Annotated in this window: 37 protein-coding genes and 1 riboswitch; of the genes, 18 read left to right on the forward strand and 19 right to left on the reverse strand. The window is 40.6% G+C overall.

Translation table 11 applies throughout. From position 1 onward, the window contains the following. Nucleotides 1-171: 171 nt before the first annotated feature. A complete protein-coding gene (locus JWR23_RS05720) occupies nt 172-1,761 on the reverse strand; it encodes a S41 family peptidase (protein WP_299514034.1) in 1,590 nt (529 codons plus the stop codon). A 112-nt stretch (nt 1,762-1,873) separates the two neighbouring features. Here JWR23_RS05720 and murQ point away from each other — a divergent pair, with 112 nt between their 5' ends. The 5 genes from murQ to metF all read left to right on the forward strand — a co-directional run bounded on the left by murQ (nt 1,874) and on the right by metF (nt 9,368). Continuing rightward, nucleotides 1,874-2,686 (forward strand): N-acetylmuramic acid 6-phosphate etherase, encoded by an 813-nt coding sequence (murQ, locus tag JWR23_RS05725; protein ID WP_299514036.1) that lies wholly within the window; start codon nt 1,874-1,876, stop codon nt 2,684-2,686. 46 nt (nt 2,687-2,732) lie between these two features. Next, complete coding sequence (locus JWR23_RS05730) at nt 2,733-3,299, forward strand: hypothetical protein (protein WP_299514038.1); 567 nt, start codon at nt 2,733-2,735, stop codon at nt 3,297-3,299. 120 nt (nt 3,300-3,419) lie between these two features. Further along, nucleotides 3,420-4,145 carry a Bax inhibitor-1/YccA family protein gene (locus JWR23_RS05735; RefSeq protein WP_299514040.1) on the forward strand — a complete coding sequence of 242 codons (726 nt, stop codon included), beginning with the start codon at nt 3,420-3,422 and terminating at the stop codon, nt 4,143-4,145. A 120-nt stretch (nt 4,146-4,265) separates the two neighbouring features. Beyond that, a riboswitch (SAM riboswitch) is annotated at nt 4,266-4,374 on the forward strand. A gap of 131 nt (nt 4,375-4,505) precedes the next feature. Further along, the gene (metH, locus tag JWR23_RS05740; RefSeq protein WP_299514042.1) at nt 4,506-8,192 is read left to right on the forward strand and encodes a methionine synthase; all 3,687 of its coding nucleotides are present in this window, start codon (nt 4,506-4,508) and stop codon (nt 8,190-8,192) included. 222 nt (nt 8,193-8,414) lie between these two features. Beyond that, nucleotides 8,415-9,368 (forward strand): methylenetetrahydrofolate reductase [NAD(P)H], encoded by a 954-nt coding sequence (gene metF, locus JWR23_RS05745; RefSeq protein WP_299514045.1) that lies wholly within the window; start codon nt 8,415-8,417, stop codon nt 9,366-9,368. Nucleotides 9,369-9,591: 223 nt separating this feature from the next. On the opposite strand, the gene JWR23_RS05750 is transcribed toward metF, so the two are convergent. Continuing rightward, nucleotides 9,592-9,963, reverse strand: coding sequence for a hypothetical protein (locus tag JWR23_RS05750; protein WP_299514047.1), 372 nt, complete (start codon nt 9,961-9,963; stop codon nt 9,592-9,594). A gap of 142 nt (nt 9,964-10,105) precedes the next feature. Here JWR23_RS05750 and JWR23_RS05755 point away from each other — a divergent pair, with 142 nt between their 5' ends. Then, nucleotides 10,106-11,503, forward strand: coding sequence for a gliding motility-associated C-terminal domain-containing protein (locus JWR23_RS05755; protein ID WP_299514049.1), 1,398 nt, complete (start codon nt 10,106-10,108; stop codon nt 11,501-11,503). A 43-nt stretch (nt 11,504-11,546) separates the two neighbouring features. Then, complete coding sequence (locus JWR23_RS05760; protein ID WP_299514052.1) at nt 11,547-13,190, forward strand: M28 family metallopeptidase; 1,644 nt, start codon at nt 11,547-11,549, stop codon at nt 13,188-13,190. 235 nt (nt 13,191-13,425) lie between these two features. Here JWR23_RS05760 and thrC read toward each other — a convergent pair whose 3' ends face one another. From thrC to thrA, 3 genes are all read right to left on the reverse strand, one after another. Continuing rightward, nucleotides 13,426-14,736: a threonine synthase gene (gene thrC, locus JWR23_RS05765; RefSeq protein WP_299514054.1), complete on the reverse strand. Its 1,311-nt coding sequence runs from the start codon at nt 14,734-14,736 to the stop codon at nt 13,426-13,428. A 62-nt stretch (nt 14,737-14,798) separates the two neighbouring features. Beyond that, nucleotides 14,799-15,779 carry a homoserine kinase gene (locus JWR23_RS05770; protein ID WP_299514056.1) on the reverse strand — a complete coding sequence of 327 codons (981 nt, stop codon included), beginning with the start codon at nt 15,777-15,779 and terminating at the stop codon, nt 14,799-14,801. Between the two features lie 18 nt (nt 15,780-15,797). Beyond that, nucleotides 15,798-18,251: a bifunctional aspartate kinase/homoserine dehydrogenase I gene (thrA, locus tag JWR23_RS05775; protein ID WP_299514058.1), complete on the reverse strand. Its 2,454-nt coding sequence runs from the start codon at nt 18,249-18,251 to the stop codon at nt 15,798-15,800. Nucleotides 18,252-18,555: 304 nt separating this feature from the next. On the opposite strand from thrA, the gene rsgA reads away from it, so the two are divergent. Then, nucleotides 18,556-19,476 carry a ribosome small subunit-dependent GTPase A gene (gene rsgA / locus JWR23_RS05780; RefSeq protein ID WP_299514060.1) on the forward strand — a complete coding sequence of 307 codons (921 nt, stop codon included), beginning with the start codon at nt 18,556-18,558 and terminating at the stop codon, nt 19,474-19,476. A 90-nt stretch (nt 19,477-19,566) separates the two neighbouring features. Here the strand turns inward: rsgA and JWR23_RS05785 are convergent, their stop codons facing one another. The 6 genes from JWR23_RS05785 to JWR23_RS05810 form a co-directional block, all read right to left on the reverse strand. Continuing rightward, a complete protein-coding gene (locus JWR23_RS05785) occupies nt 19,567-21,714 on the reverse strand; it encodes a carboxy terminal-processing peptidase (RefSeq protein WP_299514062.1) in 2,148 nt (715 codons plus the stop codon). A gap of 201 nt (nt 21,715-21,915) precedes the next feature. Continuing rightward, entirely contained in the window at nt 21,916-22,545 is a 630-nt protein-coding gene (locus JWR23_RS05790) for a hypothetical protein (RefSeq protein WP_299514064.1), read from the reverse strand. A gap of 412 nt (nt 22,546-22,957) precedes the next feature. Continuing rightward, complete coding sequence (locus tag JWR23_RS05795; protein WP_299514067.1) at nt 22,958-26,701, reverse strand: ATP-binding protein; 3,744 nt, start codon at nt 26,699-26,701, stop codon at nt 22,958-22,960. Nucleotides 26,702-26,769: 68 nt separating this feature from the next. Next, on the reverse strand, nt 26,770-27,654 hold the full coding sequence (fabD, locus tag JWR23_RS05800) for an ACP S-malonyltransferase (RefSeq protein WP_299514069.1): 885 nt from the start codon (nt 27,652-27,654) through the stop codon (nt 26,770-26,772). 145 nt (nt 27,655-27,799) lie between these two features. Beyond that, nucleotides 27,800-28,438: a GTP cyclohydrolase I FolE gene (gene folE / locus JWR23_RS05805; RefSeq protein ID WP_299514072.1), complete on the reverse strand. Its 639-nt coding sequence runs from the start codon at nt 28,436-28,438 to the stop codon at nt 27,800-27,802. A gap of 9 nt (nt 28,439-28,447) precedes the next feature. Continuing rightward, a complete protein-coding gene (locus JWR23_RS05810; protein WP_299514114.1) occupies nt 28,448-28,864 on the reverse strand; it encodes a 6-carboxytetrahydropterin synthase in 417 nt (138 codons plus the stop codon). A gap of 59 nt (nt 28,865-28,923) precedes the next feature. Between JWR23_RS05810 and mqnB the strand changes: the two genes are divergently transcribed. From mqnB to JWR23_RS05825, 3 genes are all read left to right on the forward strand, one after another. Then, nucleotides 28,924-29,607 carry a futalosine hydrolase gene (gene mqnB, locus JWR23_RS05815; protein ID WP_299514075.1) on the forward strand — a complete coding sequence of 228 codons (684 nt, stop codon included), beginning with the start codon at nt 28,924-28,926 and terminating at the stop codon, nt 29,605-29,607. 68 nt (nt 29,608-29,675) lie between these two features. Next, nucleotides 29,676-30,524, forward strand: a complete 849-nt coding sequence (locus JWR23_RS05820; protein ID WP_299514077.1) for a 1,4-dihydroxy-6-naphthoate synthase — start codon at nt 29,676-29,678, stop codon at nt 30,522-30,524. Between the two features lie 93 nt (nt 30,525-30,617). Then, on the forward strand, nt 30,618-31,505 hold the full coding sequence (locus JWR23_RS05825; protein ID WP_299514079.1) for an alpha/beta hydrolase: 888 nt from the start codon (nt 30,618-30,620) through the stop codon (nt 31,503-31,505). Between the two features lie 24 nt (nt 31,506-31,529). On the opposite strand, the gene hflX is transcribed toward JWR23_RS05825, so the two are convergent. The 5 genes from hflX to JWR23_RS05850 form a co-directional block, all read right to left on the reverse strand. After that, entirely contained in the window at nt 31,530-32,714 is a 1,185-nt protein-coding gene (gene hflX / locus JWR23_RS05830) for a GTPase HflX (RefSeq protein WP_299514082.1), read from the reverse strand. A gap of 200 nt (nt 32,715-32,914) precedes the next feature. Continuing rightward, on the reverse strand, nt 32,915-33,700 hold the full coding sequence (gene trpC, locus JWR23_RS05835) for an indole-3-glycerol phosphate synthase TrpC (protein WP_299514085.1): 786 nt from the start codon (nt 33,698-33,700) through the stop codon (nt 32,915-32,917). Nucleotides 33,701-33,736: 36 nt separating this feature from the next. Next, complete coding sequence (locus JWR23_RS05840) at nt 33,737-34,360, reverse strand: aminodeoxychorismate/anthranilate synthase component II (protein WP_299514087.1); 624 nt, start codon at nt 34,358-34,360, stop codon at nt 33,737-33,739. 75 nt (nt 34,361-34,435) lie between these two features. Further along, complete coding sequence (locus JWR23_RS05845) at nt 34,436-35,845, reverse strand: anthranilate synthase component I family protein (protein ID WP_299514089.1); 1,410 nt, start codon at nt 35,843-35,845, stop codon at nt 34,436-34,438. 229 nt (nt 35,846-36,074) lie between these two features. Beyond that, nucleotides 36,075-36,512 carry a cytochrome B gene (locus tag JWR23_RS05850; protein WP_299514090.1) on the reverse strand — a complete coding sequence of 146 codons (438 nt, stop codon included), beginning with the start codon at nt 36,510-36,512 and terminating at the stop codon, nt 36,075-36,077. 174 nt (nt 36,513-36,686) lie between these two features. Here JWR23_RS05850 and JWR23_RS05855 point away from each other — a divergent pair, with 174 nt between their 5' ends. The 3 genes from JWR23_RS05855 to JWR23_RS05865 all read left to right on the forward strand — a co-directional run bounded on the left by JWR23_RS05855 (nt 36,687) and on the right by JWR23_RS05865 (nt 43,402). Continuing rightward, complete coding sequence (locus tag JWR23_RS05855) at nt 36,687-37,787, forward strand: DUF5009 domain-containing protein (protein ID WP_299514092.1); 1,101 nt, start codon at nt 36,687-36,689, stop codon at nt 37,785-37,787. Nucleotides 37,788-37,881: 94 nt separating this feature from the next. Continuing rightward, nucleotides 37,882-40,752 carry a pitrilysin family protein gene (locus JWR23_RS05860; RefSeq protein WP_299514097.1) on the forward strand — a complete coding sequence of 957 codons (2,871 nt, stop codon included), beginning with the start codon at nt 37,882-37,884 and terminating at the stop codon, nt 40,750-40,752. A gap of 88 nt (nt 40,753-40,840) precedes the next feature. Next, nucleotides 40,841-43,402: a ligase-associated DNA damage response DEXH box helicase gene (locus JWR23_RS05865; RefSeq protein ID WP_299514099.1), complete on the forward strand. Its 2,562-nt coding sequence runs from the start codon at nt 40,841-40,843 to the stop codon at nt 43,400-43,402. Nucleotides 43,403-43,848: 446 nt separating this feature from the next. On the opposite strand, the gene JWR23_RS05870 is transcribed toward JWR23_RS05865, so the two are convergent. Continuing rightward, a complete protein-coding gene (locus JWR23_RS05870) occupies nt 43,849-44,418 on the reverse strand; it encodes a hypothetical protein (protein ID WP_299514101.1) in 570 nt (189 codons plus the stop codon). A gap of 19 nt (nt 44,419-44,437) precedes the next feature. Then, the gene (locus JWR23_RS05875; protein ID WP_299514103.1) at nt 44,438-45,379 is read right to left on the reverse strand and encodes an SPFH domain-containing protein; all 942 of its coding nucleotides are present in this window, start codon (nt 45,377-45,379) and stop codon (nt 44,438-44,440) included. Nucleotides 45,380-45,446: 67 nt separating this feature from the next. On the opposite strand from JWR23_RS05875, the gene JWR23_RS05880 reads away from it, so the two are divergent. Further along, nucleotides 45,447-45,632 (forward strand): hypothetical protein, encoded by a 186-nt coding sequence (locus JWR23_RS05880; RefSeq protein ID WP_299500557.1) that lies wholly within the window; start codon nt 45,447-45,449, stop codon nt 45,630-45,632. Between the two features lie 305 nt (nt 45,633-45,937). Next, nucleotides 45,938-46,123 carry a hypothetical protein gene (locus JWR23_RS05885; RefSeq protein WP_299514105.1) on the forward strand — a complete coding sequence of 62 codons (186 nt, stop codon included), beginning with the start codon at nt 45,938-45,940 and terminating at the stop codon, nt 46,121-46,123. A gap of 70 nt (nt 46,124-46,193) precedes the next feature. Here the strand turns inward: JWR23_RS05885 and JWR23_RS05890 are convergent, their stop codons facing one another. Further along, entirely contained in the window at nt 46,194-46,781 is a 588-nt protein-coding gene (locus tag JWR23_RS05890; protein WP_299514107.1) for an NlpC/P60 family protein, read from the reverse strand. Nucleotides 46,782-47,205: 424 nt separating this feature from the next. Here JWR23_RS05890 and pdhA point away from each other — a divergent pair, with 424 nt between their 5' ends. Both pdhA and JWR23_RS05900 read left to right on the forward strand, forming a co-directional pair. After that, nucleotides 47,206-48,201 carry a pyruvate dehydrogenase (acetyl-transferring) E1 component subunit alpha gene (gene pdhA, locus JWR23_RS05895; protein WP_299514109.1) on the forward strand — a complete coding sequence of 332 codons (996 nt, stop codon included), beginning with the start codon at nt 47,206-47,208 and terminating at the stop codon, nt 48,199-48,201. 37 nt (nt 48,202-48,238) lie between these two features. After that, complete coding sequence (locus JWR23_RS05900; protein ID WP_299514111.1) at nt 48,239-49,888, forward strand: pyruvate dehydrogenase complex dihydrolipoamide acetyltransferase; 1,650 nt, start codon at nt 48,239-48,241, stop codon at nt 49,886-49,888. The last annotated feature ends 457 nt before the right edge of the window (nt 49,889-50,345 follow it).

Here is a 50,345-nt window from a genome sequence, read left to right on the forward strand (position 1 = left end):
TGTACCCAGGTGTATCAACGTGTACATGGTACAGTACAGTAATAACATTTAACGGGTATAGGTTTATTGCTGCATTTGCTTACTTCATGGGTGAACTAATTTTTATATCGAATTTAATCACTAAACGCGTTATAAGATTACCATCAACGAAATCAGAGTAATCAAAATAAATCAACGGTCAAGACATTCAATAGCTTTTTTCAACGCTGCATCGTCAGCATTTATCACTTTAAAAAAAGCTTCGTCGCCCCCTTTAAAGCGGGCGGCAAAAGCCTTGAGTTGAGTTTTTATACTTTCCTTGGATTTTTGCATATCGCGTGGATCTATCCTTTTAATAGATTGCGAGGCATAGCGTATAAAGTTGTCAAGCTCAGCGTCGCTTACCGTATAATGCTTTACAAAATCATCATCAGATGTATATTTGATCAACATGGGCTGCATCTTATCAACAACATAAGCGCTAAACAACTGCCGGTTATTCAGTTCCTGTAACAGGTAAGAGTTTTGCATCGTATCAGCAGGCACAAAAATATCTGGCATAATACCGCCGCCGCTAAAAACCTTCCGGCCGGATGAGGTATGGTAATTAGACGGCACCCTAAAAATACTATCCTTTAAGTTGTTTTCTTCAGAAAAAAGCTCTCCCTTGCGCATACGCTGGGCCAGTTCATTACGATAGTTATCTATACCACGGCTGTATGATTTTTGTATGGACCTACCCGAAGGAGTGTAATAACGGGCAATAGTTAAGTTAATAGCAGAGCCATCGCCAAACGGAAATTGCTCCTGCACCAAACCTTTGCCAAACGACCGGCGCCCAACAATTGTAGCCCGGTCCAGGTCCTGCAGTGCACCTGCCAGTATCTCACTTGCCGAAGCCGAATACTCGTCTATCAGCACTGCCAATTTTCCATGCTGAAAATTTCCCGAATCGGTAGCAAAATAATCGGTGCGTGGTTCATGTACGCCTTTGGTATAAACTATCAGCTGTTTTTTGGTTAAAAATTCATCGGCAAGCGCGGTGGCTGTATTCAGGTATCCGCCGCCATTGCCGCGTATATCCAGCACCAGTTTTTGCATGCCGTCTGCTTTTAATTTTGCTAATGCTTTACGGAAGTCAGCATCAGTTGTAGAGGCAAACTTGCTTATTTTGATATATCCTGTTGCGGGGGTAAGCATATAAGCGGCATCCATACTGCTCAGGTCAACATGGTCGCGCTTTATGGTGCGAAACTTAGTGTCTTTACTGCCGGCAGGAATTATAGCTATTAATAATTGTGAATCTTTTGGCCCTCTGAAAATCTTATTCACTTTGGCAACAGTTAAATGCGTGCCCGAAAAGTTTTTATGGTCAACCGCAATAATTTTATCGCCTGCAATAATGCCGGCTTTAGCAGCCGGGCCATTTTGATTAACTTGCGTTATTACCAATGTATCGCGCAATAACAAATACTCAATACCAATACCCATAAAGCCGCCTTCCAGCCGTTCATTAATATTTGTAGCTTGTTGGGGCGGCAGGTAAAGCGAATGAGGATCAAGGTTTTGCAGCAATCTGTTTACGGTAGAACCCTCTATGCTGTCCACGTTAACAGAGTCGACATAATTATGACGGACAAGGTCCAGAGCTTTAGATACCTTGTCATTACCGTCAAATGAGATACGGGTATTCAATTCATTATTGCTTGCCAATAAGCCAATAGTTACCCCAAGCAAAAGCAGTATAACAGATCTGAAAATAATACCAGCAGTTTTTTTCATATTATGATAACGTAAAATTACGGTTTTGGCTTGATAGCGTTATATTTAGTTGGCTCAATAATTGACCATATTCAGGAATTTTACCGAATTTTGTTAAATCAATTCATTTTAAATGCAAGCATCAACCGAAAGAGATTCGCATTACAACCACCTGGAGCAGATGAGTGTTGCCGAGATCCTTCAACATATAAATTACGAAGACCAAACAGTTGCTGTTGCTGTAAGGAAGGCTCTGCCGCAGATAGAAAAGCTGATTACGGTAGTTGCAGCACGGATGAAAGAAGGTGGTAGGTTATTTTACATAGGCGCAGGCACCAGCGGCCGCTTAGGCGTAGTTGATGCATCAGAATGCCCGCCAACATTTGGTGTTCCGTTTGATTGGGTGGTTGGTATTATTGCCGGAGGCGACGGCGCCATACGTAAGGCTGTTGAGTTTGCCGAAGATGACGTTAACCAGGCCTGGAAGGACCTGTCGGCATTTAATGTTACCGATAAAGATGTGGTGGTGGGTGTAGCGGCATCGGGCACTACGCCTTATGTTATTGGAGGCTTAAAAGCAGCTAATCAAAATAAAATAGCCACCGGCTGCGTTGTTTGTAATAACGGCAGCCCTGTTGCCGCCGAAGCCAATTATCCTGTAGAAGTAGTTACCGGTCCGGAGTTTATAACCGGGTCTACCCGAATGAAAGCAGGTACGGCCCAAAAGCTGGTATTGAACATGCTGAGCACCACCGTAATGATACAGTTAGGCAGGGTAAAAGGTAACAAGATGGTGGATATGCAATTATCAAACAATAAACTGGTAAATCGCGGCACCAAGATGGTAATGAGCGAAACAGGACTTGATGAAACAACCGCCGCGGATCTGTTAAAGAAACAAGGAAGTGTAAGAAAAGCGGTAGATTTTTACAATCAAAATAAATAAGCGTAACAGCTTTTTAATTTTGACTTTTTAATTTTGAATTGAAAGAATGCACGAAATAGAACCATATTATAAATGGCGGGATGACTACATAGCATCAGAAGATGAATATTCGCCTTTTTATGCTACACAGTATAGTGAGTTTGAATTTGATAAGCAGATATATAATTACCTGCTGCATCCGCAATGGGATTCGTTTGGCTCAAATACTTTGTACATGAAAGTGCTATATGCCGACTATGACCGTTCATATGCAATAATAGAATTCATCGGCGAGTGGAACGATGCCATTAATAACGATATTATGCTGTTAAAGCGCGAGATAATTGAGCTGATGGTTGATAATGGCATTAACCAGTTTATATTGATTGGCGAGAATGTGCTGAATTATCATTCGTCTGATGATTGCTATTACGAAGAATGGTTCCAGGATGTAGAAGACGGCTGGATAGCCGGCATCAACTTCAGGGAACACGTAGTACAGGAGTTTAAGCGCAACAATATAGATTACTATATTAACTTTGGCGGTGAGCTGGACGACATGAACTGGCGGGGGCTTAAACCATTGCAGCTATTTAAGAAAGTAGAAGAGCAGTTGACGAAGCGGTTAAGCTAAGAGATTAGTGAATAAAGAATAAAGATGGGAGATTTGTCGTTAAATTGTAAATCAGCTAATCTTTAGTTAACTAATCTTTAATCTTTGTACTAAATTTGTATTATAAATCATTAATAAAAAATGGAAAGTAACACTCCCAATTACGTTTATGATAACGTAACTCAATTAAACGATGCTGATGCATCACGTAAATATTTAGCAAAAGTATTTACCTGGATGTTTATTGCATTAGGCGTTTCGGCTTTTACAGCCTTTGAATTTTTTTCAACCCCTAACCTGCTTGCTCTAATTATAAGTCCTACCGGCTTTACAGCTTTAGGTTACGTGGCTATATTTTCGCCATTAGCTTTTTCTATGGTGATAAACTTTGGTTTTAACCGCATATCATACACAGGTATGGTAGCTATTTTTATTGCATATGCAGTGGCTATAGGTATTACCCTGAGTATTTTTGGCCTTATTTATACCGGAGCCTCCATATTTACTGTATTTATAAGTGCCTCTGTAGTATTTGGCATTATGGCAATAGCGGGTTACACTACTCATCAGGATCTATCACAGTTTGGTTCAATATTACGTGTAGTGTTTTTTGGCGCCTTTGCTGTAATGCTTATTAATTTCTTTATGCACAGTGCACAGATTGATTATATTTTAAGCTTTGTATTTGTCGCATTAATGATTGGCCTCACAGCCTATTACATGCAAATGTTAAAACGTATTGGCGCGGGCATTGAATACGGTACAGAGGAGTCAAAAAAATTAGTGATAATAGGTGCGTTTGTGCTTTATACCACCTTTATCAATTTATTTATGATGATGCTGCGCATATTTGGCAGAAGAAGATAATTAGAATTAACACAATTATTAAAAGCTGCCCCCAAAAAGGCGGCTTTTTTTATTGCATAATAGGAGATTTGGATACGGTTAAGCTATTGCACTTTACAACTTTATTACGCATCTTTGCGTTGCTTATAGAGAAAGACGGAGGGATTAGACCCTGCGATGTCTTAGCAACCTGTGCTTCACAAGGTGCTACATTCTACTTATCAGCTTTAGCTGATAGGACAGATAAGTGAAAGTCTACTTACCGCCCGACTTTTCGATATAAGCATATTTAGAGATTGCATTGATTAGATTTGATTACACAGATTACTCGTGTTTAAAAATCAGTGAAATCATCTTTAAAAAAAATCGATGAAATTATAAATGAGCATAAAAAAAGAACTACAAAAACGTATACTCGTAATTGACGGGGCAATGGGTACCATGATACAGCGGTACCAGTTGACAGAGAAAGATTTCCGTGGAGAAAGGTTTAAGGATCATCCTTCTGATCTGCAGGGAAATAATGACCTGTTGAACATTACGCGCCCTGATATTATTAAAGCTATCCACGCCGAATACCTGGATGCCGGGGCAGATATTATTGAAACCAATACCTTTAGCACCCAAATTATTTCATTGGCCGATTATCAGCTGGAAGAGCTGGCTTACGAGCTGAGCTACGAAGGCGCGCGCATTGCCCGCGAGGTAGCCGACGAATACAATATAAAAACACCTGATAAGCCACGCTTTGTTGCAGGCGCTGTTGGCCCAACAAACCGTACCGCATCCCTGTCACCCGATGTAAATGACCCGGGTTACCGTGCCGTTACTTTTGATGACCTGGCTGAAGCTTATTATACCCAGGTTCGTGGTTTGGTTGATGGTGGGTCGGATGTATTATTGATCGAAACCATATTTGATACACTGAATGCAAAGGCCGCCTTATTCGCGGTAGATCGTTATGCCAGCGAAAGCGGCAAGCATTTACCGGTGATGATATCAGGCACTATAACAGATGCTTCGGGCCGTACCCTTTCAGGGCAAACAGTCGAGGCTTTCTGGAACTCGGTACGTCACGCCAATTTACTATCAGTAGGCTTAAACTGCGCTTTGGGTGCAAAAGAAATGCGCCCGCATTTGGAAGAACTTTCTCAAAAGGCAGATGTATTTATATCAGCCTATCCCAATGCAGGACTGCCTAATGAGTTTGGTCAGTATGACGAAACCGCGCACGAAACCGCTCACCAGGTTGACGACTTTATGAAAGCCGGGATGGTAAACATTGTAGGTGGTTGCTGCGGTACAACACCCGATCACATTAAATGTATTGCCGATAAGGCAGCCAAACATTCGCCACGTTTAATACCAACCGTTGAGCCTTTTATGCGCTTAAGCGGACTTGAAGCCGTTACAATCACCCCCGAAAGCATTTTTGTGAACGTGGGCGAGCGTACCAATATTACCGGGTCGCCAAAATTTTCTAAGCTGATATTGGCAGAGAATTATGAAGAAGCTTTAACTGTTGCCCGTCAGCAGGTAGAGGGTGGTGCCCAGGTTATTGATATTAACATGGACGAGGGCATGATCGATTCGGAAGCGGTAATGGTTAAGTTTTTGAACCTTGTAGCTTCCGAACCGGATATATCCAAACTGCCTATCATGATCGACTCATCTAAATGGACGGTTATTGAAGCGGGGTTAAAATGTATACAGGGTAAGGGTATTGTAAACTCCATCTCGCTGAAAGAAGGTGAAGAGAATTTTAAGGCATATGCCCGTAAAATATTAAGCTATGGCGCTGCTACGGTAGTGATGGCATTTGACGAGACCGGCCAGGCCGATTCATTAGAACGCCGTAAAGAGATTTGCCAGCGATCATACAATATTTTGGTTAACGAGGTGGGTTTCCCGCCGCAGGATATCATATTTGACCCTAATATTTTAACCGTAGCAACCGGCCTTGAAGAACATAATAACTACGCGGTTGATTTTATTGAAGCTACCCGTTGGATAAAGCAAAACCTGCCTTACGCTAAAGTTAGCGGAGGGGTGAGTAATATCTCGTTCTCGTTTAGAGGAAACAATGTAGTACGCGAGGCTATGCACTCGGCATTTTTATATCATGCTATACAAGCAGGTATGGATATGGGCATTGTAAACGCCGGGATGCTGGAAGTTTACCAGGAAATTGATAAAGAATTATTGGTGCTGGTAGAAGATGTATTGCTGAATCGGCGTGATGATGCTACCGAGCGCCTGGTTGAATATGCCGATACTGTAAAAAGCAAAGGCAAAGAGATAGTGCGCGACGAAGAATGGCGCAAAGCGCCCGTTGCAGAACGTTTATCGCACGCGCTGGTAAAAGGTATCATTGAATATTTAGATGACGATGTAGAGGAGGCCAGACAACAGTACAGCAAGCCGCTGGAAGTAATTGAAGGCCCGTTAATGGATGGGATGAATATTGTGGGCGATCTGTTTGGCGCAGGCAAGATGTTTTTGCCGCAGGTAGTAAAATCGGCACGGGTAATGAAAAAGGCCGTGGCTTATTTGTTGCCGTTTATTGAGCTGGAAAAACAACGGGTTATTGATGCGGGCGAAGATTCAAGCGGGAGCCGTGCTAATGCCGGTAAGATATTAATGGCCACCGTAAAAGGCGATGTGCACGATATCGGAAAAAATATAGTAGGCGTAGTTTTAGCCTGCAATAATTTCGAGGTGATTGATCTGGGCGTGATGGTACCGGCGCAACGCATTATTGAAGAGGCTAAAAAACAGGAAGTAGATATTATTGGTCTAAGTGGATTGATTACCCCATCGCTGGATGAAATGGTGCATTTTGCCAAAGAAATGGAGCGTGAGGGCTTTACTATACCGTTGATTATTGGCGGTGCAACAACCTCGCGCATACATGCCGCGGTAAAAGTTGCTCCTAATTATTCGGGTGCGGCAATACATGTGCTGGATGCATCGCGCAGCGTTACGGTTTGCAGTAGCCTGATGAATAGGGATAATCGCGACAGCTACATACAAGGCATAAAAGACGAGTATGAAAAAGCCCGCGAGGCACACGCGAATAAAAAATCTGATAAGCGTTTTGTAACGCTGGAAGAAGCGCGCGCCCAAAAATTCGAAATAGACCTGGCTAAAGTCGCTCCAAAACCGGCCTTTACCGGCACTAAGGTTTTTGAAGCCTATCCGCTGGCAGAGTTGGTGCCTTATATAGACTGGACACCGTTCTTCCATACCTGGGAATTGCGCGGCAGCTATCCAAAAATATTTGATGATAAGTTTGTAGGGATTGAAGCTAAAAAGCTTTATGACGATGCACAGGTATTGTTAAAAGAGATTGTTGATAATAACTTATTACAGGCAAACGGCGTTATCGGTTTTTGGCCGGCAAATGCTGTGGGCGATGATATAGAACTGTTTACAGATGAAAGCCGTACCCGGCAATTGTCGCGCATACATACCCTGCGCCAGCAATCAGAAAAAGTAAAAGGCGAACCTTATTATGCTTTGTCAGATTTTGTTGCGCCAAAAGAAAGCGGTGTGGCTGATTATTTTGGCGGATTTGCCGTAACAACAGGTATTGGTTGCGATGAACTGGTAGCCAAATTTGAAAAGGATTATGATGATTACAACAGCATTATGGCCAAGGCCCTTGCTGATAGATTAGCCGAAGCCTTTGCCGAAAAAATGCATGAGCTGGTACGTAAAGAATATTGGGGCTATTCAAGCGGTGAGGAACTAACTACAGAAGAACTGATAAAAGAAGAATATCAAGGCATTCGCCCGGCACCGGGTTACCCCGCCTGTCCGGAACATACGGAGAAGATCACATTGTTTGATCTGTTAAAAGCTGAAGATAACGCGCACATGCATTTAACCGAAAGCTTAGCTATGACGCCGGCTGCATCAGTAAGTGGATTTTACTTTGCGCATCCGCAATCACGGTATTTTGGCTTGAATAAGATCAGCAAGGATCAAATAGAGGATTACGCGGTTAGAAAAAATATGACTGTTGAAACTGTCGAAAGATGGTTGGGGCCTAATCTTAATTATTAGCCCCCCGACCCCCTAAAGGGGGAAGAATAAAAAGCTAAATAATAAAGCGTCATTGCGAGGAACGAAGCAATCTCTGCATATGCAAATCAATGTGCAGAATGTTTGTTAGCAGCACTACGCAATAAATGAAATTTGTCTTGTTGACTGTCTGTTGCAGAGATTGCTTCGTTCCTCGCAATGACGGCTGAAAGATTTGAAAAATATTATACTTGATACTAATACATGAAAATTACTGAACACATAAAGAACGCCAAAGGCAAAACACTATTCTCCTTTGAACTTCTTCCGCCAATAAAGGGCCAAAGCATTCAAGGCATTTACAATGCCATTGATCCGTTAATGGAATTTAAACCGCCGTTTATTGATGTTACTTCATCGCGCGAGGATCATGTTTATAAAGAGCATGCCAACGGACTGTTAGAAAAAGTAAGTTACCGCAAACGCCCCGGAACGGTTGCCGTATGCGCGGCTATTATGAATAAGTATAAGGTAGATGCCGTACCGCATTTAATTTGCGGCGGATTTACTAAGGAAGAAACCGAATATGCCTTAATTGACCTGCAGTTTTTAGGAATTGAGAATGTTCTGGTATTGCGCGGTGATGCCCGCAGAACAGAATCGGCTTTTATACCTACTCCGGGTGGGCATTGCTACGCGAATGAATTGCTTGACCAGGTAGTGAACATGAACAGGGGCAAATATCTGCATGAGGACCATGAGTCTGTAAAGGCTGATTTTTGTATCGGCGTAGCCGGATACCCCGAAAAGCATTTTGAATCGCCCAACCTAAAAACAGACTTTAAATACCTTAAACAAAAAGTTGATGGTGGTGCTACTTTTATAGTAACCCAGATGTTTTATGATAACAGCAAGTACATTGAGTTTGTGAAAAATTGTCGCGATAATGGTATTAATGTGCCTATTATACCGGGATTGAAGCCGATAACTTCATCCAAACAACTTATCAACCTGCCAAAAATATTCCATATTGATATACCCGAGGACCTGAGTGATGCCGTGCATGCCTGTAAATCAGAAGTAGAAGTAAAAGAGGTGGGTATTCAATTTATGATAAACCAGTGCAAAGAACTGATAAAGGCTGGCGCGCCTGTGCTGCATTTTTATACCATGGGTAATCCTGGTCCGACGAAGAGGATTGCCGAAGCTATATTTTAGAAAATAATTATCCTATGTCATTTCGACGAGGTACGAGGAGAAATCTTATACGTCATACTTGCGACCTGTTATATGTATAAGATTTCTCACTATGTTCGAAATGACATGAGTATTTGAGTCTGGCCTTTAATCCTCGACAACTTATAAAAGTAACCTACCAATAAAATAATACGGTCCCAACGGTCCCAATTGTATTCAGGTGTCCCTGGGACAGTAGGTTTACTTACTTTTTATTGGTATGCTCATATACCTCGAACTTAGTAACTACTGAATCTTTACTGAAATAAAGAATAAGGTTCTTTTTGTGAATAGGTTTCTTGCGGTTATATTCAAAACTATTATCAATGATCTGGTAAGACAGCAGGAGCGTATCCCGTTTCTGCGGAGCGCCTAACGAATCAATTATCTGGCCATAGGTTAAGCCCTTTAGTTTATGGTTTTTTACCAGGTCATTAACTATATCATTACGTAAGGGGTAATCCAAACCATTGCCATAGCTCCATTGCTGCCTGTCAAATTTTCTGGTATTACAACCGGTAATAACAATAGCAAACAGCAGGCAAATCAAAGTTTGAACAAATAGCTTTTTTATCATTCTTAATAATTAAGCACCAAAGCTAATAAATGCATAGGTTAAACATTATATTTATATTTTTATCAATTACCTAAAATTAGAAATACTTCTATAATCATTTCCCCCAAAGCCGGTAAGACTGTTTTTGCGGTACATATATGCTATGAAAAGATTAAGAGTAGCTATCGGTGTTTTTAAGGTATTGCTGCTTTTTTGTATGGTGTGTAACGAGGGTAGTGCTTTTGCACAAGGAAATTACCCTATTACTATACCCTCAATTCCGGCGAAATCACTCTGTGATGTCGATTTTCCGGTAGGGGCAGTGCCATCTAACCCGGCACCATTACTTTATTTCAGCACAAATCAGGCTGTAGCTACTATATCATTAACTGGTGTTATTCATATTGTGGGTGTTGGTACTACCTCAATAGAAGCCTTCCAGGCCGGAAATTCTTTTAAAGCATCAGTAAATTTAGATGTAACACAACCATCGCCGCCCCGCGTTACTATAGCGGTTGATCTCACCAGTGTTTGCGTGGGCGCGCCGGTTACATTTACCGCAACGGTAACTGATTTGGGTGTAATTCCTACTTATCAATGGCAGGTTAACGGTACTAATGTTGGCATTAACTCGGCTACCTATGTTGCTCCGGGTATTACCGCTGCAGATGCTGTGCAATGTATAGCCACCATAGGTAATTGTCATTTAACCGGGTTTTCAAATAGTATAACAGGTATAATAGCAAAACCATATGTTACCCCATCGGTATCTGTTACCCCATCAGTTACCGGAACAATTTGCCTTGGCAGTAACGTTACGTTTACAGCCACACCGGTAAATGGCAGTACAAGCCCTGCTTATCAATGGAAAATTAATGGTACAAATACCGGTACAAATGTGGCAATATTTAGCAGTAATAATTTATTAAACGGCGATGTGGTTACCTGTACGCTTGCTGTTAGCGGCCCGGGTTGTTTTGCCCCTGCAGTTGTAGTATCAAATAGCGTTAACATTAGTGCCGCTACCGTGGCAGTAGGTGCGGTTGGAATAACTGCTTCAACAAATAATGTGATCGCGGGGATGTCCATAACATTTACAGCCACCAGCACTTTACCCGCTACTCATTATCAATGGCAGGTAAATGGCTTAAATGCCGGTACGGATAGCCCCACATTTACCAGCCGTATCTTAAAAACGGGCGATGAGGTTACCTGTATTATTTTAATAAGTGCATCATGCACAGCGGCGCTTATCAGCCAGCCAATAGTAATGACCATACTGCCGCCCGCAGCTATACATATCACCAACACTTTTACACCTAATAACGATGGGGTTAATGATGTTTGGGATGTTCCGGATCTGGCTTATTTTCCTGATTGCGTTGTAAATATTTATAACCGTTATGGTGCGTTGGTGTTCCAGTCAAAAGGTTACAGTAAAGCCTGGGATGGTACCTTTAAGGGACGGCAGTTGCCGGTATCTGCTTATTATTATATTATTAACCTTAATAGTGTTTACAATACTACAAGGTACAGCGGCTCTATTACAATTATAAGATAGTACCATTGGTAAAATCATTATATTCGTTTTAAATCAAGATTATATGGCTAAGTATATACAACATTTACTATTGGCGGGCACTGCATTAATTGTGATTTCCTGTAATCAACCCAAAGCTATTGATGAACAGGACGGCTTGGCTACTTTTAATAAAGATAGCCTGGTTAAACATATCGTAACCCTGTCTTCCAACGAATACCAGGGCCGCAGGCCATTTACTGCGGGCGAGGTAAAAACCATTGCTTATTTGCAAAAAACCTACAAGAGCCTGGGGCTTGAGCCGGGTAATGGCGATAGTTATTTACAGGAAGTGCCTATGGTAGAGATAAGCCCTAAATCTGTTTCGCCGCTTAAGGTGCAATCAACAAAAGGCAGTTTTGAGTTGAAGAATATGGATGATTTTGTAATGTGGACAGAACGCACGGACACTGTACAGACGCTAAATAATGATGATGTGGTATTTGCAGGTTTCGGAGTTGTCGCGCCTGAGTATAACTGGAACGATTATGCCGGCCTTGATGTAAAAGGTAAAGTAGTTATGGTAATGGTTAATGACCCCGGTTTTGAAACAGGCGATACCACCATGTTTAAAGGCAAAACCATGACCTACTACGGCCGCTGGACCTATAAATTTGAAGAAGCTGCCCGTCAGGGTGCAAAGGCTTGTATCATTGTGCATAACACGGCGGCAGCCTCATATCCTTTTCATGTAGTACAAAACTCAAACGGCGGCGTTAAGCTGCATTTAGATAAAAGAGCTAACCATGCTTATCAACTAGCTATGCAAGGCTGGGTGACTCATCAAAGCGCTGTTAAACTATTACAGGCTGCGGGTAAAGATACCAGCGTACTCCATACAGCTAATAAACATGGATTTAAAGGTTTTGATATGGGGATTAAGTTATCGGCAACTGTTAAAACTAAAGTTGTTTTCAATAAATCGCACAATGTTATTGCTAAAATAACCGGCACTAAAAGGCCGGATGAGTATATTGTTTTCAGCGCCCATTGGGATCATTTAGGCGTAGGTAAACCTGATGCTAAAGGCGACTCCATCTATAACGGGGCACTGGATAATGCCAGTGGGACCGCGGCTATTTTGGAAATTGCAAGGGCGTTTAAAAGCTTGAAAACGCCCCCCGAAAGAACCATAGTTTTCCTTTCGGTTACGGCAGAAGAGCAAGGGTTATTAGGTTCTGAATATTATGGAGAGAACCCGGTTTATCCTGCCAATAAAACAGTGGCCAATATAAATATTGATGTCATTAACCCTTTTGGTAAGACCAAAGATGTATCGATATCAGGAAACGGCCAATCAGAATTGGAGGATTATTTGGTTGCCGAATTAAAGAAAAGTAACCGCTATTTAGCATCCGAGGCTCACCCCGAGGCGGGTAGTTATTTCAGGTCAGATCATTTTAGTTTTGCAAAGGTAGGTGTGCCCTCTATTACGGTAGATGCCGGCATTGATGTGGTTGGAAAAGGTAAAGAATATGGCAAGAAACTTCAGGAAGATTACACAGCCAACCGCTACCACCAACCCGCCGATCAGTACGACGCTACCTGGAGCTTTGACGGCGGAATGGAAGACATAGAGATGATATTCCGGATAGGTAAGCGCCTGGCTTTTGAAAGCAGCTTCCCGCAATGGAAAGCAGGATCTGAGTTTAAGAAGTTGAGGAAATAAAGCATTACTTTGTCAAGGAACTATATAAAACGCGTTGTCATTTCGACGAGGAACAAGGAGAAATCTTAAACGCCAGGCATGGTTGCATAGCAGGGGAGTATAAGACTATTATTACCTATGACATGTTGTAAATGTATTAAACTTACGAAGTTTCAAAAACTTCGTAAGTTTAAAATCCGCCGTCTGTGTCTTCACAGACGACTTGCTGCCAATAGGTGAGTAACAACAGAGAGTCTTATTTATTCTTCAACAAATAATCCTTAAACCCTTCAAAATCCTTACCCAAAGCAACCGACTTTTTAGCTTTTGCCTGCAACTCTTTTACTTGCTCAGGGACCTTTATATGGTCAGCAATTTCTTTTGAAAAAACATCCGGGAACTTACACGGATGTGCAGTCGATAAAAATATTCCGGCAGTATCAGCCGTTTTATTATCCTGCTGATAAGTTTTCAAGGCTTTCCACGCAATAGCGGTATGCGGGCAAACTATGTACTTATAGTCTTTGTAAACTGCGTTAATTGCTTTTGTAGTTTCCCAATCATCAAAACTATAACCTGTTACCAGTTTTTTTAGCTGATCCATATCTTCTTTAAACAAATCGGCAATACGTACCCAATTGCTTGGATTGCCCACGTCCATCGCGTTAGATAGTGTAGCCACTGATGGTTTAGGCTGATAAACGCCACTTTTTAAAAATTGCGGTACAGTATCATTTACATTAGTAGCCGCAATAAATTGCTCAACCGGCAAACCCATTTTCCAGGCTAATAAACCCGCGCCAATGTTGCCAAAATTTCCGCTGGGTACAGAAAACACAACCCTGTTTATTCCCAGCTTAAGCAATTGCGCGTAAGCGTTAAAATAATAAAAAGTTTGCGGTATTAGGCGCGCGATGTTTATAGAGTTTGCCGATGTTAAACGGTATTTCTTATTCAGTTCATCATCAGTAAAGGCTTGTTTAACCAATGCCTGGCAATCATCAAAAGTACCGTCAATTTCAAGGGCGCGAATGTTTTGGCCATTGGTGGTTAACTGCAATTCCTGTATATCGCTAACTTTTCCTTTAGGATATAATATCGTAACCCTTGTATTTGGTACTCCTAAAAAACCTAAAGCTACCGCGCCACCTGTGTCGCCAGATGTGGCTACCAGTACATCTAATTGCTTTTCGCCTTTTTCTAAAAAATAACTCATTACCCGGCTCATAAACCTGGCGCCAAAATCTTTAAACGCTAATGATGGTCCGTGGAAAAGCTCCAGCACATAAACTTCTTTTTCCAGCTTAACTATCGGTGCATAAAAATTAATGGCGTCATTAATTATTGCTTTCAGATCATCGGCCGGGATATCATCGCCCAATAAATTTTGCGCTACATGAAATGCAATTTCGGGCAGGGTATAACTATCCAGGTTATTAATAAATTTATCATCCAAACGCGGAATAGTTACCGGCATATACAAGCCTTTATCCTGCGGCATGCTGTTAAATACCGCGTCTTTAAAACTTACGCGGCTTGAGGTATTGTTGGTACTGTAGAATTTCATTTTTATTCGGATATCGGATGTTCGATTTCGTATTTTTTGACTTTTTAATTTTGACTTTTAACTTAACCTATCACTCTCGGCCCTGCATCATTAATTGGCGATACATAACCATTAGAACCTATTTTTATATGAGTTAAATGCTGTCGTAGTTTTTGGGTAATAGCATGCGCTGTCGCCTCATCGCGTGTAAATGCAAATACAGAGGGGCCAGATCCTGAAATGCCAAAACTTACTGCGCCTAACTCCATTGCCATTTCGCGCATTTTATAAAAATCGGGTATCAACATGGAGCGTACAGGTTCAACCAATACATCTTGCATACTGCGGCCTATCAGGTCAATATCGCCCATGAATAAACCGCTTACCAGGCCTGCTATGTTACCCCATTGGGTAACCGCGTCTTTCATGTTAATTTTTGTGCGGATGATCTGCCTCGCCTCGCGGGTCGGTACATCCACATCAGGGAATATAATAGCGCAATACAATCCTTTTGGATGTGGCAAACGTACCACATCAAGCGGCTCGTAACTTCGTATCAACACAAAGCCGCCAAATAAAGCCGGGGCAACGTTGTCTGCATGGCCATGACCGCAGGCCATTTCCTCGCCCTTCATGGCAAATGGCAATAGTTTTATCGGGTCACAATTGTCACCCAGCAAAGTTTTAGCCGCAAATAAACCCGCTACCGTACTTGCCGAACTTGAACCCAATCCGCTGCCTATCGGCATTTTTTTATGCAGCTCGATATCTAAACCTAAGTCGGTACGATCAATACTTTCCAAATAATGTTTAACACTTATACTCACCGTGTTTTTAGCCGGGTCGACCGGTAACCTGCCATCATCGCCGGTAATTTTGCTTATGGTAATGCCCGGTTTATTAGTAACACGCATAATCACTTCATCGCCGGGCTCATTAACCGCGAATCCCAGCACATCAAACCCACATACCACATTGGCAACTGTTGCCGGGGCAAAAACCTGGATGCTGTCCCCGGCTTTCACATCAGCAAAGGGTGACTTTAATTCTTGTATATTCTCCATAATCTATTTCTTTAGGGCTTAATTTGCCCCCACATTAATCAAATCTGCAAATACACCTGCGGCGGTAACTTCGGCACCGGCACCGGGGCCCTTAACAACCAGCGGGCGTTCTTTATACCTGTCGGTAGTAAATGAAATTATCTTATCACTGCCCGATAGCATAGAAAAAGGGTGATTTTCATCAACCATTTCTAAGGTGATAGATGCCTTGCCATTTTCAAGCTTACCTATATATCTTAAAACTTTACCTTCGGCTTCCGCGCGATTTTTAATATCGGCAAAATAAGCGTCTTCGGCTTTTAGTGTTTCATAAAAATCATCAACGCTTTTAGCATCCAAGCTCGCTTGCGGTAACATGCTTTGTATAGATACATCTGCTGTTTCTAAGGCATAGCCGGCATCGCGGGCCAATATCAGCATTTTACGCATAAAGTCGGTTCCGCGCAGGTCGTCACGCGGGTCCGGTTCGGTGTAGCCTTTTTCCTGTGCCAGCTTTACAGTATCATGAAAATTAGCATCGCCCTTAAAATTATTAAACAAAAAAGATATCGTGCCCGAAAGAATTGCCTCTATCTTCTGCACCCGGTCGCCGCTATTCATCAGGTCCTTTAATGTACGGATGATAGGCAGTCCAGCTCCAACGTTGGTTTCATAAAAAAAGTCTACGCCATGCTCACGGGCAGTATCCCTAAAAGTTTTATACTGATTGTATGAAGCAGAGTTACCTATTTTATTACAGGTTACAATTGAGATAGTCGATTTAAAAACCTCTTCATAAAATTCAATTGGTTTTGGGCTTGCTGTATTATCAATAAATACGCAATTGGGCAAATTCATGCTTTTCATTTTGGCGATGAAAGCCGGCAAGTCGGCTTTTTCGTGTGATTGGTCAAGTGTTTCTTCCCAATTATCTAATGAAATACCATCAGTATTAAAAACCATTTTACGGGTATTGCTTATGCCTGCAATTTTAACCTGTATGCCGTTATTGTCATGCAAAAATTGAGCATGACCATTTAATTGTTTAAATAAGGTTTTGCCTATGTTGCCTGTCCCCAAACAAAAAGCGTGTAGTGTTTTAGTTAGCTGAACAAAGAATGCGTCATGCACCGCATTCAAGGCTTTTGCCAGATCATGTGATGAAATAATCACCGATATATTATACTCCGACGAGCCTTGCGCAATAGCCCGCACATTAACACCGTTGCGGCCCAGCGAATGAAATAGCTTACCGGATACACCCGGAGTTTCTTTCATATTCTCGCCAACCACAGCCAGTATAGCCAGGTTTTTTTCTATCTGTACATCTTCCAGTTTTTTGGCCAGCAGTTCCAGCTCAAATTCCTGCGCAATTACCTGGCGCGCCCGTTCAGTATCTCCGGGTTGTACGGCAAAGGTTATGCTATGCTCTGATGATGATTGGGTAATTAATATCACGTTGATCTGCTCGCGGGCCAATAACGAAAATAACCTGCCGCTAAATCCGGATTTACCCACCATGCCGCTGCCCTCAACATTTAATATGCTGATGTTGTTAATAGACGATATGCCTTTTATAGCCAAATTTGATGGCTTGCAGTCATGCTGTATAATAGTGCCTTCAAACTCAGGCTCGAAAGTGTTCTTGATAACAATAGGTATTTTCTTTAAAAACGCCGGTATCATGGTTGGCGGATAAATAACCTTCGCGCCGAAGTAGGATAGTTCCATCGCTTCGGTATAAGTCAGTTCGGTTAATGAAAACGCTTTTTTAACCATCCGCGGATCGGCGGTCATCATGCCGTTAACATCGGTCCATATCTGTATCTCAGATGCGTTAAGCGCCGCGCCAAAAATAGCCGCGGTATAATCACTGCCGCCACGGCCAAGCGTAGTTATCTGCCCCTCATTATTGCCGGCAATAAAGCCGGTAACAAATAGCATTTTGCCTTTATTTTCCTGGTGTAGCCCACGAATTAATTGCTCTGTTAATGCTGTGTTTACTTTAGCCTGCCCAAACGAGCTATCAGTTTTTATAACCGCTGATGCATCAACAAAAACAGCGGGGAAATATTGGGCTGCAATTTTGCTTATCATTAAGGTAGAGCAACGCTCGCCATAACTCAGTACCAGATCGCGTGTTTTAGGGGTCAGTTCGCGCAGCGTTAAAATGCCCTGCAATAACTCTTCCAGTTGGTTAAAGTTGATCTTTAACTGTGTTAAAGCCGGATTTTGTTTTTGGATTTGGAGCAGGCTTTTAACAATGTCAAAATGGCGCTTTTCCAGCTCGGCCAGCGGGGTTGTAAAATCATTGCCTATAGCTGCTTCTTCGGCCATTGATATAAGCAGATTGGTTACACCACTCATGGCAGACAGCACTACTACCGGCTGATCATCAGCCGCTAACTTGATCTCATCTTTTAAGATGTTTAATAAGGTTTGGATACTTTGAACTGAACCTACGGATGTTCCGCCAAATTTTAGAATTTTCATTTATTATATTATTTAAACAAAAAGCGCCTTCCTCTGTGTGGAGGAAGGCGCTCATGTGGTTTTTTTTTTATGTTTTACACCATACGATTATCTTCCTCCGTAGCTTTTGCCGGTGGTTGTAGTCGATGTTGGTGTTGTAAATTTAGTTATCATATAATGACTGTAAAGTAAGTAGATATTTTTTTAATAAGCAAGATTTATTTTACTTTTCATTTTTTTTAATCTAAAAAGCATTGTTTTTTTAAATTAAAAGCTATGGCAAATTAATGAGCCAGGTAATTACTACTTTTGCTGCTCATTTATAATGCAGGGACTAATAACAAAATCAACCGGAAGCTGGTACCAGGTGCAAACGCCTGATGGGAAGAGATATGATTGTCGTATTAAAGGCAAGTTTCGCATAAAGGGTATTACAACCACCAACCCTTTAGCTGTGGGCGATGTGGTTGATTTTGATCTGGAACCCGAACAGCAAACCGGCGTTATTACCAACCTGCATCAGCGTAAAAATTATATCATTCGCAAATCTATCAATCTGTCCAAACAGGGGCAAATTATCGCCGCCAATCTTGACCAGGCTTTGCTGGTAGTTACTTTGGCATCGCCGCGGACCTCGTTAGGGTTTATTGACCGGTTTTTGGTTACGGCCGAGGCTTATGATATCCCCGCCAAATTAGTTTACAACAAGCTTGACCTGTTTAGCGATGAAGGATTAGAAATATTGGCCGATTATAAAGCTGTTTATGAAAATATAGGTTACCCATGTTACTCGGTTTCCGCATTAGATGGGACTAATATTAGCCAGGTACAGGATCTGTTAAAAGATAAAGTAACCTTGTTTTCGGGCCATTCTGGTGTTGGCAAATCAAGTCTGATCAACGCCCTGTTGCCTGATCTGGAGCTGCGCACAAGTGAGGTATCTGAATGGAGCGACAAAGGCACCCATACGACCACTTTTGCCGAAATGTTTGAGCTGCCGCAAGGCGGATTTATAATTGATACCCCCGGTATCCGTGAGTTGGGAGTGATAGATATTGAAAAGCATGAGCTGGGCCGTTTCTTCCCCGAAATGCGCTCACGCATGCATAATTGCCGTTTTAATAATTGCCGGCATATTAATGAGCCCGGTTGTGCCGTATTGGCAGCATTAGAAAATGGCGAGATAGAGCTATCCCGATATGAAAGCTATCTGAGTATTTATAATGGGAATGACACGAGGGCGTAGAGGCGACTGAAACTTAGTTGGATATAATAGCGATAGCCCTTGCACGGTTTTATAAAACTTCGCAAGGGCTATCGCTATTTGTATAAAACATTAAAACGTTTTGACAGTCCCAACGCGGGTAACCTTACTATCCAAATTTATATAGTCTATTAATATTTGGCCAGCTTCCAGTTTTAAAGCATCAAGGTCTTCTTTTTTAGGTTTGGTTTGACCCTTCTTTAATGGTTGAAGACCTAAAGCTACTCTAAGCGCATTGTCGCGATCTAATGATTTTTGCTCATCTTCATCACGTCGTTTTTTTAATTGCTGCTCATTCAAGGTAACCGTTTTTTCTGATTCGCTTTTTTTATAATCAGCAATGTTTTGCAATATAGCTTTGTAGCTTGCGCTGGAGCTCATGCGTTGTTCATGCTGCCTGGTTAACTGCGGTATAGCTGTAGTAAAGTCTGTAACTTTGGTATAATCGCTTTTGGCTATAATGTCAAAAGGTAAAGCAGATGGATCAATGTCCTCGCCATATTTATCCAGTGGTATTATTGAAGGGAACTGGATATCTGGAATAACGCCTTTATGTTGAGTGGAATTACCGCTAATACGATAAAATTTAGCTATGGTTAAATTTAATTGCCCAAAGTTATTTGTGCTGCCTGTAGAGCTCTTTGTAACAGCATTCCCGCTGGCTGTTAAACCTAATTTATCAGTAATTGAAGGGGTGATTACTTTATCCAGGTCTATTTCGCTTTGTACTGTACCTTTACCATAAGTTTGTGTGCCTATAATTAAGCCGCGCCCGTAATCTTGTATAGCCCCGGCAAAAATTTCGGATGCTGACGCGCTGAAACGGTCAACTAATACCGCCATTGGGCCGGTATAAGCAATAGACGGGTCATCATCCTTATTAACCTCTACCTGGTTTTGTGTATCTCTAACCTGTACTACAGGGCCTGTTTTAATAAATAGCCCGGTAAGCGAAATAGCTTCATTTAATGATCCGCCGCCATTTTCGCGCAAGTCTACTACTATACCATCAATGTTTTCACGTTTTAAGGTATCCAGTATCAGCTTCATATCGCGTGTTGTACTTTGATAGTTAGGGTCGCCGGCTCTTAAGGCATTAAAATCAGCATAAAAAGCCGGTACGTTTATTATCCCGATCTTATATGTTTTTCCGTTGTTGTTAAAAGTGCGTATTTCTTTTTTAACCAATTGGTCTTTCAAAACTATCTTCTCACGTACAATTTCAACAACCTTTGGCTGGTCAGAAACAGATTTACCCTGTGGAAGTATTTTAAGTCTTACTAATGTTCCTTTAGTACCGCGTATTAATTTTATAGCATTATCTATGCGCCAGCCAATTATATCCTGGAACTCACCATCTTTGCCCTGTGCAACTGCCAATATCCTGTCGCCGGTATTAATTTGATGGCTTTTATCTGCCGGGCCCCCTGCAACAAGCGATTGTATACTTATATATTCGTTCTTGGTTTCAAGTGTCGCGCCAATGCCTTGTAATGATCTTGACATTTCCATATTAAATTGCGCCGCATGAAATGGATCAAAGTAATTGGTATGCGGGTCAATCGCTTCGGTAAAATCATCCATAAATATCTGGAAAACATCATCGCCGGTTAATTTACTATTTTGCGATAGCAGGTCCTGATAACGTTTTTTTAGCTTTTCTTTATTTTTTGCTATATCATTTGCAGCCAGCTGTAAATTAAGCAAATCATATTTTACACGCTTGGTCCACTCTGTATTCATTTCGGTTTCAGTAGCGATCCACGGCAGGTTGGCCCGGTCATAAGTAAATGATTCTTTTTGCGAGAAATCAAAGTTTTTATCTATCTGGGCAATTGAGTATCGTATGCGCTCTTCATACCGTTTTTGAAACACATTAAAAATGTAAAACACATCATTAAGATTGCCGTTTTTTATATCGTCACTAAGCGAGTTTTTGTATTTATCAAAATCCTTAATATCCGTTGCCAATAAATAACTATGGCCCTGATCCAGATCTTTAATATAACGTTTATAGATCACTTCTGACAAAGAGTCATTTAGATTAACCTTCTTATAGTTCCATTGAGATATTAACGAAGCTACTGTTTTACAAACAACACTTTGTTGTTTAGTGGGTTCTAAGTTATTAGAGCCGGCTACCTTTACCGGTTTAGACGGAGCTGCGTTACAAGCCAGTGTGGCACCAAGTACCAGCACAAAATAAAATTTCTTAAACATATCTTTTACTAACGTTAAATCAAGAGTTTTATGGTACATCAATACTTGTGCCTATTTTATTTGTTAATGTATAAAAAATAGACAGTGAAAAACAGATGCCTATATATAAGACTAATAATAAGTAACAATATTACAATAATGTTTTACTGTTTTAAATAACCCACAGGTATTTTACGTTAATGTTATATAAGTGGAGAGTAATTAGTTTATTATCTTTTTGCTATTGGCAGCTTCTACGGCAGAATCATAGCGTATTTCTGCTTTTATGGCAACGAGCTTGCTGTTTTGCAGATACTGTATTTTTTTATCAATCTCTATAAGATCTGTTTGCATGCCTTTAGCCGCTGCAATATCATGAGCTTCCTGCATATCAAGTTTGGCCAACGCGGGTTCGCCAATTTGAAACTTAATATCGGCCAGGGCTAATAAATTAGACAGGGTATGCTTAGTGTCATCTTGCTGGCGCGATATGGCATTGCTTTGTAATAAATACCACTTAGCTTCTGAGAAACGATTTTGCTGCATATATAATGCAGCCAGGTCGCTAAAGTTATAACTGGCAAGGCTGTATTGTCTAAAACGCATATTATGCTTTGCTTCTGCCAGTATTACATCTTCTGCCAATTCTAAATTATAAACGCTGCGGCGCAATTGCAGGTCATGTATATCCTGGTAAGGTATGTTTATTACCTGTTTAACTATTACAGAATTATGAGATACTGCTATTAATTGGGGGAAACGTTCTTCCTGCGGTTTAGGCTTACGATGCCAAAACTGGGCAGAAGCGGTAAAACCTATGGTGGATAAAGTTAAGAGTATAATAAACCTCATTTAAAATTTTGCGGCGTTAACTTAATTAAGTTAAACGACAAATATACGGATATATTTTTAATGAATTAAGCCAGTAAACAATAACGTAACTGATTGCAAATTAATATTTTTTAAATAAAATTAACTGCAGAAGCTGTAATAATCAGGGCAAACGATTTTAAAAATTGACTGACCAAACAGGTCGTCATTTACCCATAATGGCGATTTTTGGGCTAAAGCCGGTACTAATTCTTTTACGGGACCGTCACATAAATGGTGACGGCAATGATAGCAAAAAGTTTTTTCATTGCCGTTTGGCTTCAGCCAACGGGCTAAGATTATAATTATAGATGGGCTTTAGCCAAAACCGGCACTTATATTTTGGAGCTACGCCTGCCTGCAATTTTAAAAGCGATTGCCTTGCTGTAATAGTTTAACCGGCAACCGGAAAATTAAGGAAGAACGTTGTGCCTTTACCCTGTTCTGTTTCAAACCAAACTTTTCCGCCGGCATTTTCTATAGAATTTTTTACAAATGCCAACCCAAGGCCCGTACCTGAACTTTTGGTGGTAAAGTTTGGCTCGAATATTTTTTCGCGCATGTTTTCGGGTATACCATTACCATTATCCTTAACGGTAATTAAAATATTTTTTGAATTTATTTCGTAATTGATCTCAATTATTCCAAATCTGTCTGGTGGTGTAGCTTCAATGGCATTTTTTAACAAGTTATTAAAACAGCGTAATAACTGATCCTTATCTGCATTAATTAAAAATGAATTTTCAGGAACATGGTACAAAATATTAAAATTATCTGTTTGCTTAAAAATAGTTACCGCCTGGCTTATCACATCAAAAATATTAAAGCGCTCCATCCTGGTATCAGGCATTTTGGCAAATGCCGAAAACTCTGAAGCTATGGATGACAAGCTTTCAATTTGCTCAACAAATGATTTGCTAAACCGTTCAAACTTCTGGTCGAATTTAGGGTCTTTCTCCCGCCATGATTTTTCCAGCAACTGTAATCCAAGCTTTAATGGGGTTAGCGGGTTTTTAATTTCATGCGCAACCTGCTTTGCCATTTCCCGCCAGGCACTCTCTCTTTCAGATTGTGCAAGTCTTAGCGCGCTATTTTCTAAGGCAGCAATCATATTGTTATATTCTTTTATCAATGCCCCAATCTCATCATCCCTATCCCATTTTATAGCTTCGTTTTTTTTGCCGTATATGGTTTTGCTCAAACTTTGCTGTATAATGCTTAACGGATTGGTAATTTGGCGTGCAATAATTACAGCAAATAAGCCAATAGCTATAAAAATTAAAGCATAAATATTTATCATTACATTAAGTAATGAGCCTATACGCTCTTTATAATCCAACTCGTTAGAGAAATAAGGAAGTTGCAGATAGTATAAAGTTTCGCCCTTTGCGTTTCTTAAGGGCGCATAAGCCGCTTTATAACTCAGGTCGCCTATTGTCTCATCGTTAATATATTCTGATCGTTGTAAGGTATTTAAATTAATATACGCCTTGGCATTCATCCATTTTGCAATTAACCCATACTCATAAATGCGGGGTTGGGTAGTAAATAGCAAAGAGCCATACCGATCAAACAAAATCAGGTCAGACGCGTATGATTTAGCCAACACATCAAAATTAGCCTGGCTTTGGTAGTTAATATTAGCTGTGTATTTATTGATAAAGTCGTTTTCAAAAGCCGAGGTTATCTTAATAATTTTATCGCGGATCATTTTATCCTGCTGGGTTTGGTATTGGGTACTAATGGATACATAGGTTATCAGGCCTACTAATATTAACGTAACCACTACTGCAAATACCATCGAAAATTGTATACGGGTTTTATACAATATTTTATCAGGGTTTATTTTAAATCCCCATTTTATTTTATCATTAGTAATGGTTAATATTCTTATACGCACCCATGTCCAGTTAGCCAGTATAGTAATCATACTAAATGCCAGAAATATTACAAAAAAGAAAGTTAGCGAAGTAATACTATAAAACAGGGTATTCTCTTCTTTGCTTACAACAATTAAATTACGTTCGCTTGGCCTGTATATTAAATGGCTATATGTAGTAAATGGCCTGTACCATATATTGTCAATATTAGTAGTGGTTTTTTGTACATATGTTTTTATTGGTCCGCTAAAGGTCTTATTTACCAGGTTGTATACATAGCTTCCGCTTTGTGACAGTAATTTATTGTCTGTGTAAAACGCGTACGAGTAATTTTTAAATTCTTCCTCGCTTTTTATTTTTATTTGCCCATCAATTAATAATTCGGGGAAATAGTCAGTTGTTTGCAGCACTTTTGATCTCAATTCAATTACTATTGAACCTATGCTTTCGCCCTTTTGAATCACCGGAAGTATGGCAAAGTAAATTTGAGACCCAAAAGATTCATTTTGGCGATAAAAATAATCTGAAACTTTAAAGGAGCTATAAAGCACCATGTCATTAAAAACATCTTTTGTATAAGTTTTATCAGCAGATATGGATTGCCCATCGTTATTAAATTCATGGAGCTTGAACTCATACTTAGACAGGTATCCATCAAAATAAAGCTTCTGAAAACGATTTTTCAGGTAATTATTATTATTTAATGTATCATTAAAGTAACGGGTTATTAAAGGGTCAGCAACAATTTGGTTCTCTATTTTTTTAAATAAAGAGTCTGCTGTTACATCGTTTGGTGTTTCCAGCTTTTGTATAAATACCTCCCGGTTTTTTCTTTCTTTTAATGATTCAAGGTGGATGAGGGTAATTGACGAAATAATGGCGCATATAAAAAGTATGCAGGCAAAAGTTAAAGATGTGTTTTTGCCATGATGGTAATGATAGGCATAACCACGTATTATTACTATTAGCGCCCACAAAATATAAAATGCTGTAAACTCACCCCTATAATAGGTTATAATGAATGTAGTTAACAATATGCTTATACCAAATATTAAAAACTGCCTATTACTTGATATTGGGAGCTTACTGCAAACAGTTAAAAAAATTTCATTTAACAGGTAAAATATAAAAAAGCTAAAACATAGCATTAACAAGCCGCATAAGCTAAAAACAGAAAGGCTAAGTACATTATTTACATCAAAACTTATATTAGAATTAACAACCAGCCCATAAAATACTTCTAACAGTTCTGTTGATGTTATGATTAAGATTAATATACATCCCAACAAAATACAGTAACTTTTAATTTTTCCGGGTATGCGTGTTAGTAGTTTAAAGCGTTGGCGATGTACATAAGCCGTAAACCAGCTAAGCATTAAAATATTTATGCACAGATCGCCTAATGATGGATAAATATTGTTTGATGTATAAAGTTTTGGATCAAAAATATCAAGTTTGTAAGTAAAATTTGGCCAATTATAATACAGGTTAATAAATCTTAGTGCAACAATAAACAGCGTTAAAAATAATAGCGATAAAGCTACGTGGCCCCTATATGCCAGGTAATTACAAATGTTTTGTATTAACATGCATACCACCATAAACGTTAGTAACCATACAATCAGCTCGAAATAAAAGAAATGATAGTTAACCTCATTGTTTTTAACCATTACCGAAAACAGATAAGTGTTATTAATGCTATGAATGGGGTATATGCTTCTGTCGGTAATATCAGCAACTTCAATATTGTTATCTTTAAGCAGATCTTTAGCAAAAGCGTTTTTCAGATATTGATTTTGAACGGTGTAATTTGTTTTTACAGGAATAAAAAAAATAACAGAAATATTACCCTCACTTTTTTTAATAGCTTCGTAATAACCATTAGTTACTTTAATAAATGAAGAACCTTCTTTTATTTCTGAGGCCGTAGCCGGTATAAATTTAATACTGCTCCAAAACCTCAGATGATTATTGTTAAAAATTACTAAGCAAATGCCGCGATTGGTAGTAAACTTCCGGATACAATTTAAGCCCTCGGTGTCATTATTAGTAATAGTTTTAAACTTGTTAAACACTGCCGGAGTATTAATAGCTTTGTGCACATAATCTTCTTTTTTATGAAGATTATCCTCCAATATTTTGGCTGTTTGGGTAAGATTGATTACAGGGGTATACGTTGAACGCACAATAATTGCCGTTAATAATAAGCTGGCAGCCAACAGGGCCAGCATTAAACGTATTTTCCCCGAGTAACTCAAATTTTTTAAATAGATTTATGTAAACTTACAAATAAAAAAAAGCCGCTTTAGTTTGCGGCTTATAAAAATTATTGTTGTAATGAGGCACTCGATGTTGGCATTGCCCGGTCCACCTTTTTGACAAGGCCCTGCAAAACGTTGCCCGGCCCAACTTCGGTAAATGAGGTGGCCCCATCTTCCAGCATGTGCATTACGGTTTGTGTCCATCTAACCGGGCCGGTAAGCTGCCTTATTAAATTGTGTTTTATCAGCTCCGGATCTATATAGGGTTTGGCATCGATATTTTGATAAATAGGGCAAATAGGTTTGTTTATAACCGTGTTTACAATAGCATGCTCCAGTTCAACACGCGCAGCTTCCATTAATGGCGAGTGAAATGCGCCGCCTACATTTAACTTTAAAGCTCTTTTGGCACCGGCCGCGGTCATTAACTCGCAAGCTTTATCAATGCCTGATATGGTGCCGGATATTACTAACTGCCCCGGGCAGTTATAATTAGCGGGAACCACCACGTCGCTTATACGCTGACAAATATCCTCAACCGTAAAATCATCCAACCCTAAAATAGCCGCCATGGTTGATGGTTGTATCTCGCAGGCTTTTTGCATAGCGTTGGCGCGGGCGGCAACCAAACGTAAACCATCCTCGAATGATAAAGCGTTAGCAGCTACCAATGCCGAAAACTCGCCCAATGAATGACCTGCGGCCATACCAGGAGCAAAATCTGGTAATACTTTAGCTAATATAACCGAATGTAAAAATATGGCCGGTTGGGTAACATTGGTTTGTTTAAGATCTTCGTCGGTACCGTTAAACATAATATCAGTAATGCGGAAGCCTAATATATCATTAGCCTGCTCAAATAGCTCGCGGGCCTTGTCAGACTGTTCATACAGGTCTTTGCCCATACCTACAAACTGGGCGCCTTGCCCGGGGAAAATATATGCTTTCAATATAGTGATTAGTTAATTGGTGATTAGAGATTAGTTGACGTTAGTGATCAGTTAATAGGTGATTAGAGTTTAGTTAATAACAATTGATTAGAGATTTGTGTTTGCAGAATAACCAACTAATCTCTAATTAACTAATCTCCAATCACTAACCTAATTTCGATGAAATTAGATGTAAAAACTCTGCCCGGGTCTTTTCCTGATAAAATCCGCCCGAAAAGGCAGAGGTAGTAGTAACCGAGTTTTGTTTTTGTACGCCGCGCATACACATGCACAGGTGGCGGCACTCTATAACTACGCCTACGCCTATGGGCTGCAGGGTTTCCTGTATACAATCTTTAATTTCGTTAGTCAGGCGTTCCTGTACCTGCAGGCGGCGGGCATAGGCATCAACCAAGCGCGGTATTTTGCTCAGCCCCACTACATAACCATTTGGTATGTAGGCAATGTGTGCCTTGCCAAAAAACGGCAGCATATGGTGCTCACACATAGAGTACACCTCAATATCCTTAACAATCACCATTTGGCTGTATTCTTCTTTAAATAAAGCCGAATTCAGAATTTCTTTTGCATCCATGTCATATCCCTGGGTAAGGTATAACATTGCTTTAGCAATACGTTCGGGGCTTTTTAACAGGCCCTCGCGTTCGGGGTTTTCACCTATTTGCTTTAAAATGCTTTTGTAATGAGCCGATAAGCTGTCAATCAGTTCGGGGTTATAACGGTCAATTTTTTCGTAACCGTTAATATCATCATCCCTGTCGGGGATATTATTTTTATCAATCATTGTTCAGGTTTAATCGCCAAAATACTCTGCCGAGTTATTTTCAGTTTCAAATAATCTTACCGAATGTAAAAACACGCCTTCATAGGCTTCAATCGGTGCTTTTAGCTGGTTAAAAATTTCAATACAAAGCAATTCGGTCGATGCCATTTTGCCTTTCATAAATTCAACATCCAGGTTAATATTTTTATGGTCAAGCTTTTCAATAACATAATCGTTAATGATAATTTTTAGCTCTTTCAAATCTATTAAATAGCCTGTGGCATGCGTAACATGTCCCTTTACAGTTACAAACAAATTATAGTTGTGCCCATGCCAGTTTGGGTTAGCGCATTTGCCAAACACTTCTGCGTTTTTTTCTGCGCTCCACTCATCCCGGTACATTTTATGTGCTGCATTAAAATGTTCCCTGCGCGTTATGTGTATCATCATAATATTTAATGGGTACAAATATACAAAACAATTATAAGGGCGTTTGTTTATCTTAGTTGAATAAAGAAAATGACATGCGGATATTAATTGTTGCTGCTACCCAGCCCGAAGTTGAACCTTTAATGGAAGCGCTGAGTATGCAAAAGTCTGACGAGGGCGAAAACCTGTTTGTTACCCGGCATACATCGATAGCTAACTGCTCGATATTAATAACCGGTGCGGGCATGGTGCCAACGGCGTTTGCATTAGCCAGGCATTTACCCCATAATGTATACCACCTGGTAATAAATCTGGGCATTGCCGGTAGTTTTGACAGGAGCATCCTGCCTGGTGATATAGTAGAAATTACAGAAGATACCTTTGCCGAATTAGGGGCAGAAGATGATAAAAAGTTTATCAGTATAGAGCAACTGGGTTTTGGGGCCAGCATTTTCAGGCCTAACGGCAGCATTAGTCATTTCACTAAAAAGATTAATATTAAACAGGCCAAAGCAATCACCGTAAATACCGTTCATGGTAATGATGAGACTATAGCAGCCGTTGTTGAGCGGCTTAACCCCCAACTGGAAAGTATGGAAGGCGCCGCTTTCTTCTATGTATGTCGTGAATTGAAAGTGCCTTGCATACAGATCAGGGCAGTGTCAAATTATGTAGAAAAACGCAATCGCGACAACTGGCAAGTAGGGCTTGCTGTTAAAAATCTGAATACATTTGCGCTTGAATTAATTAGAGAATTATAGGTAGCGTTATTAATTAACGAATGTTTAGACCTGATCTCTAATTAACCAATCTCTAAATCTCTGATGCCATGAAACTAACTCTCGGCTTTTCGCCCTGCCCTAATGATACTTTTATTTTCGACGCGCTTATTCATCATAAAATTGATACTGAAGGGTTGGAGTTCGAGGTGTTTTATGACGACGTGGAAACGCTTAATCAAAAAGCCTTCCGCGGCGAGTTAGATATTACTAAACTAAGTTATCATGCTTTTGCTTATATAGCTAATCAATACGTATTGCTGGATGCCGGCAGCGCGCTGGGCTATGGCGTTGGCCCGATGCTGATCTGCAAAGGTGATCCTGAAATTCTCCACTCAAGACTTAAGACTCAAGACTCCGGACTAAAAATCGGTATCCCCGGCAAATACACCACCGCTAATTTTTTATTAGGATTAGCTTTCCCCGAAGCTACCAATAAAGTTGAGCTGGTATTCTCTGATATAGAAAACGCGGTTTTAGAAGGTAGGGTAGATGTAGGATTGATCATTCACGAAAACCGTTTCACTTACCAGGATAAAGGCTTAAAAAAGATCATAGACCTGGGCGATTACTGGGAGAAACAAACCGGCTGCGCTATTCCGTTAGGTGGTATTGTTGCCAATCGTAACTTACCGCTTGATGTTCAGCATAAAATAAACCGGGTGCTGCGTAAATCTGTTGAGTTTGCATTTGCCAATCCCAAATCGGGCTTAGAATTTATTCGCCAGCATGCGCAGGAAATGAGCGAGGAAGTGATGTATAAGCATATTGAGCTATATGTAAATAAATACTCGGTTGATTTGGGTGAGGAGGGGAGGAAAGCTATTAAATTATTGTTTGATACGGCATTAGAAAAAGGCATAATCCCCGAGATAAAGTATAATATTTTCCTGACCTGATACTTGTTAAATAAGGTTAAATGCTTATGAATTATTAGGTTATCATCGCAAACAAAATTAATTTGCGATAGTTAACTCCTAAACAACTTTGTCATGAAATCATTATTCTGCCTTCTCGCTATCATTATTTTATCGTGTTCGATATTTTCATGCAGGAATTCAAAACCTATTAACCTGCAAAAAACCGATACCGTAGCCGCGCTACATAATAATGGTATAAACATAGCCTTTAGCGATACCAGCGTGGCTGATACCACCTTGCTATTTGTACACGGTTGGGCCATTAACAGAAGTTACTGGTCTAACCAGGTTTCGTATTTCAAGAACCGCTATCGCATAGTAACCATTGATTTACCGGGCTTTGGGCAATCAGGCGGGAACCGTGATAAATGGGGCACGAGGGAGTATAGCAATGATGTGGATTCGGTCATTAATCAACTACAGCTAAAAAAAGTAATATTGATAGGCCATTCCATGGCGGGCGAAATAGTTTTACAGGCAGCTATTGATAATCCTTACAAAGTAATTGGCATAGTTGGGGTAGATAATTTTAAAAATGTTGGCGTACAACAAACCGAAAAGGACAAAAAAGAATTTACGGACGCCATCGGGCAAATGCGTAAAAACTTTAAAGGTGTAGCTACACAATGGTTCAATCAGCAGCTGTTTTCTAAAACCACCTCGCCGGAAATTAAAAAGCGCATCCTGAACGATGTAACCCATACCGACTCTACCATAGCTACATCAACCCTGGAACAAGGCAATGATTTTGACGATCTGGCTAAACTGCAACAATACAAACAGAAATTATACCTTATTAATAGCGATGTAACCCCAACCGGCACCAAAAATATGGATGCCAAAAAGATACCCTACCAGGTATTTTATACCCACGGCACCGGGCATTTCGCTATGGTTGAAACGCCTGTTGAATTTAATAAGGACCTGGATAGGGTGATAGCGGATATAAACAAGAAATGATTCAGATTGACGCTTCCTGGTGCATTAATACAACAAATGATCATACGGATATCTATCCACATGTACCTGCTTTATATAATCATATAGCAAGCTTCTAAACTCGTCAATATTTTCTTTTTTAGTGGCCGATATAAATATGGCCGGGCTATTGTTTTTGGCCATCCAGCTATGTTTAAAATCATCCAGTGTTAAAGGTTCAGCTTCTTCGCCGGGATTCATTTGGATGGGCTTATAGGCATCCATTTTATTAAACACGGTTATGATTTGTTTATCACTCGCGCCCAGGTCCTTCAATGTTTCATTTACAGCACGTATCTGATCCTCAAAACCGGGGTGCGAAATGTCAACCACATGTATCAATATATCAGCCTCGCGCACTTCATCAAGTGTCGACTTAAAACACTCCACCAAATGGTGAGGTAGTTTACGTATGAACCCAACTGTATCTGATAACAGAAAAGGCACATTCTCTATCACTACTTTTCTAACCGTAGTATCCAGTGTGGCAAACAGCTTATTCTCTGCAAACACGTCAGATTTAGATATCATATTCATGATGGTTGATTTACCTACGTTGGTATAACCCACCAACGCGGCACGCACCATTTGCGTACGGTTTTTACGCTGTGTAGCGTTTTGCTTATCTATCAGCTTTAGCTTGTCTTTAAGCAGGTCTATCTTGTTTAATATTAACCTGCGGTCAGTCTCAATTTGGCTCTCACCCGGTCCGCGCATACCAATACCACCTTTTTGGCGCTCTAAGTGTGTCCATAAACGGGTAAGGCGGGGTAACAAGTACTGTAATTGAGCCAGTTCAACCTGGGCTTTGGCCTGCGCGGTTTGTGCACGGTTGGCAAAGATATCCAGTATCAGGTTATTACGGTCAAGTATTTTAACCTGTAACTCGTTTTCAATATTACGCAGTTGCGATGGAGTTAGCTCATCATCAAAAACAACTATATCTATCTCTTCTTCTTTTACAAATGCCTGAATATCTTCCAGCCTGCCCGAGCCTACAAAGGTGGCCCTGTCTGGTTTCTGTAGTTTTTGTGTGAATATTTTAACAGTTTCTGCACCGGCGGTATCCACCAAAAATTGTAATTCTTCTAAATATTCTTTCGCGCGCTCCTCCGTTTCGTTAGCGGTAATAACGCCTACCAAAACGGCTCGTTCCTGCTTCACAGCAGTATCATAAAATTTTTGTTTCATTCGGTATTTTTGTATCAATCAAAGTGCCAAGTTACAAAAAGGAATAATTATGATGGTTTATATGCCAAAATAGCTTAACGATTATATGTCAGTGATTATCATTCATACTGGCCTAAACATTGGGAGATATGGTTGAATACCAAGCTATCACCAATTATTTAAAAATATTGATATCTTGGAACTGGAATAATTTAAAACTATTACTTCAACCCCTTAACAAATTCCCTCATTGCCAAACCCGGATCATCTTGTTTCATAAAGTTCTCGCCAATTAAAAATCCGTTAAAGCCGGCTTTTTTTAGGCCCTTGATAGTTTCCGTATCGCTGATGGCGCTTTCTGATATTTTTAAAAACTCTGAAGGGATATGCTCTGCCAGCTTATAAGATGTTTCTACAGATACGGTAAAATCGGCCAGGTTGCGGTTATTCACACCAATAGCATCCAAATTAGGGTTAATGCTGCGCTGTAGTTCTTCCAGGTTATGTACCTCAAGCAGCACATTTAAACCCAGGCTTTTTGCTAATGATGCCAGTGTTTGTATTTCAGCAGGAGTAAGTATGGCGGCAATTAATAAAATAATATCGGCACCCAGTGATTTTGCCTCTATTACCTGGTATTCGTCTATCATAAAATCTTTGCGCAAAATGGGGATAGTATTTGTGCCGCGCGCCTTAAAAAGATCGATTTTAGTACCCATAAAAAAATCGGTATCTGTTAGCACCGATAGGGCCGATGCCCCGGCTGCTGCATAAGCGGCAGTTACCGCTTCAACACTAACTTTATCATTAATAATACCTTTTGAAGGTGACCTGCGTTTAAATTCTGCTATAATACCGGTACGTGCAGGGTCCAGCAAAAACTCTTTGAACGAGTAAGTTTGCCTGCTAAATAATGCCGAAGCTTCTAACTCTGCAATACTGGTATTTTTTTTAGCTGATATTACCTCGGCTTTTTTATTCAGAACAATTTTATCAAGTATATTCATAGCCTGGCCCCGCCACCAATGCGGGGGGTGTTTTATTTAGTTATATACAATTTTATTAATACCGGCCAATTGTTCAATTGAATGACCGGAAGTTAACCAGTTTTGCATCATTTCTTTTCCAAATTCTGTAAGGATAGATTCCGGATGAAACTGTACGCCCCTAACATCATATTGCTTATGCCTTAATGCCATGGCCGAGTTATCAACCTCATCGATAGCGGTTACGGTTAACACATCGGGTATTGATTTTTCATCAACCACCCATGAATGATAACGGCCAACTTTAAAGCTGTGCGGCAAACCCTTAAATAATATTTCCTTTTCGTCGGTAACTATTATGGGGGTGGCTATGCCATGCATGGGTTGTTTTAGGTTATATAAGGTACCACCAAAAACCTCGGCAATAGCTTGCTGACCAAGGCATACACCAAATATGCTTTTTGTTGGTGCATATTTTTCTATCACATTCAGCAACAAACCGGCTTCGGATGGAATACCCGGACCTGGCGAAAGGATGATCTTATCATACGCGTCCACATCGTCAATATTAAATTGGTCGTTGCGCCATACTTCGCATTGCAGGCCAATCTCATTTACCAGGTGTACTAAATTGTATGTGAACGAATCGTAGTTGTCAATAATTAAAATTTTATTTTCCATGTTTCACCTCCCAACTTTCTTTTATTTAATAGGGGAATTATTTTATTACGTTAGTTTAATTCTTTTGTTGTTCTATTACAATTCTTCTGCCAGCTCAATTGCTTTACGCAAAGCGGCTATTTTATTGTTAACTTCATTTAACTCACTTACGGCTACAGAACCGGCTACAATGCCCGCGCCTGCCTGGTAGTGCAAAGTGTTATTTTTACTTAAAAATGAGCGGATCATGATAGCATGATTAAAATCGCCATTAAAGCCTAAGTAGCCTATTGCGCCGCTGTAAAAACTTCGTTTAATATTCTCATTTTCGTCTATGATCTCCATAGCCCGGTATTTTGGGGCGCCACTTAGCGTTCCGGCCGGGAAGGTATCTGCAACTACTTTAAAAGTAGGTACACCGGGCAATAAATTGCCGCTTACCATAGATACCAGGTGTATTAAATGCGAATAATACTGCACTTCTTTAAACGCTTTTACTTCTACCTGCTCGCAATGGCGGCTCAAATCGTTACGCGCCAGGTCAACCAGCATTACATGTTCTGCCGATTCTTTCGGATCGTTCTTTAAGTTATGGGCCAGCTCGGCATCCTTCTCATCATCGCCGCTGCGTTTAAATGTGCCAGCTATTGGGTAAATGGAAGCTTTGCGGTTTTTTATAGTGATCTGCGCCTCGGGCGATGAACCAAATATCCTGAAATCGCCATAATCAAAATAAAACAAGTAAGGCGATGGGTTAATAGAGCGTAATGCCCTGTACACATTAAATTCATCGCCTGTAAATTGTTTGGAGAAAGCCCTTGAAGGCACTATCTGGAACACATCGCCCCGGTAAATATGCTGCTTCATTTTTTCAACCACCGCTATAAAATCCTCATTGGTTAAGTTAGATTTTTCATCAGCCGAACTTTGGAAAGTATATTCAGGGAAGTTTTTATTTTTTATCAGGTCCTTTATTTTATTCAGGCCCCCGTTTTCTTCTTCACCTTCCGGCTGATTATGAAATATATACAGCTCATTCTTAAAATGATCAATCGCTATAATATAACGATATATGTTGTACTGCATTACCGGGATCTTCCGGGTGGTGTCATCACTCTTTTTAAGGCGGATGGTTTCAAAATGCTCAACCGCTTCATGTGTGAAGTAGCCAAACAAGCCGTTGGCTGTAATTTTTAATGGGATATCTGTCGTTTCAAAACTGCTCAGAAAGTCGCTAATATGGCTTATTAATTCAAACTCACCCTCCTTAAATGTTTCTTCGGTACCATCAGGAAATTTTTTATGTAGTTCACCATCATTAAGTGTAAGCCCACCTATCGGGTCGCAGCAAACATAGCTGGTGCTGTTTTCGCGGCTATGGTAGTCAGAGCTTTCTAACAGTAATGAGTTTGGGAAAATATCGCGTAAGCGCAGGTAAATGCTTACAGGGGTTGTAGTATCTGCAAGTAGCTTTTTATAGGTGGTTATAATTTTATATTTTTTCATTATGTATTTAAAATAGTTGTAAAACAAAAAACCCAGCGAATGAGGGTTCGCCGGGTTTTCGTATTAGGTTTACAATTGGTTAGTTTCCTTTGATCAAAAATTTATCCGGCTGCCAAATTTAATTGGTGCCACCAGGAGTTTTTATTTGTGTTCTTGATCATTGTGACGCAAATTTAGAAAGAAATTTGAATTACCAAATTTTTTCTCACTTTTTTTTCAATTATTTCAACTATTTTAAGATAGGAATTTTGCCTGCAGCCAATGCGCCAATAATTATGAGCAGTGCAATGCCATAAAACAGGGCAATTATTTTGTGTTTTGCCTCTGGCAGTACCAATTTTTTAGATTTGCTGTGGCCAACGGTTATCAGCGCGATAGCGATAACCATCATTACCCAATGCTCAACAGTAAAGTAGCGTAAGGTGCTGTCTTTCATTGTAGCACTGTTAAATTGCACCAGCGGACTTAAAAAGTATAACACAATACCAATAAGCAACTGCGTATGTGCTGATATTAGGGCAAACAAATTGCTTAAACGGTTACGGTTAGTATACGGCCTGTTACCAAACCAGCCCATTAATGCCATTAAAATGGTGTAAATAAACAATACCATTACTACATACCTGAAAATGGAATGCAGCTCTTGAAAAAAACTATATGCGCTCATGATTGAAAAGTTTGGACGAATATACAATAAAAGATAAAATCTGTTAACCTAACCCGCAAAACTAAACTTACCCATCAACGCCGCATAGGATTACTTTTAAACGATATTTTTATTAGGTTATATTAATTTGTACTTTAGAAAAAAAACCTGCGTCATAATACTCATACAATCAAAATGAGCAACACTCAACACTCACGACTATTATCTCTCGACGTCTTCAGAGGTGTAACCATAGCCGCTATGATATTGGTAAACGATCCCGGCGATTGGGGACATATTTATGCGCCATTAGAACATTCTAAATGGAACGGCTGTACGCCTACTGATCTGATATTCCCATTCTTTTTATTCATCGTGGGGGTATCTATTGTTTATGCAATGGAAAGAAAAGCTGCCGATCCCCGAAATCATAGTAAAATGATATGGGGTGCTTTGCGGCGTGGTGTTTTATTGATATTGATAAGTTTGACCATACACATTATTTTGCACCCGGATTTTGCGCACATGAGGTTTCCGGGTGTGCTGCAGCGTATAGGGGTAGTGTTTTTTATCTGTGCCGTTTTATACATCAAAGCATCGCAAAAGGTACGCGATTGGCTGTTTGTTATATTACTGGTAGGCTATTACCTGCTGATGACCTTTGTGCCCGTTCCGGATACAGGTGTTGCAAGCCTGCTGCCAGCCACTAATATGGGCGCCTGGGTAGATAGGATGGTTTTCTCAACCAATCACTTATGGAGCGAATCGCATACCTGGGACCCTGAAGGATTATTAGGAACATTACCGGCCATTGCTACCGGCTTGTTTGGTATACGTGTTGGCAGCTGGCTTAAACGTAAGGATCGGGAGGATAGCGTAAAAGTGAGCTGGATGTTTACTTATGGTGTATTGGCTGTTATTTTGGGGTTGATATGGGATTTGTTCTTTCCAATAAATAAAGCCTTATGGACAAGCTCATTTGTATTATATGCCGGTGGATGGGCAACCATCGCGTTAGCATTTTTTTACTGGCTGATAGATGTACAGCGGTATAAAAATTTTACAGGATTTTTTCTGCCGTTTGGCGCTAACGCTATTACCGCTTATGTGCTATCAGACTTTGTGCCGCATTATATTAACAAAATAAGGTTTGGTAGTTCATCTATCTATCAAATACTTTTTGAACCCTATTGGTCGCCTTTTAATGCCTCCTTAGCCAGCGCAATTGTAATGACATTACTAATTTGGGTATTGATGTGGATATTGTATCTTCGGAAGATCGTTATAAAGGTATAACAACCTAACCTAAAACCTTTTAATTTTACTCTTAAAATAATTTTTAACTAACCTTTGCGTTTTTGCATCTTAGCACAATATTTTAACCTAAAACATGAATTTTAAAAAGAGCCTTTTTTTATGGGCTGCAGCATTGCTTTTTACAACCGGAGCAGTTGCGCAGGTAAAAAAGAAACCAACCCCATCAACAACACATAAAACCACATCAGGAACAGCTAAACAACAAACAAAACCAATAGCAGCAGTTGGCACATTGCCCGTTGATCCTGACGTTATAATTGGCAAATTACCAAATGGCTTAACTTATTATATCCGCAATAATGCAAGGCCGAAGGGCAGGGCAGAACTGCTCCTGGTAAGCAAAGGTGGTTCTGTTATTGAAACAGAAGCGCAACAGGGCATGGCTAATTTTACCCAGCGCATGGCCTTTAAGGGCACACGGGATTTTTCCAAAGATGACCTGGTGGGTTACCTTAAAAACCTGCGTACAAGATTTGGTCCCGATACAAGTGCCTATGCCACCTATGAAGAAACAGTTTATCAATTAAACCTGCCAACGGATACAGCCAAAATATTTGCAGATGGCTTTAAGTTAATGGCTAATTGGGCGGCCTATATGACATTTAACCCGGCCGACGTAAATAGCGAAAAGGCGTTAGTTACAGAGCAGATACGTGTTGGCGGTAAAACATCGCAGGAACGGCTGCAACTACAAACTTTACCTATACTATTAAATAACTCCCGGTATGCGCAACGTTTCCCTACCGGCAAAGAAAACACGGTAAAAGGGTTTACAGACGCGGCGCTTAAAAATTTTTATGCTGATTGGTACCGCCCGGATCTGCAGGCAATTATAGTTGTTGGTGATTTTGACCCGAAACAGGTACAGGATATGATAAAATTCAACTTCTCTGCATTAAGAAACCCTGCGGCCGAAAAACCGTTGCCGCAATTTTCGGTTCCTGCCATCCCCGGTACTGCGGTAAAATTTGTCACTGATAAAGACTTTCCTTATACGTTAATACAGGTTGTAGTAAAGCAGCCGCAAACAATAGTTAAAACGCAGGCTGATTTTATGCAAAATATGCGTATTAGCTTATTTAACCAGATATTGAATGCCCGCATTGCCGAAATAACCCAGATGTCTGCACCGCCCATATTGTTTGGGCAGGCCGGCTATGGTGCATTTACAGGTAAACAAAATGCATTTACAGCGCTTGCGGTAGCAAATACCGGCGGTTTGGAAGTTGCAGTAAAGAGCATAATTGGCGAAACAGAACGTATGCGAAAATTTGGATTTACATTAACCGAGTTGGAGCGCGCCAAACAAGCCGCGCTGGCACAAATTTCTAATAGTTTTGCAGAAAAAGATAATACGCCATCAACAAATTTTGTAGGACTGTATGAACGTAATTTTTTAACAGGGCAGGCTATACCCGGTATAGATTATGAGTATAACTATTACATAAATAACATAGGTAAAATAACGGTTAACGAGATGAACGCTTTGGCCGCTAAGTTTATAAACGACCAAAACCGGGTAATATTAATTGAAGCGCCCGATAGCGAAAAAGGTAAATTGCCAACCGAGCAAACTTTATTGAAATGGATAGCCGATGCTAATAAAGGATTGGTTGCGTACGTGGATGAGCGTAATTCGCCATTAATGACAGTGCTGCCTGTAGCAGGTAAAGTTATCAGCTCAAAAACCGATACCACGCTGTTGGTAGAAAACATCACCTTGTCAAACGGTGTAAAAGTAATATTGAAACCTACACATAATACCAATAACCAGATACTTTTCACGGGGTATAGTTTTGGCGGCACTTCGGTGGCCAACGACCAGGATTTTACATCGGCTAATCTTTCATCAACAGTAATAAGCAATAGCGGTGTGGCCGGTTTTAACCAGACATTGCTTGAAAAAATGTTAAACGGCAGAAACTTAAGTGTTAAGCCTTATATAGGCGCAACAACCCAGGGTGTATCCGGATACTCCTCGCTCCAGGATTTTAAAGTAGCCATGGAGCTTGTTTACCTGTATTTTACCAATCCGCGTAAAGATGCCGATGTTTGGGCAACCAACATTAACCAGGCAAAATCATTAATAGCCCATAAGAGCAATGATCCGGGTAGTGTATACCAGGATACTATTTTAGCAGTTTTAAACAGTTATAATCCGCGCGAAATGTCGCCCACTATGGAGCAGCTAAATGCAGCCAGTTTAGACAAGGCATTTAGCTTTTATAAAGATAGGTTTGCCGATGCAAGCAACTTTACATTCACCTTTACAGGCAACTTTTTAATAGCTGATATTACGCCTTACCTTGAACGGTATTTAGGCAGCTTGCCGGCAACAAATCGTAAAGAAACTTATAAAAAGTTAGGCATTCATCCGCCCGCCGGACAAATTACCAAAACGGTATATAAAGGTGTTAGCAATAGAGCAACAGTGCAGCTGGTGTTTAGCGGCGCTTATGATTATAATTCGGCAGATAACGTGCAGATGGATGCATTGGAAGAGGTATTAAATATTCGCCTGGCTGATTCAATAAAAGCGGAAAGCGGCGTACTTTCGGCCGGGGTAAGAGCCAGTTATGTAAAAATTCCTGAAAGCAGATATAAAATCACTATATCATTTTTATGCGATGCCAACAATGTGGACAGGCCCATTGCCTATGTGCTTAATGAATTAAATAAAATAAAGCAAAATGGCCCTGTAGCTAAGGATGTTCAAAAATTTGTTCTTAAAGAGGCACGTACCTTCCAGTCGCAATTAAAGCAAAATGCTTTTTGGGAAGCATCATTAAGTGCAGCGTCGCAAAATGACGAGGACCCTGATAAGATATTAAGACATATGCAGGATTTGGAGCTGGTTACTGCGCAAACCACTAAAGACGCGGCTAACAAGTATTTAAATAATAATAATTTAATTAAGCTGATATTGCTGCCGGAAAAGAAATAACGGTGGTATTATAAATAAAGAAAAGTCCTGCCATTTACCGGCAGGACTTTTTTATGGTATCACAAAATACTCCTGATTTTGTTTGTTAATGATGATAACCCCGGGGCAAAAAGTTATACAGCAATGGTATAAGCAAAAAAGATGGCACCAATTCCCTTTTCAACAGGAAATGGAAGCAGGCTACCTGGGTGGCTATTCGGGTTTGTTAAATGCGCCTACCGGCAGTGGTAAAACGTTTGCCTTGTTCCTGCCTTTCCTGGCGGATTTTATAAATAAACACCCCGATTACAAAACGCGCCAGAACAATGGCCTGCAAATGCTCTGGATAACCCCGCTGCGTGCATTAACCAACGACATTAAAAAAGCCATGCAGGAGGTTTGCGATGACCTGCAGATACCCTGGAGAATCGCCACCCGCACGGGCGATACTCCGGCCGCCGAAAAACAGGCGCTAAAGAAAAAACTCCCCGAGGTATTACTTACCACCCCCGAAAGCCTTCACCTGATGCTGGCGCAAAAAGAATATCCAAAAATTTTTCAAAGCCTGCAGGTTTTGGTGGTTGATGAATGGCATGAATTGCTGGGCACTAAAAGAGGGGTACAGGTAGAGTTGGGGTTGAGCAGGCTAAAAGTCTTAAGTCTTGAGTCCGAAGTCAAAAGTCAGCATATCCAGGACTCCCGACTCAAAATCTGGGGCATCAGCGCAACCATTGGTAATTTAGAGCAGGCGGCTGATGTATTGCTGGGCAATAATTTCCCGCAGGAACAGATTAAATTAATCCGCGCTAATGTGGATAAGAAACTGGTTATACAATCCATTATTCCTGATAATATTGAAAATTACTCGTGGTCCGGGCATATTGGTTTAAAGCTATTGCCGCAGGTGATGAAGATAGTGGCTAAAAGCAATACTACCCTCATTTTTACAAATACCCGTTCACAATCAGAAATATGGTACCACGCCATTTTAGACAACTACCCAGAGTACGCGGGTATTATGGCTATGCACCATGGCTCGCTGGATAATGAGTTGCGTAACTGGGTAGAACAGGCTCTGCACGCCGAAGCTTTAAAAGTGGTAGTATGTACATCAAGTTTAGATCTGGGGGTAGATTTCCGGCCGGTGGATACCGTGATACAGGTAGGCAGCCCTAAAGGTGTCGCCCGTTTTATGCAGCGGGCGGGGCGCAGCGGGCACCATCCCGGGGCAATATCAAAAGCTTATTTTGTGCCCACGCATTCGTTAGAGCTATTGGAAGGGGCGGCGCTAAAGCAGGCTATTAAACAAGGCATCTTTGAGAGCCGCGACCCTATGCTGTTAACCATGGATGTGCTGATACAATATATGGTCACGCTGGCGGTATCAGAAGGCTTCAACGCTAACGAATTGTATAATGAGGTAACAACAACCTATGCTTTTGCCGATTTAAAGCGCAGCGAGTTTAACCAGCTGCTTGATTTCATTACTAACGGCGGCAAAACCCTGGCACAGTATGATGAATTTTTAAAGGTAGAGGTAGAGAATGGCCTGTATAAGGTAAACAACCGCAGGGTAGCCATGCGCCATCGCCTTAGTATTGGTACCATTACCAGCGAAATGAGCATCCGCGTAAAATGGCTGAGTGGCGGCAGTTTAGGTACCGTTGAAGAATCGTTTATATCAAAATTAAAACCGGGCAACACCTTTTGGTTTGCCGGGCGCAGTTTAGAGTTTGTGCGGATAAAAGAAATGACAGCCTACGTCAAAAAATCAAACTCAACAAAAGGGATGATACCAAGCTGGAACGGCGGGCGCATGCCTTTATCATCGCAACTATCAGCCGTATTCAGGGATAAGCTGGACGAGGTGGCCCATGGTATTGAAAAGGATGAAGAGGTAGTTGCTTTGAAACCATTGTTTGATCTGCAAGCGCAATTATCGCACTTGCCGCAGAGCCATGAATTTTTGATCGAGTCGTTCAAATCCCGCGAAGGGCATCACCTGTTATTTTACCCGTTCGAGGGGCGGTTGGTGCATGAGGGGATGGCATCACTGCTGGCTTACCGAATATCGCGCGTTAAACCCGCAAGCTTCTCTATAGCGATGAATGATTATGGGTTTGAACTATTAACCGATGAGGATATACCGATAGAACAGGCATTAGAGGATCTGGACTTTTTCTCTATCGATAATTTATTAGAGGATATACAGCATAGCTTAAACGCTAACGAGATGGCACGCCGCCGTTTCAGGGATATTGCCCATATAGGCGGCCTGGTATTTACCGGCTATCCCGGTCAGCAGGTAAAGAATAAGCATTTGCAGGCATCGTCGTCATTATTATTTGATGTATTTAGCGAATACGAGCCGGATAACCTACTGGTGCGCCAGGCTTATAACGAAGCATTGTCTTTTCAGTTAGAAGAATTTAGACTGCGGGCGGCGTTGCAGCGCATCATCACCCAAAACATCATATTAAAAATTATTGAAAGGCCCACACCATTTGCCTTCCCCATAATGGTTGACAGCCTGGGTCGTGAACGCCTGACCACCGAAAGCATGGAGGACCGCATTGCCAAGATGGCCCGACAGTACGGTGCCGAAGGGGTAGGTGGTAATGAAAGTAAAAAAGTGCGCAAGCCGGGAGTTACCCGGAAGAAAGGATTTTAACCCCTTGGCCAGAGAAATAATCCATTAAAAGACAGTATACAAATTTACAATATACTATTAGGAGTGTTCGAAAGATTTAATATGCTAATAAGTTCCCCTCTTGAGAGGGGGCGCGGTTGGCTGTGCGGCTGCAGGGGTGTGTTTAGCCGCCCTTGCGAAACACACCTAAAACTATCCTGGCAGGGTATATGGCAAAAGTGTTTAAAGGTGTTTCAAAGCGAAAAAAAGTGTTTCACACCAGGTGTTTCACCCAAATTTGCAAAAATTGACAAAATAGCATAAGCTACTTATTGTAAGTTATTTATATGTATTTACCTAAAGCTTTTGTACTGTTTCAAAGTGTTTCACTCATTTTGTCAAACTTCTATATATCAATAGGTTAACCTAAAAGAGTGTTTCATGTGTTTCATTATTTTGTGAAACACTATATCACCTTTTTATTGGGGCTAATACCCCGAGTCTGCTATTTCCATTGGCGGCATATAAGTTAGCCGCTTTTTAAAATAAACATCCCAGCTGCGTTGCTGCACATTGTCCTGCATGTGCCGGGTATCGGTATCATAATTTACAGTGAGTTGTTCGTATTTGGTATGTATGCGGTTAAATAAGGCGTTTGCTTCGGCCTGGTAGTTGGCATCAAAATGGGTACGGTTGGCTATACGCAATATTTCCTGCTGCTCCATATAGGCAATAATATAATGGCCCTGTTCATGATTGATTATCTCGGTAAGCATTTGCCGTGATTGTACACGCTTTCTATCCAGCCATGACTGGCTCCTGTCTAATACCAGCTTTACATCAAAAGATAAATTGTAATGATTATTCCCGGCCATTACATGGTAGCGGTAATCAATAAAACAATGTGTGTAAGCGATGGAATTATCGCCATCGGGTCGCGGGGCTCCCCTGAAATCGTTTAATGATAACCGGTGATAACCTTCTTGTGCGCTGGCTTTATTTAGCACGCAAAACAACAAGCCGGTGATACAAATCACCCTCACAAACCTAAATTCCATTGAGCCAATAGTTTAAATCCTACTTGCCTTTGACTTTGTCAGACTGCAAAAGGTTTAAGCTCATCATTTCTTTCATGGTTTGATGCATAGCATCGGTTGATCCATCAAGGAAAATAACGTTGCCCTGCGAGTTTTCGGCAAAGTGTTTTATAGATTCTGTCCACATGGTAAACAAAATAACCGATGTATCCATGTGGGCGGTTTCCATTTCTTTGGCGGCTACGGTCATACCCTTTGCCACTTCCTGGCGAAACAAAGCCACACCCTGCCCGCGCAGTTGCGAAGCCTGGCGCTCGGCCTCGGCAGATATTTTAATGGCGTTACCTTCGGCTTCGGCAGCTTTGGTTTTGGTAATTAACAAGGCCTGGCCCTCGTTTTCGGCAGCGGCCTTCAAATTGTTTGATGCTACAACCTGGCTCATTGATTTCATGATCACATCATCAAACGTAATATCATTCAGTTGCAGATCCTGCAGATGGTAGCCCCATGATTCCAATATCTGGTCCAATTGTTCTTTTACATGCTCAACAATATCGCGCCTTAATATTAATACTTCCGATTGTCGTTTGGTTGCCACAAACGCGCGTATAGAGCCTTCAACGGTGCGTATCAGCGCCTGCATCAGGTTACGTTCGTCAACAAACTTAAAAGCCACATTTTTTATAGTTTCTTCCTGCTGATCTAATACAGAATACAATAACATAGCTTTAAAGTAAACATTGGCCTGATCGAAAGTTACTGCCTGGAACTCCAGCTCTACCGACCTGTTCTGTATAGATATTTTAGAATATATAGCTTCGATAAGAGGTAATTTAAAACTTAGGCCGGGGGTTAATATGCGGCGGTATTTGCCAAATACAGTAATTACAGCTATGGTGCCTTGTTTAACGGTTACAAACGATGAAAATACAACTATCAGTAAAATAAAAACTATTAGTAATGAAACTATTTGGTCTGCCATGGCTTTATATTTAAATTAAATAAATATAGACTTATTTATTGAAGTGTAACCAAAATCAATATCAAATATGAATGTAAAACGAACCTTTGGAACCATATTAACTGTGCTGGGCATTATTGGATTAATCTATACAGGTGTCAGCATTATTCAACAAGCCGGTAGTATTACAACTTTAACAGTTGTGGGTATAATTTCCATACTCTTCTTTTTTACTGGCATAAGCCTTGTTCGTACTACAAAAGACGAGGCTTAACTGGCTGATAATTTACTCACCCATTCTCGATAGCTATTCGCACGGTTTCCTCTTCAGCAAGCGGTAAGCGCAGCGGTGAGGTGAGTAGTTGTTAGTATAAAATAAATAAATTGCAATATTCTTATTACGATAATGCCCGATTGTGCGTAATTAATTTCCCATTAAGGGATAGTTGGCTTATCCTCATCCTCCAAAATAATTGTAATAAAATTATTTGGCTATAGTTTAAATGTACATTGAAAATTGATGATGTTGGTTCGCTATTTGCTCTAACGATTGTACTTTATATTATAATTTAAAGGGTTATGAGCTCAAAAGTTGCATTAGGAATAGCATTGACATTAGCAAGCACAATAGGATTAATATATGCCACCGTTGCCGAAATGGAAGGATATGTACCGCATAGCCTCTTATTCGGAGTTATGTTTATTAGTGTTTTCGGTCTTTTTGCCGGTGTAGTTATGTTACATAATGAATTGGAGGGGATTTAACCAATATTCAAATTAAATAAAAAAAGCCCTTTCAGATATGAAGAGCTTTTTAATGGGGAAGTATTTTTATCTAATTATTTTCTTTACTGTCATCTGGTAAGGTGCCTACTCCCAGTTCATCTTTAAAAGCAGCTAATACGCGGCCCCCTTTGTAAAAATATCTGTTATAATAAGCATCATCGAGGCTGCTTATGGCTACTCCTTTTAAGGAGGCATGTGCAAACCGGTTATTACCTAAATAAATGCCAATGTGCGAGATACTGCGGCTATGAATTTTAAAGAAAACCAGGTCGCCTTCTTTTAAATCATCCTTGCTAACCGGGCTAACCATACTGAAGATATCGCGCGAGTTACGTTTAATGTCATAGTTAAATACCTGGCTATATAACTGTTTTGTAAATGCAGAGCAATCAACACCTTTTTTTGAACTGCCGCCAAAACGGTAAGGGGTGCCTATCCAGTCATAAACAAAATTAAAAAGCTTCATGTTTGACGTTGCAGACATTGCAACACCCATAATTTGCGATAAATAATCCTTTGCTAAACTTTCTTGCTCGTCTGTAGCCTTATCAGCAGGTTGATTTGGAACGATCTTTGTTTGAGCCTGAGCGGCTAAAACAAAGAAAAATAAGGCAATCGCCAATACTGTTTTCTTCATTTATTCCTTGTTTCGTTCTTGTTAAACGGACAAAGTGTCCATTATGTTGCACATTTTCGATAAGGTTGATTGCAAAACTATCCATTTTTTTCAAAACTCCAAACAAATAGGGCTTTTTAATAACACTTTTAAGTTTTCCACTATTGGGGATAAGATTGAGGTTAGAGATTGGTGATTGAAGATTAGAGATTAGTGGTTGCAGTTGGATATTAATACATAAATCACGCTTTTAACAATTGCATTAAAATCTTTTTTTAACCTTTTCGACTGGCTGAAAATCGACTAAAACCACGATAGGCCTACTCTTTAATCACTAATCTCCAATCTTCTCAAGAAAACTTCATAACAAATTCGTTGTAGTTTCGATAATTTGCAGGATATAATTAGATTTGCGCTTTCTACGTAAAAATTGGTTGTTTGACAAATGAGTTCAATCGAAATAAATAAAGACACTTATCTAAAGTGGTACGAGTCTATGCTTTTAATGCGCAAGTTCGAAGAAAAAGCAGGACAGTTATATGGGCAGCAAAAAATAAGGGGCTTTTGTCACTTATATATTGGCCAGGAAGCAGTATTAGCCGGAGCAATATCTGTATTAAAACCAGAGGACAGCATGATCACCGCCTATCGTGATCACGCGCATGCTATTGCCAAAGGTGTAAGCAGCAATTCTATCATGGCCGAGCTTTATGGTAAATCTACCGGCTGCTCAAAAGGCAAAGGTGGTTCCATGCACATGTTTAGCAAAGAGAAACACTTTTATGGCGGCCATGGCATTGTAGGCGGCCAGATCCCTTTAGGAGCAGGTATAGCCTTTGCAGAGCAATTTAAAGGCACCGAGTTTGTAAATGTAACCTACATGGGCGACGGAGCTGTGCGCCAGGGCGCGCTAAACGAAACCTTTAACATGGCAGCGCTATGGAAACTGCCGGTAATTTTCATCTGCGAAAATAACGGTTATGCCATGGGTACATCTGTTGAGCGTACTACTATACAAACTGATATTTATAAATTAGGCTTGCCTTATGGCATTCCTTCATCACCTGTTGACGGTATGGACCCGGTTGCGGTGCATAACGCTATGGACGAGGCCGTGCAACGTGCCCGTAAAGGTGAAGGACCAACGTTCCTGGAGATGCGCACTTATCGTTACAAGGGCCACTCGATGTCCGATCCGCAGAAATATCGTACAAAAGAAGAACTGGAAAGCTATAAAGCTAAAGACCCAATTGAAGCCATAAAGCAAGCTATTGAAAAAAATGGCTATGCTGATGAGAAATGGTTTGAAGATATGGACGCTAAAATAAAGGCCGAAGTTGACGAGGCGGTACAATTTGCCGAAGAGTCGCCATGGCCGGAAGCATCAGAATTATATACTGATGTATATGTACAAAAAGATTATCCTTATATTAAAGATTAATCTTACTAAATTTATTAAAAACCACTCATCATAAAATATGGCCGAAGTAGTTAAAATGCCCAAAATGAGCGACACCATGACTGATGGTGTAGTAGCTAAATGGCATAAAAAAGTTGGGGATAAAGTAAAATCGGGCGATGTATTGGCCGAGATAGAAACAGACAAAGCCACGATGGATTTTGAATCGTATCAGGATGGTGTATTGTTATTCATCGGTGTGGAAGAAGGGAAATCTGTACCGGTTGATGAAGTAATTGCTGTTTTAGGTAAAGAAGGCGAAGATTATAAGACCGCATTAGAAGGCGCCGCTTCACCTGCTTCTGCCGCAAAGAAAGAAGAAGAAAAGGCCCCCGCGCCTGCTGCTGATAAAGCACCCACCGCCGCTGCACCTGCCAAAATTGATACCTCAAAAATCCCTGCCACGGTTATTCGTATGCCTGCTTTGAGCGATACCATGACAGAGGGTATCATTAATAAATGGAACTTTAAAGTTGGGGATAAAGTAAAGTCAGACGATTCGTTAGCTGATGTGGAGACCGATAAGGCTACTATGGAAGTGGTGGGCTATGAAGCCGGCACACTTTTATACATTGGCCCCAAAGAAGGCGAAGCGGCCCCTGTTAACGGCATTATAGCTATTGTGGGTAAAGAAGGAACTGATATTACGCCTTTATTGCAAGATGCACCTGCTGCAAGCGCCGAAGCTAAACCTGCTGCCGGAGCCGCCCCTGCACCTGCTGCAGCAAGCGCGCCAGCCGAAGAGGCAGAAACCAGCTATAGCGACAGCCGTGTAAAAGCATCGCCATTGGCACGTAAAATAGCTAAGGATAAAGGGATAGACATTAATGCTGTAAAAGGTACTGCCGAAGGCGGACGTATAGTTAAGAAGGATGTAGAAGACTTTAAACCGGGTGCTGCCCCTGCAACTGCTGCAAGCGCGCCGGCCGCAGAAGCTGCACCGGCTAAAGCTACTGCTCCAATAGTGTTGCCAACCTTTACAGGCGAAGAAAAATTTACCGAGAAACCGGTTAGCCAGATGCGCAAGGTTATTGCTAAGCGCCTATCAGAAAGTTTATTTACCGCGCCGCATTTTTATGTAACCATGTCTATTGATATGGACCAGGCAATTGCTGCACGTAATAAAATAAACGAGGTTGCCCCGGTTAAAATATCATTTAATGATTTTGTACTGAAGGCCTGTGCTATTGCATTAAAGCAACATCCAACCATTAATTCATCATGGCTGGGCGATAAGATACGTACCAATGAACATATCCATATTGGCGTTGCAGTAGCGGTTGATGAGGGTTTATTAGTGCCAGTTATCCGTTTTGCTGATGGTAAATCATTGAGCCATATATCTGTTGAGGTTAAAGACTTTGCACAACGTGCAAAAGCCAAAAAACTACAACCGGCAGATTGGGAAGGCTCTACCTTTACCATATCAAACTTAGGTATGTTTGGTGTTGACGAGTTTACCGCGATTATTAACTCGCCTGATGCCTGCATATTGGCTGTTAGCGGCATACAAGCGGTACCTGTAGTTAAAAATGGCGCGGTAGTACCGGGCAATATCATGAAGGTAACTCTAAGCTGCGACCACCGTGTGGTTGATGGCGCAAGCGGTGCAGCCTTCCTGCAAACACTTAAATCGTTATTAGAAGAGCCGGTTAGGCTGCTGATATAGAGTCAAGAAATAAGATTCAAGAATCAAGATATAAAGCGATGGGTTTGGGCCTGTCGCTTTTTTTTGTTGTGGTAATTTTCATTCCTAACACCTATTGTGATAACATCAACAAACTAAGAACACCAACAATGGCTTGAATATTAAACAGAGGCATAGCCTCGACCTATATTATAACAACGGATTTTAATCCGTTGAATGTAGAAAGCAATAAGCAAAGAACCGTAGGTTCGGCCCATAAAATATGGATCGTGCCTACAGCACTCATTAATATACTTGTTATATGCCCAACGGATTAAAATCCGTTGTTACAATATTGATTGAGCCGATGGCCAATGTCATTAAGTTAAGATATTTGTCATCTCCTTTAGATTAGCTTCAGCAAAATAAACAGGTTATTATTATTGTTGAAGCTTTCTTTTTGCTTCTTTTTCTTTGTTAATAACCTCGATTTTTGTGG

The organism is Mucilaginibacter sp., assembly GCF_028288205.1.
GTDB lineage: Bacteria > Bacteroidota > Bacteroidia > Sphingobacteriales > Sphingobacteriaceae > Mucilaginibacter.

Coding starts and splice junctions, on each gene's coding strand:
- JWR23_RS05720 (WP_299514034.1), bottom strand. CDS start 1,761: ATGAAAAAAACTGCTGGTATTATTTTCAGATCTGTTATACTGCTTTTG.
- JWR23_RS05900 (WP_299514111.1), top strand. CDS start 48,239: ATGGCCGAAGTAGTTAAAATGCCCAAAATGAGCGACACCATGACTGAT.
- murQ (WP_299514036.1), top strand. CDS start 1,874: ATGCAAGCATCAACCGAAAGAGATTCGCATTACAACCACCTGGAGCAG.
- JWR23_RS05870 (WP_299514101.1), bottom strand. CDS start 44,418: ATGGAATTTAGGTTTGTGAGGGTGATTTGTATCACCGGCTTGTTGTTT.
- JWR23_RS05770 (WP_299514056.1), bottom strand. CDS start 15,779: ATGGAGAATATACAAGAATTAAAGTCACCCTTTGCTGATGTGAAAGCC.
- JWR23_RS05760 (WP_299514052.1), top strand. CDS start 11,547: ATGGCTAAGTATATACAACATTTACTATTGGCGGGCACTGCATTAATT.
- thrA (WP_299514058.1), bottom strand. CDS start 18,251: ATGAAAATTCTAAAATTTGGCGGAACATCCGTAGGTTCAGTTCAAAGT.
- JWR23_RS05820 (WP_299514077.1), top strand. CDS start 29,676: ATGAAACTAACTCTCGGCTTTTCGCCCTGCCCTAATGATACTTTTATT.
- JWR23_RS05840 (WP_299514087.1), bottom strand. CDS start 34,360: ATGGAAAATAAAATTTTAATTATTGACAACTACGATTCGTTCACATAC.
- JWR23_RS05755 (WP_299514049.1), top strand. CDS start 10,106: ATGAAAAGATTAAGAGTAGCTATCGGTGTTTTTAAGGTATTGCTGCTT.
- metH (WP_299514042.1), top strand. CDS start 4,506: ATGAGCATAAAAAAAGAACTACAAAAACGTATACTCGTAATTGACGGG.
- JWR23_RS05865 (WP_299514099.1), top strand. CDS start 40,841: ATGATGATAACCCCGGGGCAAAAAGTTATACAGCAATGGTATAAGCAA.
- JWR23_RS05845 (WP_299514089.1), bottom strand. CDS start 35,845: ATGAAAAAATATAAAATTATAACCACCTATAAAAAGCTACTTGCAGAT.
- folE (WP_299514072.1), bottom strand. CDS start 28,438: ATGATTGATAAAAATAATATCCCCGACAGGGATGATGATATTAACGGT.
- JWR23_RS05875 (WP_299514103.1), bottom strand. CDS start 45,379: ATGGCAGACCAAATAGTTTCATTACTAATAGTTTTTATTTTACTGATA.
- pdhA (WP_299514109.1), top strand. CDS start 47,206: ATGAGTTCAATCGAAATAAATAAAGACACTTATCTAAAGTGGTACGAG.
- JWR23_RS05825 (WP_299514079.1), top strand. CDS start 30,618: ATGAAATCATTATTCTGCCTTCTCGCTATCATTATTTTATCGTGTTCG.
- JWR23_RS05790 (WP_299514064.1), bottom strand. CDS start 22,545: ATGAGGTTTATTATACTCTTAACTTTATCCACCATAGGTTTTACCGCT.
- JWR23_RS05880 (WP_299500557.1), top strand. CDS start 45,447: ATGAATGTAAAACGAACCTTTGGAACCATATTAACTGTGCTGGGCATT.
- metF (WP_299514045.1), top strand. CDS start 8,415: ATGAAAATTACTGAACACATAAAGAACGCCAAAGGCAAAACACTATTC.
- JWR23_RS05730 (WP_299514038.1), top strand. CDS start 2,733: ATGCACGAAATAGAACCATATTATAAATGGCGGGATGACTACATAGCA.
- JWR23_RS05890 (WP_299514107.1), bottom strand. CDS start 46,781: ATGAAGAAAACAGTATTGGCGATTGCCTTATTTTTCTTTGTTTTAGCC.
- JWR23_RS05750 (WP_299514047.1), bottom strand. CDS start 9,963: ATGATAAAAAAGCTATTTGTTCAAACTTTGATTTGCCTGCTGTTTGCT.
- JWR23_RS05860 (WP_299514097.1), top strand. CDS start 37,882: ATGAATTTTAAAAAGAGCCTTTTTTTATGGGCTGCAGCATTGCTTTTT.
- JWR23_RS05885 (WP_299514105.1), top strand. CDS start 45,938: ATGAGCTCAAAAGTTGCATTAGGAATAGCATTGACATTAGCAAGCACA.
- JWR23_RS05785 (WP_299514062.1), bottom strand. CDS start 21,714: ATGTTTAAGAAATTTTATTTTGTGCTGGTACTTGGTGCCACACTGGCT.
- JWR23_RS05810 (WP_299514114.1), bottom strand. CDS start 28,864: ATGATACACATAACGCGCAGGGAACATTTTAATGCAGCACATAAAATG.
- JWR23_RS05850 (WP_299514090.1), bottom strand. CDS start 36,512: ATGAGCGCATATAGTTTTTTTCAAGAGCTGCATTCCATTTTCAGGTAT.
- JWR23_RS05855 (WP_299514092.1), top strand. CDS start 36,687: ATGAGCAACACTCAACACTCACGACTATTATCTCTCGACGTCTTCAGA.
- trpC (WP_299514085.1), bottom strand. CDS start 33,700: ATGAATATACTTGATAAAATTGTTCTGAATAAAAAAGCCGAGGTAATA.
- JWR23_RS05735 (WP_299514040.1), top strand. CDS start 3,420: ATGGAAAGTAACACTCCCAATTACGTTTATGATAACGTAACTCAATTA.
- thrC (WP_299514054.1), bottom strand. CDS start 14,736: ATGAAATTCTACAGTACCAACAATACCTCAAGCCGCGTAAGTTTTAAA.
- rsgA (WP_299514060.1), top strand. CDS start 18,556: ATGCAGGGACTAATAACAAAATCAACCGGAAGCTGGTACCAGGTGCAA.
- hflX (WP_299514082.1), bottom strand. CDS start 32,714: ATGAAACAAAAATTTTATGATACTGCTGTGAAGCAGGAACGAGCCGTT.